This is a genomic window from Streptomyces sp. P9(2023) (assembly GCF_032436795.1).
Classification (GTDB): Bacteria; Actinomycetota; Actinomycetes; order Streptomycetales; family Streptomycetaceae; genus Streptomyces.
The window spans coordinates 458,803-513,694 of record NZ_JAUPWM010000002.1; the positions used below are offsets into that span (position 1 = coordinate 458,803).

Consider the following 54,892-nt stretch of genomic DNA (forward strand, 5'->3'; position numbering starts at 1 on the left):
GTGTAGATGTCATTGGTGACGACCGCGATCGACAGCTGATCGCGCAACACCCGACAGAGCGCGGCGACGGTAGCGGTCTTGCCCGAGCCGACGGGTCCACCGAGCCCGATCCGCAGGGCCCGCCGGGTCCCGTCGGGTCGACGGGCGTCGGCGGAGACGGCACCGAGGTGGTCGTGGGAGTGATCGAGATGCATGATGCGGCTCCTGGTCGTCTACCTGTTGTGGGCAATCGTTCCGCCTGGGGGAGGAACGGGTGGGCACAACCCACGGGGGCGGCGCCCTTACAAGGCCCCTGCGCACAGGGCCCCGTGGTTTCACGACGCGAACAGCCGCACCGGCCAGGCCGCGTGATGCTCGGCCGTGATGTCGAGCAACGGCGCCGACGCCGCCGGCAACGCGTCGACACCGAGTCGTGCCGCCGCCACCGCCCGCTCGGCGACCTCGTCCATCTCCGGGGCGAGCCGCGCAAGGACGGCCGTCGCCTGAAAGGGATCCAGGCTGAGGAGCCGTACCGCCGCCGTAGCCGGTCCACTGACCGTCTCGTACGCGACGCAGTGCGCCGCGTCCTCGGGCCCGAGCCCGGCCGCCCGGGCGGTCACCCCAAGGACAACCGGCTGGTGCGCCCCGCGCGGAAACGCGGCGGCGAGCGCGTCGAGTTCGGGGCACGGCCACGTCGCGCGCGCCGCCCGCATCATCTGCCGCCCCAGCTTGCGGGCCGCCGCGCGCAGGGCGGGCGACGGGGTGCGGGCGTCGGCGGCCGCGTCCAGCGCGTACGGGTCGTGGCCCTGCGCGGCCGCTGCCGCGAGGCCCGCCGAGGTGAGCCCGGCGGTATGGAGCCGCCCCCGGCAGAACGCGGCCAGGCTCGCCGCGTCCGTGATCCGGCCGGCCTTGACGGCGGCCTCCGCCCCACCGGAGTGGGCGTGCCCGCCGGCGGGGAACCGCCCGTCGGCGAGCACCAGCAGAGCAGCTGCGCGCGCGCCCATGTCAGAAGAGGAAGTAACGCTGGGCGAGGGGCAGTTCCTCGGCGGGGGACGGTTCGACGGGTTCGCCGTCGATCGTGACCGTGAACGTGTCGGCGTCGACCTCGACCCGGGGCATGGCGTCGTTCTCCCGCATGTCCGCCTTGGTGACCCGCCGGGTGTTCTTGATGGCGACGAACTTCCGGTCCAGGCCGAGCCGTTCGGGAAGGTCGTCCTCGATGGCCAACTGGGTCGTGAAGTTCAGGGAGTTGGCAGCCGGGGCCTTGCCGAGCGCCCCGAACATCGGGCGGGGCAGGACGGGCTGGGGTGTGGGGATGGAGGCGTTGGCGTCGCCCATCTGCGCGTACGCGATCTGCCCGCCCTTCAGCACGACCAGCGGCTTCACCCCGAAGAACGCGGGCTCCCACAGCACCAGGTCGGCGAGCTTGCCGGTCTCGACCGAGCCGATCTCGTGGTCGAGCCCCTGGGCCACCGCCGGGTTGATCGTGTACTTGGCGACATAGCGACGCGCGCGGTGGTTGTCGGCCCGGCCGTCGCCCGCGAGCGCGCCCCGGCGCTTCTTCATGACATGCGCGGTCTGCCAGGTCCGCATGATCACCTCGCCGATGCGGCCCATGGCCTGCGAGTCGGAGGAGATGATCGAGATGGCGCCGAGGTCGTGCAGCACGTCCTCGGCGGCGATCGTCGAGGGCCGGATGCGGGACTCGGCGAAGGCGAGGTCCTCCGGGACGGCGGGGTTCAGGTGGTGACAGACCATCAGCATGTCGAGGTGTTCCTCGATCGTGTTGACGGTGTGCGGCCGGGTCGGGTTGGTGGAGCTGGGCAGCACGTACGGCTCGGACACCACGGTGATGATGTCCGGCGCGTGCCCGCCGCCCGCGCCCTCGGTGTGGTACGCGTGGATGGTGCGCCCGGCGATGGCGGCCAGGGTGTCGCCGACGAAGCCCGCCTCGTTCAAGGTGTCGGTGTGGATGGCGAGTTGGGCGCCGGTCTCGTCGCAGACGGTCAGGCAGGCGTCGATGACGGCGGGGGTCGCCCCCCAGTCCTCGTGGATCTTGAACCCGAGCGCGCCACCCCGCAGTTGGGAGTACATGGCGTCGCGGGACATCGTGTTGCCCTTGCCGAGCAGGCCGATGTTGACCGGGGAGTTCTCAAGCGCCGCGAACATCCCGGCGAGGTGCCAGGGGCCCGGGGTGACGGTGGTCGCCTTGGTGCCCTCGGCGGGTCCTGTGCCGCCGCCGACGAGGGTGGTGATGCCGGAGGCGAGGGCCTCGTCGATGATCGTGGGCGCGATGAAGTGGATGTGGGTGTCGACGCCGCCCGCGGTGACGATCCGGCCGTTGCCCACGATCACCTCGGTCTCCGGCCCGATGACCAGGTCCGGGTGGACACCGTCCATGGTGTCGGGGTTGCCGGCCTTGCCGATCCCGGTGATCCGGCCGTCGCGGATGCCGATGTCGGCCTTGATCACACCCCAGTGGTCGAGGACGACGGCGCCGGTGATCACGGTGTCCGGCGCACCCTCGGCCCTGGTCGTACGGGCCTGGCCCATGGACTCGCGGATCACCTTGCCGCCGCCGAAGACGGCTTCGTCGCCCGCGCGGCCGGGACCGCCCGAGCGGTCCTCCTCGATCTCGACGACCAGGTCGGTGTCGGCGAGCCGGATGCGGTCGCCGGTGGTGGGGCCGAACAGGTCGGCGTAGACGGCGCGATGCAGCTCAGGCACGGTCGCCTCCGTTCGTGTCGGGGGCGTCGGTGCCGGCGGTCGAGTCGAGCGGGCCCGCGGGCGCGTCGAGCGGGCCCGCCGTCTCGCCGCGCAGGCCGGGGACGATCCGGCGGCCCGCCAGCGGGACGAGCTCGACCTCGACCGGGATGCCCGGCTCGAAGCGCACCGCCGTACCGGCGGCGATGTGCAGGCGTCGGCCTCGCCCCGCCGCGCGGTCGAAGGCGAGACCGGGGTTGGCCTCGGCGAAGTGATAGTGGGAGCCGACCTGGACGGGTCGGTCGGCGGCGTTGAGGACGGTGAGGCGGGTGACCGGTCGGCCCTCGTTGAGGACGACGGGACCTTCACCGAAAAGGATCTCTCCGGGAGTCATCGGCGGCGCTCCCCCGTCACACGATCGGGTCATGGACGGTGACGAGCTTGGTGCCGTCCGGGAAGGTGGCCTCGACCTGGACGTCGTGGATCATCTCCGGGATCCCGCCCATGACCTCGTCGCGGGTGAGGACCTTGCGGCCGGAGTTCATGAGCTCCGCGACGGTACGGCCGTCCCGGGCGCCCTCCAGGATGTGGGTGGTGATCAGGGCGACGGCCTCGGGGTGGTTGAGCTTCACTCCGCGCGCCCGGCGCTTCTCGGCCACGTCGGCGGCCACATGGATGAGCAGGCGTTCCTGCTCGTGCGGCGACAGATGCACGCTTCCACCTCACAGTCGTCCACCGGGCAAATTCCCCGGACAGCAGCGGACATTACCCAGCGTCAACACTCTGTTGAGCTGCGGTGATGGCCCACTCGGCCAGACATTGCACGTTAGAGCGAAAGTTTTTCCGGCGCGTTAACTCGCGCTTTGCGACCCCATGGACATCAGCCCGCGCAGCCCGTCCTGGAGCACCTCGACGTCCACGTCGCCGAAGAGCGCCTGCTGGGCGATGTACCCCTGAGCGGTGGCGATGAGGGTGCGGGCCACCCGGTCGGCGGGGACGTCCGCCGCCATCAGCCCGGTCTCGCGGTAGACCTCGACGAGTTCCGTCCAGATCCCGCGCATGCCGTTGAACCCTTCGACGAGGATCCGGAACAGCCGCTCGTCACGCAGGGTCTCGGACCACACCTGCAGGATGAGGCGCGCGAACACCTGGCGGTCCGCGCCGGGGATCCGCTCCTCCAGGACGAGCCGGAGGACCGCGCCGAGGAGTACGTCGGGCGTGGGCGGCGGCGTGGCCTTCGAGGCCTCCGCGAAAGCTCCGCGCATCGCGGCGAACGCCTCCGCCGCGATGGCCGCGATCAGCTCCTCCTTGCCGCTGAAGTAGCGGTACACGGCGCCGGCCGAGAGTCCCACCTCGGTCAGGACGTCCTGCATGGACGTGGCGTGGAAGCCGTTGCGGGCGAAGCAGCGCGCGGCGCCGTCCAGGATCTGACGGCGGCGGGCGTCGAGGTGTTCCTGCGAGACACGGGCCATACCCAGAACCTAAAACGAACATTCCTTCTTGACAAGCGACCACCCCGGCGAGACAGTGAGGCACACCGTAAAACGAACGATCCTTCTCTTTGAATCGAGAGCCTCATGCCCGCCTCAGCCACCCGCAAGACCCTCGCGGTGCTGGTACTGATCCCGGTCGTCGTGGCCCTGGCCCTCTGGGCCTTCGCCTGGCCCGCCGCCCGGATCGCGCCGCGCGACCTGCCGATCGGCGTCGCCGGTCCGGCCACCGCCACCGCCCCGCTGGAACAGCGCCTCACCGAGCGCGACGGCGCCTTCGAGGTCCACCGTTACGACTCCGAGGCCGCCGCCCGTACGGCCATCGAGGACCGGGTCGTATACGGCGCGGTGGTCGTCACACCGCAGGGCCCCGAACTGCTGACCGCGACCGCCGCGAGCCCCGTCGTCGCAGGGCTGCTGCGCGAGGCCGTCACCGCCCAGGTCCCGCCCGGCACCCAGGTCACGGTGACCGATGTCGTCCCGGCGCCCGCCGGGGACCCCCGGGGCAGCGCCTTCGGGGCGGGCCTCTTCCCCCTGATCCTGGCCGGCGCGGCCTCCGGCATCGTGGCGACCGTGCTCGGCCTGCGCGGCGCCCGGGCGGCCGTCACCCTGGTCGGGGCCGCCGCGCTCGCGGGGATCGTCGGTGTCTCGCTGACCCACAGCTGGCTCGGCGTGCTCGCCGGCGACTGGTGGACCGAGGTGGGCGTCCTCGGCCTGACCGTGCTCGCGATCGGCGCCGGTATCGCGGGGCTCGCCGCACTGATCGGCAAGCCGGGCATCGGCCTCGGGGCGCTCCTGATGATCCTGCTGGGCAACCCGTTCTCGGGCGTGGGGTCAGCGCCCGAGCTGCTGCCCGCGCCGGCGGGCGCGCTCGGTCAGTGGCTGCCCCCGGGCGCGGGCGGTTCCGCGCTGCGCTCGGTCGCCTTCTTCGACGGCGCGGGCGCGGGCCCGGCCCTGCTCGTGCTGGGCGTATGGGCGGCCGCGGGCCTCGCCGTGCTGCTGATCGGCGGACGGCGGGCCGGGGCGACGGCCACCCCGGCGGCCACCCCGGCACCCGTGGGCTGACGCCCTTCACGTACCGCCGCGCGCCCCCGCCCTGACGGACGGGGGCACGCGGCTCTGTCATGCGCCGGGAGTACCGGGGGCGCGATGCCGGGCCGCGATGCCGAAGCGCCCCTGTTCACCCGGAGCGGACGGGAGCGGGCGGACCTCGGAGACCGCGCTGCCCGCGAGATCCTCCGCGACCTCGTGCTCCGCTTCGAGTTTCGCCAGGTCAGCGGCCGACACCAGCGCCACGAGCGGCTTCCCGTGGCGGGTCACGACGACGCGTTCGTTGCCGTACACCACGCGGTTGATCAGGTCGGCGAGCTCTGCACGTGCTTGCGTCACCGGAATCTCGTAGGCCATGCTCCTCATCTTACGGGCTGTACGTCCTGTACATTTTTTACAAGGAGGCACCGCCATGCACGCTCGCTACGTCCTTCCCGAGTTCACCGAGCGCACGAGCTTCGGGAGCCGGACCCTCGACCCCTACTCCAAGCTGCTCGAGGAGCGCATCGTCTTCCTCGGCACACCCATCGACGAGACCTCGGCCAACGACGTCATCGCACAGCTCCTGCACCTGGAGTACGCCGACCCGGACCGGGACATCGCGCTCTACATCAACTCCCCCGGCGGCTCGATCAGCGCCATGTCCGCGATCTACGACACGATGCAGGTCGTCACCTGCGACGTGGAGACGACCTGCCTCGGGCAGGCGGTCTCGACCGCCGCCGTACTGCTCGCGGCCGGCGCGCCGGGCAAGCGGCTCGCGCTCCCCGGCGCCCGGGTCGTGCTCCAGCAGCCCGCGATGGACGAGCCGTTGCAGGGGCAGCCCAGCGATCTCGACATCCAGGCACGGGAATTGCTCCGGCAGCGCGCGATGCTGGCCGGGATGCTGGTCACCCACACCAGGCAGAGCCGCGAGCGGGTCGACGCGGACATCGACCGGATCACCGTCCTCGACGCGCCGGCAGCCACCGGCTACGGCCTCGTGGACCACGTGGTTCAGAACCGGGGGGCGTCGGGCGGCGCCGGGGCCAGGTGAGCGTGAGATGGTTCCCGAGCTGCCGCCGCTGCCCGCCCTGACGCGCGCCGAGGGCGAGTTCATCGACGCCTATCTCGAAGTCGTCGACCTGCTGGGCCGAATCAATCCATCCAGGGTTTCGCATACGTATGGAGCGCTCCGTGCGGCTCAGGCCCTGGTCGGGCGGGCGAACGCACTGCGCGACGCGCTGGCGGCGATGCATATCCGCGGCGAGAGCGAGGTGCACGCGGAGACATTGGCCCGCGCGCTGCGGGTGTTGGACGGTGAGCGTAGATCCGGCCGTGTCACCGTCCCGGAGACACCGGCGAGTTGACATTCCCCCGTGTCGTGTCGAGGTCCACTCGGAGCAGCGCGGCCGCATAATCGCTCCCCCGTTCGGCGTAGTCGACGAATCGACATATGTGCGGGGTGAGTTGCACAACAGGTGTACGCATCTGGCGGAATCGGGGTGTTCCACCCCTGGTCCGGGACTCGTCGGCCAAACCTGTGACGATCACGAAACACGCCTGTCCACCCGAATGGATCAGTCGTGAGGAGCCTCACATAACGTCGTTTCGGCTCGGATTTCGACCGTGATGTGGGTCAAGATCCCTCACGACGACAAGCCCCCGCCACCGCGGCGGGGCGGTCCGGGCGGACGCCGAGTCCTGCCGCTGTCCCGGATGTCTGGTCGACAGGAGTGGATCGGCAGGAGTGGAGGACCCGAGCAGTACGGGACGGCCGGCCTTCGGGGCCGTTCCTCGGGGTGAAGCCGCAGCCGCGGCCGGGCAACTTCGCCAGTCCGAACCCGACAGGTCATCCTTCACAGGCGGCTGACGAAGGGTTGCGCATGACTGCGCAGATTCATGTCCCGTCCGTGCTGTCCCGGGCCGGAGCCGTCTCGGCTCTCACCCTCGCCGCCCTCGGCGGCACGATGCTGGCACCTGGTGCCGCACCGGAGGCCCAGGCCGCGACGTCGTACGCCGGCAAGGCGCTGAACATCGCGGCTTCGAAGAAGGGATCGCCCTACAGGTACGGAGCGTCCGGACCCACCCGGTTCGACTGCTCGGGGCTCACGCTCTACTCGTACAAGAAGGCGGGCAAGTCGCTGCCCCGTACCGCGCAGCAGCAGTACAACAAGACCAGGCACATCTCCGCGTCCAGCCGGCAGAAGGGGGACCTTGTCTTCTTCCACTCGCGCGGGAAGATCTACCACGTGGGCATCTATGCGGGTAGCGGAAGGATCTGGCACTCCCCCAAGACGGGTTCCTGGGTGAAGCTCGACAAGATCTGGAGCTCCAAGGTCTATTACGGCCGGGTCCGCTGACGCCCGGTCCGTTGACGCCCGGTGCTTTGACGCCCGGTGCTTTGACGCCCGGTCCGTTCTGAGCGACGGGGGGGGTGCGGTGGCGCCGCCGCACCCGCTCGTTCGTCAGTGACCCGGGGAGATGAGCAGCGTCATCCCGAGGGCGGCGAGCATGCCGCCCGTCACCCCCTGCACGGTCCTGGCCGTCCGGGGCCTCCGCAGCCGGTGGCCGAGTCGGTCCACGCCGACCGCCACCAGCGGGAACCAGAGCAGGGCGAGCAGCACCACGATCGACGCGAGCAGCAGCGTGCGCGGCAGCACCGCCACGCCGTCCGGCACGAACTGCGGCAGCAGACTCAGGAAGAGCACGGGTGCCTTGGGGTTGAGGACGTTGGTCAGGAAGCCCTGCCGGAACGCCCGCCCGACCGCCCGCTCCCCCGCGGTGTCGGCCGACGCCTCGCCCACCGACGCCCGCAGCGCGCCGCGGAGCGCCTGCACGCCGAGGTAGAGGACGTACACGCCGCCGGCGATCTGCAGCGCACGGTAGAGCACCGGTACGGCGATCAGTACCGCCGCGAGACCGGCCACCGCGAGGACCGTGTGCACCAGGAGCCCGCCCGCCACGCCCACGGCACAGGCCACCCCGGCCCGCCGCGAGGCCAGCGCGCTGCGTACGACGACGGTGAAGTCCGCGCCCGGCATGGCCACCATGCCCGCCGCGACCCCGATGAAGGCGATCAGCTGTCCGTCCATGACCCCAGCGTGCCCGCCGCGAGCCTTTAGTGTGTAGACACGATCTTCTGGGTCTGGCCAAAGGAATGCTTTATGCAGGATCTGGTGCGGCTCGCGGCACTGGTCGCCGTCGCCGAGGACGGCTCGATCACCCGGGCCGCCGCCCGGCTGGGCTACACCCCGCCCGCCCTCTCCCAGCAGCTCGCCAAGCTGGAACGCGAGGCGGGTGCCGCGCTGCTCGTACGCCACCACCGGGGCGCCCGGCTGACCCCCGCGGGCGAACTGCTCGTCGCCCGGGCGCGCCGGGTCCTGGACGAGATGGACCGGGCCCGCCATGAGCTGGCACGGCTCAGCGGCCTCTCGGGCGGACGGCTCCGAGTCGGCACCTTCACCACCGTGGGCATCCATCTCCTGCCCCCGGTCCTCAGCGCCTTCCGCCGGGCCCACCCGGCCGTCGAGCTGACCGTCGCCGAGTACGAGCCGCCGGGCGGCGTCCGGGCCGTGGCGTCGGGCGAGGTGGATCTCGCGCTGACCCACACCTACGAGCCGGCCGAGCCGGCGCCGCCGCCGCCGGGGGTCGAGCTGGAGCCGCTGCTGGTCGAGGAGTTGGTCCTGGTCACGGCGCCGGGCCATGTCCTGGCGGAGGGGTCGGGCCGACTGCCGCTGGCCGAGCTCGCGGGTCAGCCGTTGATCAGCAGCGCGCCGGACCATCCGCCGCGGCGCGGCGTCGAGGGCGCGCTCGCCCGGGCCGGCGCGACGCCGTCGGTGGTGTGCCGTACGCCGGGCTACGCCCTGGTGTGCGCGCTGGTCAGCGCGGGGCTCGGGGTGGCGGTCGTACCGGAGATGGTCGCCTCGATGACGGCTTCGCCGCTGGGTGTACGGGCCTTGGAGCCGACCTCGTTCCGCCGGACGATCTCGGTCGCGCACCGGGGCGACGAGTCGGGCCCGGCGGCCGCCTCCCTGCGGGCGCTGCTGCGCGGCGGGTTCGCGCGGGCCCAGGCGGCCGGTGCCGGCGCTAGTTCGGGGAGGCCGTCCAGGGCAGGTTGATCCAGACCGTCTTGCCGCCCTCCTCGGTCGGGGTGACCGAGAGCCGGCCGCCGGCCTCGGCCGTCAGGATGCGGATGATGACCATGCCACGGCCGTTGTCCTGCTGCACGGCGGCCGGGAGCCGCTTCGGCCAGCGGGGATGACTGTCGGTCACCCCGATGCGCAGCTGCTCCTCGCGCTCCAGGCGGACGTCGACGGTGAAGGTGGGCGACTGCCCGAAGGTGTGCTGAACGGCGTTGGTGGCGAGCTCGGAGACGATCAGCCGGACGGTGTCGGCGGTGTCGCTGCCGCCGGCGAGCCCCCATCCGCTGAGGACGTCGGCGACATATCTGCGGGCGGCGGACACCGAGGCGGGATCGCTCGGCAGAGTGACGGTTGCTTCCTGGTGGTCTGCCATGGCGACGCTGTCCCTTTCCCACCGGGCCCGGCCCGGATTGCACTTCGCGTCAGAGTGCCACCGATCGTGCCGCCCTGTGGGGTGATCCACCAAGATATGGGCATATTTGTCGCCCGAAGCGGTGAACTCTGCCACGAGAGGCCGTATTTGGGAGCGTGCTCAGGGAGAGGGTGCTGTGCTCGGCGGCCGGGGTGGGGCGGTGCGCTCAGCCGGCCGTCGGTGCCGTCCGGACGATCGTGGCGACGGCCTGCTCGATCTGCGTGTCGGTGAGATCCGCGCGGGCCGTGAGCCGCAGCCGCGAGACGCCGTCCGGGACGGACGGCGGCCGGAAGCACCCGACGGCGATCCCCTGCTCGCGGCAGTCGGCGGCCCATCGCAGCGCCGCCTCGGGTGAGGGCGCGCGGACGGAGACGACGGCCGCGTCCGGGCGTACGGCGGCCAGGCCCGCCGCGGTCAGCATCCGGTGGAGCGTGCTGGCGACGGTCCTGACGCGCTCGGCGAGGCCGGGCTCGGCCTGGATCAGCCGCAGGCTCGCCAGGGCGGCCCCGGCCGCGGCCGGGGCGAGTCCGGTGTCGAAGATGAACGTCCGGGCCGCGTTGACCAGGTGCTCGATCACCCGGGCCGGGCCGAGGACGGCGCCGCCCTGGCTGCCCAGCGACTTGGAGAGGGTGAGGGTGGCGACCACGTCGGGGTCGCCCGCGAGACCCGCGGCGTGCGGGGCGCCGCGGCCGCCGTCGCCGAGCACGCCCAGACCGTGGGCGTCGTCCACGACGAGCCCGGCGCCGTGGGCGCGGCAGGCATCGGCCAGCTCGGCCAGCGGGGCCCGGTCGCCGTCCACGGAGAAGACGGAGTCGGAGACCACGAGCGCCCGGCGGTCCGGGTGGGCCTGGAGGGTCTTGCGTACGGCCTCGGGGTCGGCGTGCGGGACCACGGCCGTCTCGGCGCGCGACAGGCGGCAGCCGTCCACCAGGGAGGCGTGGTTGGCCGCGTCCGAGACGATCAGCGCGTCGCGGCCGCTCAGCGCGGTCAGGGCGGCCAGGTTGGCGGTGTAGCCGGAGGAGAAGACGAGGGCGGCCTCGAAGCCGCAGAACTCGGCGAGTTCGCGTTCGAGCCGTGCGTGCAGCCGGGTGGTGCCGGTGACCAGTCGCGAACCGGTGGAGCCCGCGCCCCAGCGGCGGGCCGCCTCGGCGGCGGCCTCCGTGACCTCCGTGCGGCGGGTCAGTCCGAGGTAGTCGTTGCTCGCCAGATCGAGCAGCTCCGATTCGGCGGCCCGGGGGCGGAGCGTCCGTACGAGCCCCGCCTCCGCGCGGCGGCGCGCCTCCGCGTCGGTCCAGTCGAACGGGGTCCGGCGGGTGTCCTCGTCCCGGTGCATGGGGCAGATCCTTTTGTAGGCAGCGCACAGACCCTAACCGTCCGCGGCCTGGGACGAGGTGTGGCCATGCACACACCTCAAACCGGCGCGTTTGTTCAGTTCCTCCTTGGCCACGAGGTGTGCCGTGAGCGAGGATCAGCCCTTATGGACCTGCTGAACACGCTGGTGGACAAGGGGCTGCGGCGCGAACTGCCGAGCCGTGAAGAAGCGCTCGCCGTGCTGGCGACCTCCGACGACGAACTGCTCGATGTGGTGGCCGCGGCGGGCAAGGTGCGCCGTCAGTGGTTCGGGCGGCGCGTGAAGCTGAACTACCTGGTCAATCTGAAGTCCGGGCTCTGCCCCGAGGACTGCTCGTACTGTTCGCAGCGGCTCGGGTCGACGGCCGGGATCCTCAAGTACACCTGGCTGAAGCCGGACGAGGCCTCGCAGGCCGCCGCCGCCGGGGTCGCGGGCGGCGCGAAGCGGGTCTGCCTGGTGGCGAGCGGGCGCGGCCCGACGGACCGGGACGTCGACCGGGTCGGGAAGACGATCGAGGCCATCAAGGAGCAGAACGAGGGCGTCGAGGTCTGTGCCTGCCTGGGGCTGCTCTCGGACGGTCAGGCGGAGAAGCTGCGCGAGGCGGGCGCCGACGCGTACAACCACAACCTGAACACGTCCGAGGGGACGTACGGGGAGATCACCACCACCCACACCTACGCGGACCGGGTGGACACCGTCCAGAAGGCGCACGCCGCCGGTCTGTCGGCGTGCTCGGGCCTGATCGCGGGCATGGGCGAGAGCGACGAGGACCTGGTCGACGTCGTCTACGCGCTGCGCGAGCTGGACTCGGACTCGGTGCCGGTCAACTTCCTGATCCCGTTCGAGGGCACTCCGCTGGCCAAGGAGTGGAACCTGACCCCGCAGCGCTGTCTGCGGATCCTGGCGATGGTCCGGTTCGTCTGCCCGGACGTCGAGGTACGGATCGCCGGCGGGCGCGAGGTGCACCTGCGCTCGATGCAGCCGCTCGCGCTGCACATCGCGAACTCGATCTTCCTGGGTGACTACCTGACCAGCGAGGGCCAGGCCGGCCAGACGGACCTGGACATGATCGCGGACGCGGGCTTCGAAGTGGAGAGCGCGGGGACGACCACGCTGCCCGCGCACCGCGCGGACGCGCTCGCGGCGGCGGGTGCGGGTACGGGTGCGGGTGCGGTCGCGGCCGGTGGGTGCGGCTCGGCGGCGTCGGCGGGCTGCGGTTCGCACGCCGAGGCGGGCGGCGGCTGCGGTCCGTGCGGCGGTCACGCGTCGGGGCCCGTCGGGGCGGAGCCCGTAGCGGCGGAGGCGGACGTGCCGGCGCAGGTGTCGGCCGACGCGTCGGGCGCCCGCACCGACCTGGTGGCCGTGCGCCGTCGTGGCACCGGAACGGACCTCGCGCCGAATGCGTAACGAGGAACTGCTGGCCCTGGACCGGGCGCACGTCTGGCATCCGTACGGCCCCATGCCGGGCCGTACGGATCCGCTGGTCGTCGCGTCCGCGTCCGGGGTACGGCTCCGGCTGGCCGAACCGGCCCACGGCCAGGCCGAGTTGATCGACGGCATGTCCTCGTGGTGGTCCGCGATCCACGGCTACAACCACCCGGTGCTCAACGAGGCGGCGCGCGGCCAGCTGGACCGGATGAGCCACGTCATGTTCGGCGGGCTGACCCACGAGCCCGCCGTCCGGCTCGCCACCCGGCTGGTGGAGATCACCCCCGAGCCGCTCCAGCACGTGTTCCTGAGCGACTCCGGTTCGGTGGCCGTCGAGGTCGCGATCAAGATGTGCCTGCAGCACTGGCGTTCGGTGGGCCGGCCGGCGAAGCGACGCCTGCTGACCTGGCGCGGCGGCTACCACGGGGACACCTGGCAGCCGATGGCGGTGTGCGACCCGGAGGGCGGGATGCACGAGCTGTGGTCGGGTGCGCTGCCGAAGCACTTCTTCGCCGACCCGCCGCCGGTCACGTACGAGGAGTCGTACGCGGAGCATCTGCGGGAGCTGATCGGTCGGCACGCGGACGAGCTGGCCGCGGTGATCGTGGAGCCGGTGGTGCAGGGCGCGGGCGGCATGCGGTTCCACTCGCCCGAGTACCTGCGGGTGCTGCGCGAGGCGTGCGACGCGCACGACGTGCTGCTCGTGTTCGACGAGATCGCGACGGGCTTCGGTCGTACGGGCACGCTGTTCGCGGCCGACCAGGCGGGCGTCTCGCCCGATGTGATGTGCGTGGGCAAGGCGCTGACCGGCGGCTATCTGTCGATGGCGGCGACGCTGTGCACCTCGCGGGTGGCGGAGGGGATCTCGCGGGGCGAGGTCCCGGTGCTCGCGCACGGCCCGACGTTCATGGGCAACCCGCTGGCCTCGGCCGTGGCCTGCGCCTCGATCGACCTGCTCCTGTCCCAGGACTGGGCGGTGGAGGTCAAGCGGATCGAGGCGGGCCTGCGCACGGGCCTCGCGGCGGCGACGGAGGTACCGGGGGTCCGTGACGTACGGGTCCTCGGCGCGATCGGCGTCGTCCAGCTCGACCACGAGATCGACATGGCCGCGGCCACGGAGGCGGCGGTCCGGGCGGGCGTCTGGCTTCGCCCGTTCCGCGACCTGATCTACACGATGCCGCCGTTCGTGACGGGCGACGAGGACGTGGCCCGGATCTGCGCGGCGGTCGTGGCGGCCGCGGCGGCGGCCTGACACCCTTGGCCGCCCGCCCTGCCGGAGGGGCACCCGCTCCCCCGGCGGGTACGGGCACGAGGCGTCGCGGCGCGAGCCCGGCGCCCTACGGCCCGGCACCAGCCGGCACGCCGGCGAGCGGCCGTTCGGGCCCGGCCGGCGGCGGGGCCCGACGGCCGGCCGCCTGCCGGAGAGGCACCCGCTCCCCCGGCGGGTACGGGCACGAGGCGGCGTCGCGGGGCGAGCGCGGCGCCCGACGGGCCGGCACCGGCGACACGCCGGCGAGCGGCAATCGGGCCCGGCCGTCGGCCGGGAAGCACGGCCACGATCCATGTCAGAGAGGACTGCACACCACATGAGCGTCATCGTCGTCAGCGGTACGGGGACGGAGATCGGGAAGACGATCGTCACCGCCGCGCTGGCCGCCGTGGCCACCGGGCAGGGGCGGTCCGTGGCCGTGCTCAAGCCCGCGCAGACCGGGCTCGCGCCGGGCGAGCGGGGCGACGCGGACGAGGTCGTACGGCTCTCCGGGGCCGCGACCTCGGCCGAACTGGGCCGGTTCCCCGAACCGTTGGCGCCCGCGACGGCGGCCCGGCGGGCCGGGATGGTGCCGGTAGGACCCCGCGAGGTCTCCGAGGCGGCCGAGAAGCTGGCCACCGAGCACGACCTGGTCCTCGTGGAGGGCGCGGGCGGGCTCCTGGTCCGCTTCGACCACGAGGGCGGCACGCTCGCCGACGCGGCCCGGCTCCTCGGCGCCCCGGTCCTGGTGGTGGCGCCCGCCGGGCTCGGCACGCTCAACGCGACGGCGCTCACCGCCGAGGCCCTGGCGGCGCGCTCCATCGAGCAGCTCGGCGTGGTCGTCGGCAGCTGGCCCGCGGAGCCGGACCTGGCCTCGCGCTGCAACCTGGACGAGCTGGCGGAGATGGCCGGGGCGCCGCTCCTCGGAGCCGTACCGGAAGGGGCCGGCGGGCTCGACCCGGCCGCCTTCCGGGAGCGCGCGCCCCGCTGGCTCGCGCCGGCGCTCGGCGGGGTCTGGCACGCCGGGTCGCTCTGACCTCCGTAGGCTGGTCCCATGCGCGCACAGGTTTCGGAGATCGTCTTCGATTGCGGTGATCCGGCCGGTCTGGTGCGGTTCTGGGCCGAGCTCCTCGGCGGCACCCCGGTCGACCGCGGCCCCGACTGGTCGTACCTCGAGCCGCCCGGATTCGCCCGGATCGCCTTCCAGCAGGTGCCCGAGGGCAAGGTCGTGAAGAACCGTCTCCATCTGGATCTGCACGTGGCCGACGTGAGCGGGGCGGCGGACGAGGCGATCCCGCTCGGGGCCACCCGGTCCGGTGGGCTGGTCACCGACGAGCAGGGGGACTTTCAGGTGATGCACGACCCCGAGGGCAACGAGTTCTGCTTCGTGGCGGGCTGAACGGGGCGGAACGGGGCAGAATCACCCCGTCCGCGCGTCGGAGGAGGTCCCGATGTCATCACGTACCGCCCGGGTCCCCCGGGACGCCGTCCACCATCCGCTGTTCGCCCGCTTCTACGCCCGGTTCAGCGTCTCCGCCGACACGAAGGGCGGCGTCGGCGCCCTGCGTGCGGAGCTGTTGTCCGGCGTGTCCGGCCGGGTCATCGAGATCGGCGCGGGGAACGGGCTGAACTTCGCGTACTACCCCGGGGCGGTGTCCGAGGTCGTGGCGATCGAACCGGAGCGCCATCTGCGCCAGTTGGCCGCCGACGCCGCCCTGCGCGCCGAGGTGCCGGTGGACGTCGTGCCGGGCGCGGCGGAGGCGCTGCCGGTGAAGAGCGAAGCCTTCGACGCGGCGGTCGCCTCGCTTGTGCTGTGCACGGTACGGGACCTTCCGCGGGCGCTTGCCGAGATGCACCGGGTGCTGCGGCCGGGCGCCGAACTCCGGTTCTTCGAACACGGGTTGGCCCCTTCGCCGGGGATGGCCCGGACGCAGCGGGCCCTGGACCGTACGGTATGGCCGCTGCTGTTCGGCGGCTGCCACACGGCCCGTGATCCGCTCGCGGCGATCGAGGCGGCGGGCTTTGAACCCGTCACGTTCCGCCGGCTCACGGTCCCGGAGAACGGTCCCCGACTCCCGTCGTCGTACTGCGTGCTGGGCACGGCGCGACGCCTCTGAACCTCGACGGGCGGACGGCTCAGTGGCTCCACTGGCGCAGTTCGTCGGCGATGATCCGGACGTCCGCCTCGCCCTTCTTCACCAGTCGGGCCAGATCCCTGACCTGTTCCGGCGAGGTGACGACCTTCAGGCCGCTCGCGACGAGATAGCCGTAGGCGACGGCCGTGGCGAACATGGCGTTGGAGTGCTCCAGGGCCGGTACGTGCAGCAGGAGTTGGAGCAGGGCGGCGGCGCGCGCGTGCGGGTCCCCGTACACCGGCACGCCGAAGATCTCGGCGTCGTGCCGGCCGACGGCGGCGACGAGCGCGCCCCAGTCGGTGACCTGGGGATCGCCGGGCGTCTGGTGTTCGGCCACCATGAGCAGCCAGGAGAGGTCGACCGTGACGCTCATGCGGTACGGCCACGCTCCGTGCCGGACTCCGTGCCGAACTCCTCGGCGAACACCGACTCGTACTGCTTCATGAAGTCGGCCGCCGCCTCGACGAAGGCGCGCCCCGACTCACCCGCGTCCTGCTGGACGAGTTCCTCGATGTACCGGTTGACGCTCACGCCGCGCTGCTGGGCCCGCCGGCGCGCGGTGTCGGCGGTCGTCTCGTCCACGCGGACGTTCAGCTGGGTCTTGGCCACACGACCACGCTAGCGCCGCCGCGCTAGCACCGGCAAGTGCTCCGTCACGCGCAGGACGGGCAGACCCCCCGGTACGTGACCTCGGCCGCCGACACCGTGAAGCCGAAGCGCTCCCCCGCCGGCAGGTCGGCGAGCGGGTCACCCGCCGGGTGGACGTCACGGATGGTGCCGCAGCCGGAGCACACCAGGTGCTGGTGCGGGTGGTGCGCGTTGGGGTCGTAGCGCTTGGCCCGGCCGTCGGTGGAGACCTCGATGACCTCACCGAGGGAGACCAGCTCGCCCAGGGTGTTGTAGACGGTCGCGCGCGAGATTTCCGGCAGCCGTTCGGCCGCGCGGACGTGCACCTCGTCGGCCGTGAGGTGGACATGGTCACCGTCGAGGACCTCGGCCACGACACGCCGCTGGGAGGTCATCCGCCAGCCACGCCCACGCAGTCGCTCCAGCAGGTCGCTCATATCGGTTCACCCATTCAGCTTGGACTTCGGCGGGACACACGGCGTCCGCCAAGGGACGCCAGGGATTCCGAACGGACAGCGGGTTGGCGCGCTTCTTGACTTGGACTCTGTCCATTGTAGGATCGCTTCCGGCAATAGCCAAGGGACAACATGGCTCCGATCGGGTGGCACCACCACCCTCCCGGGCCGCCGCCCAGGCTGAGCACCGCGATCCGCCCCGTCCGGAAGGATTCCCATGTCCGAGAACCACGACGCCATCGTCACCGACCCCGTACCGGAGGACTCGAGTGGCGGCTGCCCGGTCGCGCACGGCCGTGCCGCGCACCCGACCCAGGGCGGCGGCAACCGTCAGTGGTGGCCGGATCGGCTCAATCTGAAGATCCTCGCCAAGAATCCCGCCGTGGCGAACCCGCTGGGTGAGGAGTTCGACTACGCCGAGACGTTCAGCGCGCTCGACCTCCCGGCCGTGAAGCGGGACATCGCCGAGGTGCTCACCACCTCGCAGGACTGGTGGCCGGCCGACTTCGGCAACTACGGCCCGCTGATGATCCGGATGGCCTGGCACTCCGCCGGTACGTACCGCATCAGCGACGGCCGCGGTGGCGCCGGCGCCGGCCAGCAGCGCTTCGCGCCGCTGAACAGCTGGCCGGACAACGGCAACCTCGACAAGGCCCGCCGCCTGCTGTGGCCGGTCAAGCAGAAGTACGGCCAGTCCATCTCCTGGGCCGACCTCATGATCCTCACCGGCAACGTGGCCCTGGAGACGATGGGCTTCAAGACCTTCGGCTTCGCCGGCGGACGTGCCGACGTGTGGGAGGCGGACGAGGACGTCTACTGGGGCCCCGAGACCACCTGGCTCGGCGACGAGCGCTACACGGGTGACCGCGAGCTGGAGAACCCGCTCGGCGCGGTCCAGATGGGCCTCATCTACGTCAACCCGGAGGGCCCCAACGGCAACCCGGACCCGATCGCCGCGGCCCGCGACATCCGCGAGACCTTCCGCCGGATGGCGATGAACGACGAGGAGACCGTCGCCCTCATCGCCGGTGGCCACACCTTCGGCAAGGCCCACGGCGCGGGCCCGGCGGAGAGCGTCGGCGACGACCCCGAGGCCGCCCCGATGGAGGCGCAGGGCCTGGGCTGGGCGAGCACCTACAACACCGGCAAGGGCGCGGACGCGATCACCAGCGGCCTGGAGGTCACCTGGACCACCACGCCCGCGCAGTGGGGCCACGACTTCTTCAAGCACCTCTTCGAGTACGAGTACGAGCTCACGCAGAGCCCGGCCGGCGCGAACCAGTGGGTGGCGAAGAACGCCGAGGCGATCATCCCCGACGCGTACGACGCCTCGAAGAAGCACCTCCCGACGATGCTCACCACCGACCTGTCGCTCCGCTTCGACCCGGTCTACGAGCAGATTTCCCGGCGCTTCTACGAGAACCCGGAGGAGTTCGCGGACGCCTTCGCCCGCGCCTGGTACAAGCTCACGCACCGTGACCTGGGCCCTGTCGTCCGCTACCTCGGCCCGGAGGTCCCCGCGGAGGAGCTGCTCTGGCAGGACCCGCTGCCGGCGCGCGAGGGCGAGCTGATCGACGCCGCCGACATCGCCTCCCTCAAGGGGCAGATCCTCGGCTCGGACCTCACGGTCTCGCAGCTGGTCTCCGCCGCCTGGGCCGCCGCCTCCTCCTTCCGGGGCAGCGACAAGCGCGGTGGCGCCAACGGCGGCCGTATCCGCCTGGAGCCGCAGCGCAACTGGGAGGTCAACAACCCGGACGAGCTGGCCCAGGTCCTCCGTACGCTCGAATCCATCCAGGAGTCCTTCAACGCGGCGGGCGCCAGGAAGGTCTCGCTGGCCGACCTGATCGTCCTCGCGGGCTCCGCGGCCGTCGAGCAGGCTGCCAAGGACGGCGGCTTCGACGTCGAGGTGGCGTTCACGCCGGGCCGTGTCGACGCCGCGCAGGAGCAGACGGACGTCGAGTCCTTCGCCGCGCTCGAGCCGGCCTCCGACGGCTTCCGCAACTACGTCGGCAAGGGCAACCGCCTGCCGGCCGAGTACCTGCTGCTCGACAAGGCGAACCTGCTGACCCTCAGCGCGCCCGAGCTGACGGTCCTCGTCGGTGGTCTGCGCGTCCTGGGCGCCAACCACGGCAAGTCCAAGCACGGTGTCCTGACGAACAAGCCGGGCACGCTGTCCAACGACTTCTTCGTCAACCTGCTGGACTTCGGCACGACGTGGAAGTCGACGTCCTCGGCGCAGGACGAGTTCGAGGGCCGCGACGCGGCGACCGGCGCGGTCAAGTGGACCGGCACCCGCGCCGACCTCGTCTTCGGCTCGAACTCCGAGCTGCGCGCGCTCGCCGAGGTGTACGCGAGCGACGACGCGAAGGAGAAGTTCGTCAAGGACTTCGTCGCCGCGTGGACCAAGGTCATGGAGCTGGACCGCTTCGACCTCGTCTGAGTCGCCCGAAGCCTGTGACGTCCAGGCCTGCCCCGTACGGGCGGGCCTGGACGTCCGTCGCTCCGCGGCCGAAGCCGTTCCGCATACCGAAACGCGGTCGACGGACGGCCTGGCCGGTGGTGGGATTCCGGTCATGACCGAACCGCACATCCGGGCCGCCGTACCGGCCGACCTCGACGCCGTCCTCGCCTTCTGGAAGGTCGCCGCCGAGGGCACGAGCATCAGCGACGACCGCGACGGGATCGAGCGGCTCGTCGGCCGTGACCCCGAGGCCCTCATCCTGGCCGAGCGCGACGGCGAGCTCGTCGGCACGGTGATCGCCGGCTTCGACGGGTGGCGCTGCCACCTCTACCGGCTCGCCGTGCACCCCGGCCACCGCCGCCGGGGCGTCGGCGGAGCGCTGCTCACGGCGGCGGAGAAACGTTTCGTACGGCTCGGCGGGCGGCGCGCGGACGCGATGGTCCTCGACCGGAACGAACTCGGTCAGCGCGCCTGGCGGGCCGCCGCGTACGGACCCGAGGAGCAGTGGACCCGCTGGGTGAAGCCGCTGGACTCCCCGCGCGACTGAGCCGCTTTGCCCCTCCTTTACCATGGGTGGTTCCACCCCCGTACGACCGAAAGGTGTGAGCGTCCGCCCATGGGCGAGCCTCCTAGTACCGACCCTCGCGCAGACCGAGCGATCCCTCCCTCCGTGGCTGATCATGGAATGGAGGTGAACCGATGATCGAAGTGCTTCTGCTCGCGGTGGCGCTGTTGCTCGCGCTCACGTGCGGTGCCTTCGTCGCGGCCGAGTTCTCGCTGACCACTGTCGAGCGATCCGAGCTGGAGCGGGCGGTGGAGCGGGGCGAGCGGGGCGCGGCGAGCGCCCTCAAGGCCGTGAAGTCGCTCACCTTCCAGCTCTCCGGTGCCCAACTGGGCATCACGGTCACCAACCTGATCGTCGGCATGCTCGCCGAGCCCTCCATCGCCGCGCTGATCCGCGGCCCGGTCGAGGACCTCGGCCTGTCGCCGTCGGTCGCGTCCTCGGTGGCCCTCGTCCTCGGCACCGCCCTGTCGACCGTCGTCCTGATGGTCGTCGGCGAGCTGGTCCCCAAGAACTGGGCCATCTCCACGCCGCTGGCCATCGCCAAGCGGGTGGCGACCCCCATGCGGATCTTCACCGCCGCGTTCAAACCGCTGATCAGCCATCTCAACAGCACCGCGAACCGGAGCGTGCGCCGGCTCGGCATGGAGCCGACGGAGGAGCTGGCCTCGGCCCGCTCCCCGAAGGAGCTGGTGGCGCTGGCCCGCCACTCCGCCAAGGAGGGCGCCCTGGAGGCGGACACCGCCGAGCTGTTCGTCCGGACCCTCAACCTGGCCGAACTGACCGCGGAGAACGTGATGACCCCGCGGGTCCAGGTCACCGCCCTGGAGGTGCAGGCCACCGCGGAGGACGTCGCCAACGCGACCCGCGCGACCGGCCTGTCCCGCTTCCCGGTCTACCGCGGCAGCCTCGACTCGGTGGTGGGGATCGCCCACATCAAGGACGTCCTGGCCATACCGGCCGACGAGCGGCGCCTGCGGCGCATCGGGGACATGCTGCGCGAGCCCCTGCTCGTCCCGGAGACGCTGACCGTGGACCGGCTCCTGGACCGACTGTCCGGCAAGCAGACCATGGCCGTCGTCATCGACGAGTACGGCGGCACGGCCGGCGTCGCGACGCTGGAGGACATCGTCGAGGAGGTCGTCGGCGAGGTGCGCGACGAGCACGACCCGCACGAGACCCCCGACCTGGCACGGGCCGGCCTGGACGCGGACGGGCGCGAGCTCTGGTCCGCCGACGGCGCCGCCCGCACCGACCAGCTGGAGGCGATCGGCCTGCGCGTCCCGGACGGACCGTACGAGACGCTGGCCGGTGTCATCGCCCACGGACTGGGGCGGATCCCCTCGGTCGGCGACCGCGTGGAGCTCGCCGACTGGCAGCTCGACGTCGTGGACGCCTCCGGGCGCCGGGCCGCGCGGGTGCTGATGCACGTGCCACCGGTCCAGGAGTCCGGTACCAGCGGGGAGGCCGGCCGATGACCGCGATCCAGTTGCTGATCGGCCTGCTGACGCTGGTCGTGAACGCCTTCTTCGTCGGCGCGGAGTTCGCCATGATCTCCGTACGCCGCAGTCAGATCGAGCCCGCGGCCGAGTCCGGGGACCGGCGGGCGCGCAGCGTCATCTGGGGCCTCGAACACGTCTCGGCGCTGCTCGCCGCCGCCCAGCTCGGCATCACGCTGTCCACCCTGGTGCTCGGCATCGTCGCCGAGCCCGCCATCGCGCATCTGCTCGAACCGGTCTTCGACGCGGTGGGCGTGCCGCACGGCCTGGTGTACCCGTTCTCGTTCGTGATCGCACTGGCCCTGGCGACCTATCTGCACATGCTGCTCGGCGAGATGGTCCCGAAGAACATCGCCCTGGCGGAGCCGACGCGTACCGCGCTGGCCCTCGGCCCGCCGCTGGTGGCGATCACCCGGGCGCTGCGCCCGGTGATCTTCACCATCAACGCCTTCGCCAACGCGCTGCTGAAGCTGTTGCGGGTGGAGGTGAAGGACGAGGTCTCGGCGACGTTCTCGGACGACGAGCTGGCCCGGATGGTGACCGACGCGGGCGTCGCGGGTCTCTTGGACGACCGTGCGACGGAGCGCCTGCACGACGCCCTTGAGCTGGGGCGGCGACCGGTCCGGGACGTCGTCATGCCGGTCGAGAAGGTCGTGTACGCGGCGGTCGGGACGACGCCGGAGGAGCTGGAGGCGCTCTCCGCCGAGTCGGGCTTCTCGCGCTTCCCGGTGGTCGACGCGGGCCAAGGGATCCTGGGCTACCTCCATGTGAAGGACGCCCTGGACGTGACGCGCAGGGACCTGCCCTTCCCGGTCTCCGCGATGCGGCCGATCGCCCGCGTCCGGGCGGCCACGCCGATGGACGACGTCCTGACGGCGATGCGCCGCAGCCGTACGCACCTGGCGGCGGTCCTGGACGAGGACGGCAAGCTGACCGGCCTGGTCACGATGGAGGACGTGCTGCGGGAGCTGGTCGGACGGCCGGCGATGTAGCACGCGGGATGACCGGGGCCCCGGGGCGCACTTCGCGCCCCGGGGCCCCGTCCTTGCCTCGCCTTCGGAGAGGATCCGCGCCCGCAGAGAGGGATCCGCGCCCTCAGAAAGCCGTGGCGGCGCACCAGTCGTCCAGGAGCGCGAGGTCTCCGGTGAGCGTGTAGCGGGGGTCGTCCGCCGGGACGCGTCCGTACAGCAGCAGGAGCAGGTCGCCGGTGGACGCCTCGACGGTCGTGCTGGCGGGGCCCTCGGCCCGGCGCTGCCAGGTGAAGCCGCCGCCGCCGAAGGCCAGCGTCCAGGTCACGCCGGTGTCGAGGGCGCTCAGCCGGAGCCTGGCGCCGTCGAGGTCGAGCTGGGCGACCGGTTCGGCGACCCAGGCGACATACGGCAGGTTCTCCAGGAACTCGTCGATGCCGTCGGCCGCTGTGGCGGGCTCCACCCGGGGCGTCAGCCCGAGGGCGAGTTCGGCGTCGGCGAGGTGGACGACGGCCTCGTGGAGCAGGCGGCGCGGGAAGAAGCGGACGTGCGGGTCGGGGCCCAGGGACCACATCGGGGCGTCCGGGTCGGCGGCGCGCAGGGTCTCCAGGGCGGCCGCGGCGGAGCGTTCCAGCCAGGCGGGGTACGCCTCGGGGGCGTCCGGCAGGTCCAGCTCGACGTCGCCGGACCGGACGCGGGCGGTGGCCTTCGTCCGTACCAGGTGGTCCATCCAGCGGTGGCTGGTCCCGTGGTGCCGGACCAGGTCGGCGAGGGTCCAGCCGGGGCAGGTGGGGACGAGGGTGGCGGGGTCGGCGTCCCGGACGGTCGCCACGAAGCGCCGGACATGGTCCTCGACCTCGTCGCAGTACCGCTCGTGCGCGCCCCGGGTGAGGCCGAGCCCCTCGGAGACCCGGCCCAACTCCTCGCGCCAGGGGCCGGGCGGCTGCCGGAGGGCGGCATCCCGGAACAGCCCGTCGAGGGTGCGGCGGTCGGCGGCGGGGAGTCTGCCGAGCAGGTGCGCCGTGCTCTCCAGCCACTTCACGGCCGTGTCGGGGTCGAGGGTGTCCTCGTCGCTGGTCTCGACGACCGTCACCAGCTCGGCCAGCGCCTCGGCCAGCGTGTTCAGGAGCGCGTCGCTCACAGTCTCCCCTCCCGGGCTCCGGCGGAGGGCCCGCATACCGCACGGTATGATCGCTCCCGCCATGGAGATGAATGCCACCTACACCAGTCTGGTCGCCCTCGGCGACAGCTTCACCGAGGGTATGTCCGACCGACTGCCCGATGGTACGTACCGGGGATGGGCCGACCTCCTCGCGGCCCGCCTCGCCGCCCGCGCCCCCGACTTCCGGTACGCGAACCTCGCGGTACGGGGCAAGCTCATCGGCCAGATCGTCGAGGAGCAGGTGGACGTGGCGGCCGCGATGAAGGCGGACGTGGTCACCCTGGTCGGCGGCCTGAACGACACCCTGCGGCCGAAGGTCGACATGGGGCGGGTACGCGGCCTGCTCACCGAGGCCGTCGAGAAGCTGGCGCCCTCCTGCGGGCAGCTGGTCCTGATGCGCAGTCCGGGCCGCAACGGCCCCGTCATGAAGCGCTTCCGGCCGCGCATGGAGGAGCTCTTCGAGTACGTCGACGAGCTCGCCGCCCGCCACGGCGCCCTGGTGGTCGACCTGTACGGGGCGCCCGCGCTCGGCGACCCTCGCATGTGGGACGTCGACCGGCTCCATCTGACCGACGAGGGGCACCGGCGGGTCGCCGAGGCCGTCTGGCAGGCCCTGGGCCTGGAGACGGAGTACGACTGGCGGACGCCGCTGCCGCCGACGCTCCCGCCGAGCTGGCTGAACCGCCGCCTCGGGGACGCCCGCTTCGCCAAGGAGCACCTCGGCCCGTGGATCGGCCGCCGCCTGACCGGCCGCTCCTCGGGCGACGGCCGCCCGGCGAAGCGCCCGGAGCTGCTGGCGTACGAGCCGTACGAGCCGCCGACGGTGTAGTCGGCGTCACGCGCGCGTGACGGGCGTCTCGTAGCAAGAGACGAACCGGGCCGTGGCGCTGGCCTGCAGAAACCGCCAGTAGAATCTGTCCACGTGACTGCTGTGACTGCGAAGCCCCGTATCCCCAACGTCCTGGCCGGCCGCTACGCCTCCGCGGAGCTCGCCGTCCTCTGGTCCCCCGAGCAGAAGGTGAAGCTGGAGCGCCGGCTGTGGCTCGCCGTCCTGCGTGCCCAGAAGGACCTCGGGATCGAGGTTCCGGACGCCGCCCTCGCCGACTACGAGCGCGTGCTCGACCAGGTCGACCTCGGCTCGATCGCCGAGCGCGAGAAGGTCACCCGGCACGATGTGAAGGCCCGGATCGAGGAGTTCAACGCCCTCGCCGGTCACGAGCACGTCCACAAGGGCATGACCTCGCGCGACCTCACCGAGAACGTCGAGCAGCTGCAGATCCGGCTCTCCCTGGAGCTGATGCGCGACCGTACGGTCGCCGTCCTCGCCCGCCTCGGCAAGCTGTCCGGCGAGTACGCCGAGCTGGTCATGGCCGGCCGCTCGCACAACGTCGCCGCCCAGGCCACCACCCTCGGCAAGCGCTTCGCCACGGCCGCCGACGAACTGCTCGTCGCGTACGGCCGTCTTGAGGAGCTGCTCGCCCGCTACCCGCTGCGCGGCATCAAGGGCCCGGTCGGTACGGCCCAGGACATGCTCGACCTGCTCGGCGGCGACGCCGAGAAGCTGGCCGACCTCGAGAACCGGATCGCCGGTCACCTCGGCTTCGCCCACGCCTTCACCTCGGTCGGCCAGGTCTACCCGCGCTCGCTCGACTACGACGTGGTCACCGCGCTGGTGCAGCTGGCCGCAGCGCCGTCCTCGGTCGCCAAGACGATCCGGCTGATGGCCGGCCACGAGCTGGTCACCGAGGGCTTCAAGCCCGGTCAGGTCGGCTCGTCCGCGATGCCGCACAAGATGAACACCCGTTCCTGCGAGCGCGTCAACGGCCTCATGGTCATCCTGCGCGGCTACGCGTCGATGACCGGCGAGCTGGCGGGCGACCAGTGGAACGAGGGCGACGTGTCGTGCTCGGTGGTCCGCCGGGTCGCGCTGCCGGACGCGTTCTTCGCGCTCGACGGCCTGCTCGAGACCTTCCTGACCGTGCTGGACGAGTTCGGCGCGTTCCCGGCGGTCGTCGCCCGCGAGCTGGACCGGTACCTGCCGTTCCTGGCCACCACGAAGGTGCTCATGGGCGCGGTCCGCGCCGGTGTCGGCCGGGAGATCGCCCACGAGGCCATCAAGGAGAACGCCGTCGCCTCCGCCCTCGCGATGCGCGAGCAGGGCGCCGAGCGCAACGAGCTGCTCGACAAGCTGGCCGCCGACGAGCGGATCCCGCTGGACCGCGAGCAGCTCGACGCGCTGATGGCGGACAAGCTGTCGTTCACCGGTGCCGCCGCCGACCAGGTCGCCGCCGTGGTCTCCCGTATCGAGGAGATCGCCAAGCAGCACCCGGAGGCCGCCGGGTACACCCCCGGGTCGATCCTCTGACCCGGTTCACCCCGCAGGAGCTCCGGGCCGCCCGCGACCGCGTCATCCCCGACGTGGTCGCGGGCGGCCTTTCGGTCCTCTTCTGCGGGATCAACCCCGGTCTGATGTCGGCCGCGACGGGCCACCACTTCGCGCGCCCCGGCAACCGCTTCTGGCCGGTGCTCGAACGTTCCGGTTTCACCCCTCGGCTGCTGAAGCCCTCGGAGCAGCAGGAGTTGCTCGCGTACGGTCTCGGCATCACGAACGTGGTCGCGCGGGCGACGGCGCGGGCCGACGAGCTGAGCGACGAGGAGTTCCGGGAGGGCGGCCGGCTGCTCACCGCGCGCGTGGAGCGGCTGCGGCCCAGGTGGCTGGCGGTGGTCGGCATCACGGCGTACCGGACGGCGTTCGGGGAGCGGCGGGCGGTGATCGGGCCGCAGGAGCGCACGATCGGCGGGACGCGGATCTGGGCGCTGCCCAACCCGAGTGGCCTGAACGCGCATTGGACGGTGGAGTCGATGGCCGAGGAGTTCGGGCGGCTGCGCGAGGCGGCGGGGGTGCCGGACCGGCGGCCGGACGCGTCGGCGGCCCCGCCGCGATGACGTGATCGTCCCGGTACCTGGCGGCCCTCGCCGCGCCCCTGTCCATTGAGTAACATCCGGCAGACATGCGCACGAGCTGGAAGGACACACGGTGGGGCGGCTGACCGGCGGGGATCCGTCGCTGCTGCGGCGGATCAATTCCGCGGTGGTACTCCATGCTCTGCGGGGCGCCGACGCGCTCACGCTCACGGACCTGACGCGGATCACCGGGCTGTCCCGGCCGACCGTCGAGGGTGTCGTCGAAGGGCTCATCGTCGGAGGTCTGGTCGTCGAGGTGGCGCCCGAGGAGGGTGAGGCGAGGCGACAGGGCCGGCCGGCCCGGAGGTTCCGCTTCCGCGCGGAGGCCGGGCATCTGCTTGGCATCGAGATCGGCCCGCACCGGGTCGCCGCGCTGCTCTCGGGCCTGGACGGCCGGATCATCGGCGCGGGTTCCCGTGAGGTCTCCGAGACGGCGCCCGAGGACGAGCGCCTCGAACGGGTCCGGACGGTCGTCGCGGACGTGCTGCGCAGGGCCGGGGTGCCCCGGTCGAACCTGCGGGCGGTCGGCGTCGGCACGCCCGGGATCGTCGAGGCGGACGGCCGGGTGCGGCTCGGCACGGCGCTGCCCGGCTGGACGGGTCTGGCGCTCGGGGAGCGACTGCGGCGCTCGTTCAAGTGCCCGGTGCTCGTGGAGAACGACGCGAACGCGGCGGCGGTCGCGGAGCACTGGAAGGGTGCGGCGACCGACTCCGACGACATCGTCTTCGTGCTGGCAGGGCTGAGCCCGGGCGCGGGGTCCCTGATCGGGGGGCGTCTGCACCGCGGGTACGGCGGTGCGGCGGGCGAGATCGGCGCGCTGCATCTCCTGGGCCGCGGGGTCACCCCGGAACACCTGCTGTCGACCACGGACGAGCCGCTCCATCCGCTGGACGAGCAGGCGGTGGCCGAGGTCTTCGCGCTGGCGCGCGGGGGTGACGCGCGCGCGGAGGCGGCGGTGGAACGCTTCACCCAGCGCCTGGTCCACGACGTGGCGGCGCTGGTCCTCGCGCTGGACCCGGAACTGGTCGTGATCGGCGGCTGGGCGGCGGGCCTGGACGGCGTCCTCCAACCCCTCCGTGACGAACTGGCCCGCTTCTGCCTCCGCCCACCGCGCGTGGTCCTGTCACTCCTGGGCGAGGCGGCGGTGGGCACGGGCGCGCTGCGCCTGGCGCTGGACCACGTGGAGGAACAGCTCTTCGCGGTGGAGGGCACGGCGACGGCCCGCCGCTGAGGGCGAGGGCGTGCGCGGCGGGACGGCCGGGTGACCGTGACCGCGCGCGACGCGGCGAGCGCGTGCTCGTGTCGCCGCTTCGCGAGGCGGCACGAAACGGCCCGTCGCCGGAACGGCCACCGCGCGGCGCGTAGGCAGCCCGCGCGGCCGTAGTCCGAACGGCTACTGGGGGTGGCGCGGCGCCCGGGCAAGCCGCGCGGCACGAACTCGCCCGCCGGCTGCGGCACCGTACGCGGCGCCCGGGAGCCCGTCGGCAGGGGGCGGCGGCGCCCTCGCGGTGTGCCCGGTCGCTGGGCGGGCCTTGGGCGCCGGCCGGCGTGCGGCGCGCCCGGGGCCACCGGATGGGCCCGCGTCGGCGCTGAACGCGACGAGCCCCGCTGCCGCCGCCCCGGTCTCCGCTGCGCGCGGCGACGCCGACTCGCGAAGCCGCACGAACCTGACCGGCGGCCGCCTGACGGAACTGGGCAGCCCGCCGGCAGTGGGGGCGGCGGCGTGCGGCCGCCCTCGCGGTGTGCCCGCGGCTGCTACGTGGGTCTGGTCACCGATCCCGCGCCGAAACGCGACGAGCCCGGCCGGGCTGCCGTGGCAGGCCCGTCGGGCTCGGTCGGGTTACGTGGGGGCCGGTGGGGGGCCGTCAGGAGGCCATCACCAGGTCGCCCGAGTCGCCGAACGTCAGCCGGCACGTGTCGGCGCGGTACGTGGCGACGGAGACCGCGGCCGTGCGGCCCTCGGAGAGGTAGCGGGTCGTGACGACGAGAACCGGGGCGCCCGGGAGGCGGTCCAGTTCCTTGGCGTCGTCCACGCGGGCCGAGCCGAGTTCGACGGCGCGGTCCTGGCCGTCGAGGGCGAGGCGCTGGAGCTCGCGCAGGACGCTGCGGGCGCGGGCCGGGCCGGACGGGGTGTCGATCGCGGTCAGTTCGGGGACCGAGCCGGCCGGCACGTACAGCAGCTCGGCGGCGACCGGCTGGCCCTGCGTGACGCGCAGGCGGCGCACGATGTGCACCTCCTCGTCGGGGGCGAGCTCCAGGAGCCGGGCTACGGACGCGGGGACGGTGGCGAGGGCGGAGTCCATGGACTGCCAGGTCTCCTCGCCGACGCCCGGCCAGACCTGCTGCGTCGTGGAGACGTCCACGCCGACGCGCGGCGGGGCGACAGTCGTACCGACACCGCGGCGCCGCTGCAGGCGGCCTTCCAGCTCCAGCTGTTCAAGGGCCTGGCGGAGCGTCGCCCGGGCGACGCCGAAGCGCGCGGCCAGTTCGCGCTCGTTGGGCAGGATCTCGCCGACCGCGAAGTCGGAGTCGAGCGCCTCGCCGATCACGGTCTTGAGATGCCAGTACTTCGGCTCCGGCACCGATTCCAGCTGCGTGGTCCCCACCCTGATCCTCCGCAATCGCCGTGTCCCGCGGCGGTTTTCCGCGCCCTTGTTTATTAAAGGTTCCTGCACTATCTCTGCGACCATAAGGCGGCACACCCCCTTGGTCAAGACCAATCCTGACCCGGATGCCCCCGAATGCGGGCCTCTGGCGTAGATCGTTCACAGGACGTTCGCACCGATGTGTGCCCTGCGCAGCAAAGTGCCCCGCCTCCGGCCGGAGGCGGGGCACAGGTGCCGCGGAGCCGAGTACGAGCAAAGGCGCTGCGCTCAGCCCCAGGTCTGGACCCGTCCTACAGCCGGGTGGTGACCTCGGCCGGCGCGGCTGCCCGACTTCACCGCGACACTCGACGACGCTCCCGCTCACGGGCCGCCCGGCAGCCGGAAGGCGCCGCATGGCCTGGCAGCGCGGCGCGAGGACGTCTGGCGACCCTCAACGGCCGCCCCGGCGTCAGCTCCTGGGCCAGAAGTTCCGTCCGGGCTCTTGAACTCGTATCTACTGAGCGGTAATTCTTGCTGACAGGGTGTCTAAGTCAAGGAGCGCGCGTATGTCCGCACAGACGATCTCGTTCACGTTCGAGACCGCCGGAGGTCCGCGCACGGCCTCCGTGACGTACGAGCGCCGGGGCGCGGGCGAACCGCTCCTGTTGCTGCACGGCATCGGACACCACTGGCAGGCCTGGGAGCCGGTGCTCGACATCCTCGCCGCCGAACGCGACGTCGTCGCCGTCGACCTGCCGGGCTTCGGGTCCTCCCCCGCGCTGCCGGACGGCTGCACGTACGACCTGTCGACGGTCGTCCCGGTCCTCGGTGCCTTCTGCGCGGCCCTCGGCATCGAGCGGCCGCACGTGGCCGGCAACTCGCTGGGCGGACTGCTCGCCCTTGAGCTCGGCCGGGAGAAGCTGGTGCGCTCGGTCACCGCGCTCTCCCCGGCCGGTTTCTGGTCGGAGGGCGAACGGCGGTACGCCTTCGGCACCTTGCGCGCGATGCGGGCGGCCGCGCTGTCGATGCCGGTGCCGCTGATCGAGCGGCTGTCCCGGAGCGCCGCCGGGCGGACCGCGCTGACGAGCACGATCTACGCCCGCCCCGGGCGCCGCTCACCCGAGGCGGTGGTCGCCGAGACCCTCGCGCTGCGGGCGGCCACCGGCTTCCGCGAGACCCTGGAGGCCGGCCGGACCGTCGTGTTCGGCGACGACATCACCGCGGTGCCCGTGACCGTCGCCTGGGGCACCCAGGACCGGCTGCTGCTGCGCCGCCAGGGCGTCCGGGCCAAGCGCACCGTCCCCGGCGCCCGGCTGGTACGGCTGCCCGGCTGCGGGCACGTCCCCATGAGCGACGACCCGGCTCTCGTCGCGCGGGTGATCCTCGACGGCAGCAGTCGGCAACCCGCTCCGTGCTGACGGCTTCCGCCGGCTGAACAGGCCCGTCCCGAGGGCCGCTCCCGCGCCGACGAGCAGGCTGCCCGCGGCCTGCGGGAGTCCGAAGCCACCGGCGCCGACGAGCGCCGCGGTCAGCGCGGCCGCGACCGGGATCGCGCCGGTGAACAGGGTGGCGCGCTCCATGCCGATCCGCTGGACGCCCATGTAGAAGAGCACGAACCCGACGACCGTGGCGAGGACTGCCTGCCAGACCAAGGCGCCCGTCTCCACGGCCGTCGGTGTCCGCAGGAACGCGCCGCCGTCCACGACCAGGCCGATCAGCGCCGACTCGACGGCCGCGATCCCGCAGACCGCCGCCGTCAGGAGCTTCGGCCCGAGCGGGCGCAGCACCGGGACGGCGAGGACAGTGAACCCGACTTCGCCCGCCAGTGCTCCTACGGAGTAGGAGAGGCCCGCGAGGTCGGTACGGCCCCACCCCTGGACGGTGAACGCCCCGGCGGCGACGAGCAGCGCGCCGTAGAGCACCGGCCGGGAGGGCTTGCGCCCGTCCAGGAGCGGAACGAGCACGGCCACGACCACCGGGGCGCAGCCGACCAGGACACCCGGAACGGCCGGTTCGGCGGTCCGTTCGGCGGCGAGCACGGCGAGGTTGAAGCCGACCATGCCGACGGCGGCGAGCACGGTCAGCCGCGCCCAGCCCCGCGCGCCGAGCGCGCGCAGCGGCGCGAGCCCGCCGGCACCGAGCAGGGGCAGCAGGAGCAGACAGGCGGCGCCGTAGCGCAGGGCCTGGCCACCCGCGTACGGATAGTCGCCGAGGAGGCTGTTGGCGGTGAAGGAGGCGCCCACGAGCGCGTAGGCGACGGTCACGAGGAGCGTTCCTCGCAGGGAGTTCGCGTTCATGGTCCCGACGCTAGGAAGCGAACCGGTCCGGTTTAAGGTCCACTTCCATGACGTCTTCGGGGACCACTTCGCGCGCGGCGTCCGCATCGCCGCCCGGGGGCGGCCGGCCCGCCTGGGAGTTGCTGCTCCCGGCGGCCGCCGCACCGGCCCGGCGGCGCGGCCGGGCGCTTCAGGAGGCGCTGCGGGAGGCGGTCCGTACCGGGCGGCTGACGGCCGGAACCCGGCTGCCCTCGAGCCGTGAGCTGGCGGCCGATCTGGGGGTCTCGCGCGGGCTCGTGACGGAGGCGTACGAGCAGCTGACCGCCGAGGGGTATCTGCGCAGCGACCGCGGCTCGGGCACCTGGGTCGGGGAGGCGGCGCGGGCGGCCACGGACCGAGCGGTACGGGACGCGGCGCCGCGCCCGCCGGACGTACAGGTCGACTTCCGGCCCGGGACGCCCGATCTCGCGCTCTTCCCGCGCGCGGCCTGGGCCGCGGCGCAGCGGTCGGTGCTCTCCGCGCTGCCCCACCGGGCGCTCGGCTACCCCGACCCGCGCGGGCTGCCCGAGCTGCGGACCGCGCTCGCCGGGATGCTCGCGCGGCGGCGCGGGGTGGTGGCCGATCCGGAGCGCCTGGTGGTCTGTTCGGGGGTCGCGCAGGCGTCGACGCTGCTCGGCTTCGTGCTGCGGGCCCGGGGGTTGCGCACGGTCGGGATCGAGGACCCCGGCAGCCCGGAGCACGGCCGGCTGTTCGCCTCCACCGGCATGGACACGCTGTGGCTGCCGGTGGACGAGGAGGGGCTGCTGCCCGGTCCGCTCGGCGCCTCGGGGGTGCGGGCGGTGGTCACGACGCCCTCGCACCAGTTCCCGACCGGCATCGCGTACTCGGCGGGGCGCCGGGCCGCGCTCCTGGACTGGGCGCGGGCGGTGGACGGATACGTCCTGGAGGACGACTACGACGGCGACTTCCGCTACGACCGCGCCCCGGTGGGCGCGCTCCAGGGCCTCGATCCGGAGCGGGTCGTCTACACGGGCTCGGTCAGCAAGTCCCTCGCCCCGGGGCTGCGGCTCGGCTGGATGCTCGTACCGCGCGAGCTGCTCGCGGAGGTCGTGGAGCGCAAACGGACGATGGACCTCGGGAACCCGGTCCTGGACCAGGCACTGCTGGCCGAGTTCGTGACGCGGGGCGCGTACGACCGGCAGTTGCGCCGCTGCCAGCGCGCGTACCGGGAGCGGCGGGACGCCCTGGTGACGGCGCTCGAAGAGGCGTTCCCGGGCACCTCGGTGAGCGGGATCGCGGCCGGACTGCACATCATCGCGCGCGTGGAACCGCGGTACGGCCCCACCGCGCGCTTCGTGGCACGGGCGGCGGCCGCCGGGGTGGCCCTGCGCCCGCTGGAGGAGTTCGGCACCGCGCGCCCGACGGACGGCGCCGTACGCCTGGTCCTCGGCTACGCCCATCTGACCCCGTCCGAGATCACGCGCGGCGTTCGCCTGGTGGCGGCCGCGGGCGGGGGCGGAGGCGCGGCGGCGGGACAGCGGCCGAACGGGGGGTGACTCCGGGGTGTTCACCCCGGGTTCGTGTCCCCGCCGCCCCCGGCCGTTAGGCATGGGACGGCACAACGCACCCATTCCGTACCGCACTTGGAGGCGCTTCGATGTCCCACTCCGTCCCCGGCCCGACCCCCGCCCGCCGCAGCGTCCTGCGCGGCTCCCTGGCCGCCTCGGCCGCGCTCGCCCTCGGCGGCGCCGGGGCCGCCGCCCCCGCGCTCGCGCTGTCGGGCCGGCCCCGGGCCGCCTGGGGCGTGCAGACGGGCGACGTCACGGCCTCCTCGGGGCTGGTGTGGGTCCGTTCGGACCGGCCGGCCCGGATGGTCGTGGAGACCTCGGCCAGCGAATCGTTCCGCCGTACGCACCGCCACCACGGACCCCTGCTGGGCGCGGGCAGCGACTTCACCGGGACGACGGCGCTGCGCGGCCTGCCGGCGGGCGAGCAGATCCACTACCGGGTCACGCTCGCGGACCCGGACGACCCGCGCCGTACGGGCGAACCGGTCGTCGGCACCTTCCGTACCGCGCCGGCGCGGCGACGGGACGGCGTGCGGTTCCTCTGGTCCGGCGACATCGCCGGGCAGGGCTGGGGCATCAACCCCGACATCGGCGGCTTCCGCGCGTTCGAGGAGATGCGCCGGCTGGACCCGGACTTCTTCCTGTGCAGCGGTGACACGATCTACGCGGACGGTCCGCTCCAGCCGAGCGTGACGCTGCCCGACGGCCGCGTCTGGCGGAACGTCATGACTCCGGAGAAGGCGAAGGTCGCCGAGACCCTGGACGAGTACCGCGGCCAGTTCCGCTACAACCTGCTCGACGACAACGTGCGGGCGTTCAACGCGCAGGTCCCCTCGATCGTGCAGTGGGACGACCACGAGGTCCGCAACAACTGGTACCCGGGCCAGATCCTGGAGGACGCCCGCTACGCCGAGAAGGACGTGGACGTCCTCGCGGCCCGCGCCTCGCGCGCCTTCGCCGAGTACTTCCCCGTCTCCACCCTCCACGCGCGCGGTGACGGGCCTTCGACCGGGGGCCGGATGCACCGGGTGGTGCGGTACGGCCCGCTGCTCGACGTCTTCGTCCTGGACATGCGCTCGTACCGCAACGCCAACTCCCCCGGCCGGCAGGCCGACGACACGAGCGGCATCCTCGGCGCCGAGCAGCTGGCCTGGCTCAAGCGGGAGCTGAGCCGCTCGCGCGCGGTGTGGAAGGTGCTCGCGGCGGACATGCCGCTGGGTCTGGTGGTCCCCGACGGCACGAACATCGAGGCGATCGCCCAGGGCGATCCGGGCGCGCCGCTCGGCCGGGAGCTCCAGATCGCGGAGCTGCTGCGGTTCATCAAGCACCGCCGGATCACCGGCACGCTGTGGCTGACGGCGGACGTGCACTACACCTCGGCGCAGCACTACGCCCCGGAGCGGGCCGCGTTCCAGGACTTCGCGCCGTTCTGGGAGTTCGTCTCGGGGCCGCTGGCCGCCGGCGGTTTCCCCGCGAACGCGCTGGACGCGACGTTCGGTCCCGAGCGGGTCTTCGTCCGGGCTCCGGAACGGGCGAACCTGTCGCCGATGGAGTCGCCGCAGTACTTCGGCGAGGTCGACATCGACGGCGGGAGCGGTGAGCTGACGGTCCGTCTCCGCGCCGAGGGCGGGACGGTGCTGTTCAGCAAGGTGCTCCGGCCGGGGCGCGTCGGCCAGTAACAAGGGCCTGGTGGGAGGCCTTTCGGTCGCCCTCGTGGGGGCCTCCCTGAGGGCGGTCGGGGCCGATTGTCAGTGGTGGGTCCTAGCGTCTTGTCCATGACGCGATCCGTACAGGCGCTCGCCTACTCACGCCCGTCCGCCCTGAGCTCCTCGGGGGACGGGCGGCTCCTCGGCCTGGAGACCTCCGGGGGCCTGACGCCCACCGGCGCCGAGGCCCATCCCCGGTTCTTCAGCGGGTTCCTGACGTCTCCGCAGATCGCCGCGCGCGGCCTGCTCGCGGTGGCGGACGTGGCGGCGGCCCGCTACTACCAGCGGATACGGCCGGGTTCCCTGGACCCGGTCGTGACGGGGAACGGCGACCGGCTCCGGTTCGAGTCGTTCTCTGGCTGCGGCGGGGTGTACGCGCGGCTCGACGTGCTCAGCGAGGGCCTCGACGGCGCCGGGACCGGGCACGGCACGACCAACGTGGACGTCAACAATCCGCTGCGCGAGGCCCTGTCCCGGATGACCGGGAGCGATCCGCTGCACCTGCGGGTGGGGCCGGAGGAGCTCGCGGTGACGACCCTCGACGGGGCGGTGGTGGAGAAGAAGGTGCCGCTGCCGGACCGCTGGCTGCGCGGTTTCGCGGAAGCCCAGGTGGCCTCGGCGGGCTTCGATCTGCGCGCGGAACTGACGGGTCCGGAGGCCGTGCGGTTCTTGCGCTCGCTGCCGCGCTCGCCGGGTGCGGGGCGGCGCGGGCCGCTCTGGGTGGTCCAGGCGGGCCGGACGCTGCGGCCGACGACCCGGCCGGTGGCGGGGGCGGTCTGTCTTCCCGGGCCCGACCGGCTGGTGGCCCTGGAGCGGGTGCTGCGCCACGCGACGGCGCTGCGGGTGTACGGGCCGGTGCCGGACGGCGCCGCGACGGCGAGCGCCTGGGAGGTGACGCTGCCCGGAATGCGGCTGACGCTCACGCTCTCGCCCGACGCCGCTCGGGGGTTCTCCGGGGAGGGCGGGGTCCTGGAGGCGCTGGCGACGGAGGAGGCCGCACAGGACGCCGAGCTGATCTCGGTGCTGCTTGCCTGGGAGCCGAAGATCGACCTGGCAGTACTGGGTGAGCGGTCCGGCCTTCCGGTGGACCGGGTGCGGGCGGCGCTGACCCGGCTCGGCACCGCCGGCCGGGTGGGATACGACGTGGCGGACGCGGCCTACTTCCACCGGGAGCTGCCGTACGACGCGGACCGCGCGGAGCGGCACAATCCGCGGCTTGTGGCGGCCCGCGCCCTGGTCACGGACGGGGCGGTGGCTCTCGACGGGGAACTGGCGACGGTCGCCTCGGGCGAACGCCGCTACCAGGTACGGGAGTCGGGCGGAGCGTTGAGCTGCACCTGCCAGTGGTGGGCGGACTACCGGGGCCGTCGGGGCCCGTGCAAGCACGCCCTCGCGGTGCGGATGACGCGGCGCGGTGCCGTCGCCGGGGTTGTCGACGGCGTCCTGGCCGCCGGGAGTGTCCGATGAACGACGTGATCGAGGAGACCGCGGTGAAGAACCTGGTGACCGCTGTCCGGGAGGGCCGGTTCGAGGAGGTCCCCGGGCTGCTGAAGGAGCTGACGCCCGAGGAGCGGAAGTCGGCCCTCGCGGAGCTCAAGTCGCTGCGGACCGAGGTCCGCGGCTGGGGCTGGGAGCGCTGGAACGAACAGGTACCGATCCAGAAGGCGCTGCGGGTCGCCGGGGCGGGGTGCCACACGGGCGCGGCGGGCGCCGCCGCCTGGATCGGTGGCCGTGACCTCGCCGACTGGGGCCGGACGACGACCTCGCAGGTCCTGGAGGTGCTGGTCGACCGGGACCCGGCCTGGCTGGGGGACGTGGCGCAGCGGCTCGCCGAGCGGCCGGCGGTCGCGGAGAACGAGTACGGGCTCGTGCGCGAGCTGGTCGTGCGCTCGGGCTGCGCCGTGCCGACGACGGACGCCTACGTCCTCGGCTGGACGGCCGCGATGACCGGGCCCCGGCTCCGGGACGACCTGCGCGCCGACCCGCAGACGCCGACCCTGGCACCCCGGATCCTGGACATGATCGAGACCCCGAACCGGCTGACCTGGTCCGTCGGTCCCGAGGCACCCACCCATTGGCCGACGGCGCTCGTGACGCTCGCCGCGGAGGGCGTGCTCGACCGGGCGTCCCTGGTGGACGGCTGCGTGGCGCGGCTGCTGCGCGGGGGCCGGCCCCGGGACCTGCGGTTTCCGCTGGCGCTGCTCCAGCTCCTCGATCCGACGCCCGAGGAGCGGCGCGGCCGGACGGCGGACTGGATCGGGATGGCCGCGGACGCGCCGTCGCCGGTCGCGGCGTACGCGCAGGAGATCCTGACGGGACTCGCCGACGGGGGCGAGCTGTCGACTCCGGAACTGGTGGAGATGTCCGCCCAGGTCCTGTTCCGTACGGAGAAGAAGCTCGTCCGGGCGCAACTGACGCTCCTGACGAAGGAGTTGCGGAAGGGTTCGGGTGCGGCGGCCGAGCTGCTGCCGGTGGTCGCGGAGGCGTTCGGACACGAGGACACCGGGATCCAGGAGCGGGCCCTGAAGCTCGTCGGACGGTACGTGTCCGGGGTCGACGAGCAGGTGCGGGAGGAACTGGCGGGTGCCGCGGCCCTGTTGAGCCCGGCGCACCGACAGGCGGCCGGGGAGCTGTTCGGAGTCTCGGAGGACGCGGAGGACCTTCCGTACGAGGAGACGCTGCCGCCCGTGCCCGAGGCGAGACGGGTGGCGGGACCGGCGGCCACGGTCGCGGAGCTGGTCGCGGATCTGGTGACGGTCTCCAAGGGCCGTCCCTCGGCCGCGCCGGAGGAGTTCGAGCGCGTCCTGGACGGACTCGTCCGCCATGCGCACCTGCACGGCGAGGAGTTGACGGCGGCCCTGGCCGAGGCGTTCGCGGACGCGTGGTGGGCGGGTGACGACAGACACCGGCACGACCCCTTCGCCCACTCGACGCACGGCGTGGACCTGGTCGTCGCCGCGGCCATGGGCCGGGTGCGGCCGTCCCGCCTCCACGACGCCCGGGTGCGCGGCCACGCTCCCGCCGCCTGTGTGCACGACGCCCTGGACACGGCGGTGGACGCCCGCCTGTGGGAGACGGCTGCCCTCATCGGCACCGACCGGCTGCCGTTCCTGCTCGCCGCCCCCACCTGGCACACCGGCGCGATCGAGCCGTCCGTGCTGGTGGAGCGGTTGCGCGCCTATCGGGACGCGGGGATCGACCCGGCGCCCACCGACTTCGCGCAGGCCCTGCTGCGGCTCCGTAAGGGCGACCCGTCGGCCGCCGGGGCGGCCACCGACGCCGCCGCGCTGGGCACCCGGGCCGGCGAGCGGCTCGCGGACTGGCTCACGGCGGACGCCTCGCTCGCGCCCGGTCTGCGCTTCCTGGACCGGGGACGGGAGCACAAGGAAGGGTCGTGGTGGCTCGCCGACCGGATCGTCTTCAAGATCCGTGAGCGCCGCGCCGTACGGGAGGAGTTCCCGCACGCCTTCCGCTGGCTGGGAGGGACGGAGACCCAGGCGGAGCACCGGTGCCATCGCTGGTTCGCGGAACGGCGGCACTGGCCGGGCGTCGTGCCGGACGACCGGGAGGCCCTGGCGAGCTGGCTGCTGCCCGTCCTGGCCGGCGGGGTGGAGTGGGAGGAGCGCGGGGTCACCTGGGGGCTGACGGCCCTGGCCGAGGGGGACGGGCCGGTGGGCGCGGCGACCCACCTGGCGCTTGCGCTCGCGCTCGGCTGCCGGCACGCGGAGGACCGGCTGACGGCCGTGGACACGCTGCTCGTGCTGGCCGCGCGGGGCGATCTGGACGCACGCCGGCTGGGTGAGACGCTCGGCGGTCTGCTCGGGGAGGGCACGGTCAAGCCCAACCGGATCGCGGACGCGGCCCGGACGGCGGCGGCCACCGGCGCGTACGGCACGACCTGGACCGTACTGGCCCCGCTGCTGCCCGCGTTGCTCGGGGCCGAGAAGCCGGTGCGGGGGCTCGGTGAGCTGCTGGCCGTCGCGGCGGACTGCGTGGAGCGGTGCGGGGCGGGCGGGGAGATACCGGGACTGGACGCGGTGGCCGACCGGTGCGGTTCCTCGCAGCTCGTCGTCCAGGCGGGGCGGCTGCGGAAGGCGCTCCGGGCGGGCTCGGAAGAGCCCACCACCTAGACCAGTCAGGACATGACACAAGCGGTCGAAAACCCGCAGTAAACCCCCAGATCGGCGCTTAACCCGTCAGTCACAGAGCGTTCGTGATCACGCAACACCACTGGGCCACAGTGAGGTCATGACCGATGTGACATCCGCGAAGACCGCCCGCCGCCCCCACCACTGGCGGCGGGACCTCATCGAGCTCGCCGCCCTCTTCACCGCCGTGGTGGTGGCCGACACGATCGCCAAGACCGTCGTCCGCGGCGCCGAGGGCCCGTACATGCTCGTGTTCTCCGCGATCGCGCTGATCGCGACCGCCACCTTCCACACCTGGTGGGCACGGCGCCACAGCCATGCGCCGCCCGCCGGTGATCCCGGCGGCAGCGGGACCACCCCGCTGCCGCCGGCCACCGACGACCGATCCGGCGCCCCCGAGAACGGCACCGCGTCCGACGACCCCGCCGAGACGGCCCTCTGGCGGATGCGGACCACGGTCCGCGACACCCCGGGCAGCCTCGCCGCGCTGTGCACGGCACTGGCCCACCACCGGGTCGACATCCTGACCCTGCAGACCCACCCGCTCGCCGAGGGCACCGTCGACGAGTTCCTGCTGCGCGCGCCCGCCGGTCTCCAGGCGGCCGACCTCAGCCGGGAGATCGCCGGGGCCGGCGGCCGGAACACCTGGATCGAGCGCGCCGACGCCCACGACCTGGTGGACACCCCCACCCGGCTGCTCGGCCTGGCCACCCGCACCGCGCTCGACGCGGCCGAACTCCCGCTCGCCCTGCGCCAGCTGCTCGGCCGCTGCCGCATCCACTCCCTGCCGGCCGTCTCCCTCACCGGCCGGCCGACCGGCGAGACCGCCCCCGTCGAGGGCGTCCTGGAGGAGACGGTGATCCGCCTGCGCGACCCGAACGGCGGCGTGCTCACCATCGAGCGGCCCCATCTGCCGTTCACCCCGACCGAGTTCGCCCGCGCGCGGGCGCTCGTCGAGCTCGACGCCCGCCTCGGCCCGCGCATCCCGCGCAGCCAGGACGTCCTCACCCTGCCCGAGGGCAACGAGATCACCGTCCGCCGCGCCGACCAGCGCGACCTCGTCGCCGCCCGCGCCATGCACGACCGGTGCTCGGCCCGGACGCTCGCCCTGCGGTACCACGGCCCGATCGGGGACGCCGACCGCTACCTCGACCACCTCCTCAGCCCCCGCTTCGGCCGCACCCTCGCCGTGCAGACCGCCTCCGGCCGACTGGTCGCCCTCGGCCATCTGCTCTGGGACGGCGACGAGACCGAGGTCGCCCTGATGGTCGAGGACGACTGGCAGCGCCGGGGCATCGGCGCCGAACTCCTCGGCCGGCTGGTCGCGATGGCCGTCGAGGCCCGCTGCGAGAGCGTCTACGCCGTGACACAGTCGTCCAACACCGGCATGGTGGCGGCGATGCGGTCCCTGAACCTCCCCCTCGACTACCAGATCGAGGAAGGCACCCTCGTCATCACCGCCCGTCTCGCCACGGCCCCGGCCCCGGCGCGCAGCCGCCTCCCGCTGGGCGAACGCTGACGACGGAGGCCGACGTCGAACGTCGACGACGGACGTCGACTAGAGACGTTGACGAAGGACGTTGACCACGAACGGTAGTTGGCCGAATCCTTCGTACCCGGCCCAGGGCGCCGAATCGGCCCTCCTCTGCCCACCCGGGAAGCGGAACGGCGCGCCCACCTCCGCGAGCTCAGCGCCGAGGTGGGCGTACGGGCCGCAACCCGCCGGGAGACCGCCGCCGACGGGATCCGGCCAAACTCGGCCGAGGGCTCGACACGAGGCGGCCCGTCCGGTGGGGACCGTACCGGCGCGAACTGTTCGGCCCGTCCGCCGAGCGCATCCGCTCGGTGACCCGTGTGAAGGCCCGCCGGAACCCCGCCCCGGAGCCCGCGGACCGCGCGTTCCGGGCGCTCATTTGTCAGCCTCATGAGATCGATTGAGGATGACGCGACGACCGTGGAGGGACGAGGATGACCCCCATGCCAGAGACTGCCAGCAGCCCGCTGCCCCGCCAGGTCGCCGACAGCTACGTCGACGCACTCATCGAACTCGACCCGATCACCGGTACCTACCTGGGAGTCGAAGCCAGCGCCGGCCTCCTTCCGGACTTCTCGCCGGCCGGTCAGGAGGCGGTGGCCGAACTCGCCCGCCGCACCCTCGCGCGACTCGACGAGGCCGAGCGGCTGCCGGGCGCGGACACCGACGCCGAACGGCGCTGTGCCCGGCTGCTGCGCGAGCGTCTGACGGCCGAGCTCGCCGTCCACGAGGCCGACGAGGGCCTCTGCGCGGTCAGCAACATGCGCTCCCCCGCGCACAGCGTGCGGATGGTGTTCACCGTGGCGCAGACGGAGACCGAGGCGGACTGGCAGGCCGTGGCCCAGCGGCTGCGCGGCGTGCCCGCGGCGCTCGACGGCTACCGCGACGCCCTCGCGCTCGGCCTGGAGCGCAAGCTCCTCGGCGGGCCCCGGGCGACCACCACCTTCGTCGGGCAGCTGACCGAGTGGGCGGGCGGCGACGAGGCCGGGGGCCGCGGCTGGTTCGAGGAGTTCGCGGCGACGGCCCCGGAGTCCCTCCGTCCCGAGCTGCGTACGGAACTGGCGTCGGCCGCCCGGGGCGCCACCGAGGCGGTCGCCGCGCTGCGCGACTGGATGCGCGACGTCTACGCCCCCGCCGTGGCGGGCGCGCCCGACACCGTGGGCCGCGACCGGTACCGGCGCTGGTCGCGGTACTTCAACGGCACCGACCTGGACCTCGACCAGGCCTACGCGTACGGCTGGTCCGAGTACCACCGGCTGCTCGCCGAGATGCGCACCGAGGCGGACCGCATCCTGCCCGGCTCCGGCCCCTGGGAGGCGCTCGCCCATCTCGATGTGCACGGCACCCACATCGAGGGCGTCGAGGAGGTCCGGGTCTGGCTGCAGGGGCTGATGGACGAGGCGATCGAGGCGCTGGACGGCACCCACTTCGAACTCGCCGAGCGGGTAAGGAAGGTGGAGTCGCACATCGCCCCGCCGGGCGGCGCCGCCGCGCCGTACTACACCGGCCCGTCGGAGGACTTCTCCCGGCCCGGCCGCACCTGGCTGCCGGTCGACGGCCAGACCCGCTTCCCGGTGTACGACCTGGTGTCGACCTGGTACCACGAGGGTGTCCCGGGCCACCATCTGCAGATCGCGCAGTGGGTGCACGTCGCCGACCAGCTCTCCCGCTACCAGGCGACGATCGGCGGGGTCAGCGCCAACGCGGAGGGCTGGGCGCTCTACGCCGAGCGGCTGATGGACGAGCTGGGCTTCCTGCCGGACGCCGAACGGCGCCTCGGCTACCTGGACGCGCAGATGATGCGGGCCTGCCGAGTGATCGTCGACATCGGCATGCACCTGCGGCTGGAGATCCCGGCGGACTCGCCGTTCCACCCGGGCGAGGAGTGGACCCCGGAGCTGGCGCAGGAGTTCTTCCAGCAGCACAGCAGCCGGCCGCCGGCCTTCATCGAGAGCGAGATGACCCGCTATCTCTCGATGCCGGGGCAGGCCATCGGCTACAAGCTGGGCGAGCGGGCCTGGCTGCTCGGCCGCGCCAACGCGCGGGCGGCGCACGGCGACGCGTTCGACGCGAAGGCGTGGCACATGGCGGCGCTTTCGCAGGGCCCGCTGGGCCTGGACGACCTCGTGGAGGAGATCTCGCGCCTCTGAGGCGGGGCGGCTGCCCCGCCGTATCGGCCCCGGTCCTACGGCTGGTCTCCCGGCGGCACTGACCCGGTGGGATTCCGGTCCGTTCCGCGGTCCGGACGGTGAGAACTCCCCGGGGATCACTTGATCACCCGGGGATTCCCCTGCACCATCTCCGCATGACCGTCATGACCGACTACACCCCGGACGCCACCGACTGGCGCATCCTCGACGCCCTGCAGAGCCAGGGCCGGGCCAGCTTCACCGAGCTGGCCCGCACCGTTTCCATGTCGGCCTCCGCGGTGACGGAGCGGGTCCGGAGGCTGGAGGAGGCCGGGGTGATCACGGGCTACGCGGCGGTGATCGACCCGGATCGGCTCGGGCTGCCGATCCTTGCCTTCGTCCGGCTGCGCTACCCGAACGGCAACTACAAGCCGTTCCACGATCTGATCGCGTCCACCCCGGAGGTCCTGGAGGCGCACCACGTGACCGGGGACGACTGCTTCGTGCTCAAGGTCGCCACGCGCTCCATGAAGCATCTGGAGGAGGTGTCCGGCAAGGTGGGCACGCTGGGGGCGGTGACGACGAGTGTCGTGTACTCCTCGCCCCTCCCCCGGCGCGCGATCAGCCGCTGACGCCCCGCTGCCGCACGACCCGTCAGAAGCGGTCCGTGCCGAAAACGTTCCGCGCGTCCGACACCAGCATCCGGCGGGCCCGATGGTGGTCCTCCTTCCGCGCCTCCCTGTCGCGGCCGGTGGCCTCCGACTGTTGTCGGGTCCCGCTCAGCAGGAGAGCGGCCCGCTCGCCGCCGAGTCCTGGAAGGCCGTCGAGAGCCTGCTCCGCGTCCACGTACTCCGGAGACGATTCGCGCTGCGCGCGGGGTACGCGATCACCCGCGTCCCAGAGCCTTTCGAGAGCCTCCCGCGCCCGGACCGCTGCCGCGTCCCCCAGCTTCGCCCGCCTTCGCAGCTCCCTGAGGGCCCGATGGGCCGGGGCGGATGTCTGAGCCGTCCAGTACGTGCGCCCCACGGCCTTGCGGAGATCGTCGATGGGAGCGAGAAGCGCCGCCGGCGCCGCAAGTTCGGCCTCGGCATGGGCGAGCGTGAACGGGTGCCGGCGCCGCCGGACCTCCGGCAGGGAGTCCGTGGTGTAGAGCTCGTCCGCGCCCTCCATGCATGCGCCGGCGGCTCGCAGGTAGGCCGCAAGGAGCGACCAGCGGCGGTCGTACAGAGCTTGCTGGTGCGCGGCCTGCCGCTATCTGAGCGGCTTGCTGTGCGGCCGTGGCCTGAGCCTGGCCGCCACGCGCCTGGACCCAGCCGCCGAGCACGGTGCCCAGGGCCGTGCCGCGCACGGCGACGGCCCCGATCACGGCCGAAGTGATACTCGCGTCCATGTGACGCCCCCCTGATCCGAGTTGTCGAGGAGAACCCGGCGAGTCAGGCGCCGGCCCCCTTCTGCCGCACGGCCGATCCGCTCCGCTCCTTCACGACCTCCAGCTGGGCCGGGATACGGCGGCGGAGGTCGGCGACGTGGCTGACGATGCCGACGCTGCGGTCCCGTTCGCGCAGTGAGTCGAGGACGTCGAGGACCTCGTCCAGGGTCTGCTCGTCCAGGCTGCCGAAGCCCTCGTCGATGAAGAGGGTGTCGAGCCGGACGCCGCCTGCCTCGTCGGTGACGACGTCGGCGAGGCCGAGCGCGAGGGCCAGCGAGGCGAAGAAGGTCTCGCCGCCGGACAGGGTGGAGGTGTCCCGCTCGTTGCCCGTCCAGGCGTCGACGACGTGCAGGCCGAGCCCGGCCCGCTTGCCTCCGGAGCGGGCGTCGGAGTGGACCAGGGTGTAGCGGCCGGACGACATGCGCTGGAGGCGGGCCGTGGCGGCGGCCGCGACCTGTTCGAGCCGGGCGGCCAGGACGTACGACTCCAGGCGCATCTTCCGTTCGTTCTCCGCCGAGGTGCCCGCGGTCAGTCCGGCGAGCCGGGCGACGCGGTCGTACTCCTCGCGCAGCGGTCCGAGGCGGTGGACCTCCGTGTCGGCCTGGCGCGAGAGCCGGGCCAGTTCGGCGCCGCGCTCGCGGACGGCGGCCAGGGCCGACGTGGCGTCCCGCAGGGCGCGTTCGGCGGCGGTGTGTGCGGCCTCGGCGGCCTCCGGGTCGGCGGGCGGCCGGTCGGCGGCGGCCCGGGTCTCGGGCTCGGCGAGCCGGTCGGCGACGGCGGCGGCCTCCGCCTGCCAGGCGTCGAGGCGGTGCTGGAGCGTGCGGTGCTCGCCGTCGTCCAGGAGCGCGGCGGCGGCCTCGGCGGGGGTGTCGAACCCGGCGCGGAAGGCGGCGTCGGCGAGCCGGTCGTCGGCCTCCTTCAGCCGCTGGGCGGTGAGCTCCACAGCGCGTACGGTCTCGGCGGCGTCGACCAGGATGGCGATCTGCCGCTCCAGCCGCGAGGCCTGCTCGGCGACGCTCGCGGACTCGCCACGCCCTCGGGCCACCTCGGCGTCCAGCGCGGTCTGCTCCCGGTCGAGCGCCTCCCGCTGGGAGGTCCGGGCGGCGACCCGCCGCTCGGCGTCCCGCTGGGCCGCGACCCGGGTCTCGTACTCCCGCTCGGCCCGCGCGAGCGCCTCGCGCGCACCGTGCGTCTGCCCGGCGAGCGCATGCGCGTCCGCGTGCAGCCGCGTCAGCTCCTCGACGTCTGCGGCGAGTTCGCCGACCGTGGGTTCGGCGTCGGGAGCGGCCCCCGTCGTGACCTCCGCGCGGGCCGCCGCCCATGCCTCGGCGGTGGCGGCTGTTTCGCGTTCCGCCGCCGTACGGGCCTCCTCCGCGCGGGTGAACGCGGCGTATGCGGCGTCCTCCGTGGCGAGGTCGACGTGGTCCGCGCCCGTGCGGGCGGGGGCCGGATGGTCGGCGGAGCCACAGACCTGGCAGGGGTCGCCGGGGGTGAGGGCGGCCGCCAGCTCGGCGGCGATGCCCTGGAGGCGGCGGGACTTGACGTCGAGCCAGGTCTCGTGGGCCTCGTTCCGGCGCTCGCGGGCGGCCGTCAGCAGGGACTCGGCGGTGGCCGTCCGCGCGGCCAGGTCGTCCCGGCGGCGGGCGGCGGCGAGGCGGCGCCGGGCCGGTTCGAGGCGGCCCGCCAGGTGCTCGGCGCGGGCGGCGGCCTCCTGGGAGGCCTCGATCCGGGCCGACAGCTCCGCCCGACGCGGCTCCCAGCCGCTGAGCCAGCCGCCCGCGTCCTGGAGCACCTCCTCGTCGGCGCGGGCCTGTCGCACCAGCTCGGCGCGCTCGCGCGCGAGTTCGGCGCCGCGCCGCTCCGCCCGCCGCGCGGACTCGAGCCCGCCCAGTTCCTCACGCAGCCGCCGCTCCAGGGTGGACAGCTCGTCCGCGCCCGCCTCCGTCAGCCGGGCGGGGAGGCGGCCGCGGCTCTGCTCGCGGGCCACGCGCGCGTCCGCGTGCTCACGCTCCGCGTCGGTCCGCAGCGAGAGCGCCGGGGCCACCAGGTCGGCCTTGCGCGAGCGGTCGAGCACCGCCTGCGCCCGGTCCCGCTCCGGCCTGCCCGCCTCCAGGTCCTCCTGCCGTCGCCGGGTCTCCGCGTGCCGCGCCTGACGGGCCGCCAGGTCCCGTTCCGCGTCGAGGGTCCGGCGGGCGGCGGCCTGCCGCGACTCGGCCGCCGAGACGGCCGCGTCGGCGATGTCGAGGGCCTCGCGCGCCTCGGAGCGGGCGACGGCGGCCAGCGTCAGGACGGCCTGGGCGAGTCCGGGCTCGCCCGGCCGCTCGTCGACGACGGCGCCGCCGGTGACCTGCGCCGTCCGGTGGGCGAGCGCGAGCAGCCGCTCGTCGCCCTCCCGTACCTGACGCTCGGCGGCGCGCCGCAGATCGGCGAGGCGCTCCTCGACGGCGGCGAACCGCCGGGTGTCGAAGAGCCGCCCGAGCAGCTTGCCGCGGGCCTCCGCGTCGGCCCGCAGGAAGCGCGCGAAGTCGCCCTGCGGCAGGAGCACGACCTGGCAGAACTGCTCCCGGCTCATGCCGACGAGCTGGGTGATCTCCTCGCCGATCTCCTGGTGGGAGCGGCTCAGCGCGGCCCACTCGCCGGAGTCGTACTCGCGGAGCCAGCTCTGGGCCTTCTCCGTGGTGAAGCCGCCGCCGCGCTTCTTGGGGCGCGGCTGGGCGGGCCGCCGGGTGATCTCCAACCGCCGCTCCGCCACGGTCAGTTCGAGCGTGACCTCGGTGTACGTGCCGGCCGGCGCGTGGTCGCTGCGGAGCGAGCTCCCGGGCGACTGCCGGGCGCCGGGCACGGCTCCGTACAGGGCGTAGCAGACGGCGTCGAGGACGGAGGTCTTGCCCGCGCCGGTCGGGCCGTGGAGCAGGAACACGCCCGCGGCGGAGAGCGCGTCGAAGTCGACCTCCTGGGTGGCGCCGAAGGGGCCGAAGGCGGTGACGGAGAGGCGGTGGAGTCTCACCGGGCGCCCACCTCGCGCTCGGCCGCCGCCGCGTCGACCCGTACGTCGTCGAAGGCGCCGTACAGCACGGTCCTTTCGGTCGTGTCGGGTCCTGCGCCGCCGCGCACATGGGCCACGAAGTCCTCCGCGATCTGCTGGTCGCTGCGGTCGCGGAGCCGCTGGGCGTACGAGGCGGACGGGTCGCTCTCGGCGCGCTCGGGCTCGAAGACCAGGTTCAGGGTGTGGGGGAAGCGCCCCGCGAGCCGGGCCATGGGCTCGGCGGGCCGCACCGGGTCGGTGAGGGTCGCCTCGACCCACGACTCCTCGTGCCGTACGAGGGCGGGGTCGGCCAGCAGGTCGTCGAGCCGGCCGCGGATCCGGGCGAGGGACCGGGGCACGGGGCAGTCGAGGCGCTCGGCCGCCGCTATCCCGCCGTCAGAGCCGAGGTCGATGAGCCACATGGTCTTGCGGTGGTGGACCTCGGAGAAGGAGTACGCGAGGGGCGAACCGGAGTAGCGGACGCGCGGGGTGACGGTCTGGCTGCCGTGCAGGTGGCCGAGGGCCACGTAGTCGACGCCGTCGAAGACCCCCGCGGGGACGGCGGCGACGCCGCCGACGGTGATGTCCCGTTCGCTGTCGCTCGGTTCGCCGCCCGCGACGAAGGCGTGCGCGAGCACGACGGACCGGGTGCCGGCGGGCCGGCCGGCGAGGTCGGCGCGGACCCGGTCCATGGCGGCGGAGAGCACCGCCTGGTGCCCGGCCTTCACGGCGCCCAACCGCTCGCGCACGAGGGCCGGTTCGAGGTACGGCAGGCCGTACAGCGCCACGTCTCCATGGGCGTCGGCGAGCACGACGGGCGTGCCGATTCCCGCCGGGTCCGTACGGAGGTGGATGCCGGCCCGCTCGATGAGTCCGGCGCCGACGCCGAGGCGGCGGGCCGAGTCGTGGTTCCCGGAGATCATGACGGTCGGCACCCCGGCCTCGGCGAGCCGGTGCAGGGCGGTGTCGAAGAGCTCGACGGCGGTGAGCGGCGGCACGGCCCGGTCGTAGACATCCCCGGCGACCAGGACCGCGTCCACGGCGCGCTCGCGCACCGTCGCCACCAGGTGGTCCAGGAACGCGGACTGGGCGTCGAGCAGGCTCACCCGGTGGAACGACCGTCCCAGGTGCCAGTCCGACGTGTGCAGGAATCTCATGATCCAGGAGCGTATCGGTGGGGTCGGACAACGACCGGGGGAACGGGAAATCCGGTCCTTCCCGGCTGCACGGCCCCGGGAGTTCCCGGGGCTGCCGGGTCCACGGTCACCGAGGCTGTGGACCCGCTGCTCCCCCGGGCCGTCCGCTCACGCATCGCCGTACGCCTCGCCGCCCAGCTCCAGGGTCGCGGTGCCGGCGGTCGCGTCCGCGAGCCAGCCGCGGAAGGTGTCCACGTCGGCGTCGGGGAGGCCGATCTCGATGGCGACCGTCTCGCCGTACCGCACCTCGCGCACGCTGCGTCCCGTCGCCCGCAGATCGTTCTCCAGCTTGCCCGCGCGCTGGTGGTCGACGGTGACCGTGGCGAGGCGGAAGCGCTGCCGGGTGAGGGTGCCGAGCGCGTCCAGGGCCTCGCCGACGACACCGCCGTACGCCCGGATCAGTCCGCCCGCGCCGAGCTTCACGCCGCCGTAGTAGCGGGTGACGACGGCGGCGACGTACCGCACCTCGCGCCGCATGAGCATCTGGAGCATCGGCACGCCGGCCGTGCCGCCGGGCTCGCCGTCGTCGCTGGCCTTCTGTACGGAGGCGTCGGCGCCGATGACGTACGCGAAGCAGTTGTGCGTGGCCGTCGGGTGCTCCTTGCGGACGCGCGCGACGAACTCCTGCGCCTCCTGTTCGGTGGCCACCGGCGCCAGTGCGCAGATGAAGCGCGAGCGGTTGATCTCGGTCTCGTGCACACCCTCGCGGGCGATGGTGCGGTACTGCTCCTGCATCCCGCCACCCTATGCGCCCGGGAACGCGCCCCTGTCCCCCACCGTCCGCTCCTGCTCTTCGCCGAGGTCCGCGAGCGGCAGGGCCCGCAGGGCGAGGGCCCAGCCGAGGCGGGTGTCGCCGGATTCGCTGGAGGGGCCTGTGAGCTCCGCGATACGGCTGACGCGGTTGAGGACCGTGTTGCGGTGGCAGTAGAGCCGCTCGGCGGCCCGGGCCGCGGAGCATCCGCAGTCCAGCCAGACCCGGAGGGTCTCCAGGAGAGCGGCGCTGCTCGCCTCGCCGCTCGCCAAGGGCCTGTTCGACGCTGCGCGCCGCGCCGTGGAGGACCGGGGCGCCGGCGCGGACCCTCCGGGTGTACCGGACGGGCCGCCCCGGGGAGATACCCGGCGAGCTGTGGCACGAGGCGCTGCGCTGCGCCGCCGGGCTGACGGCCGGCGGGCCGGGGCCGGCGGCCTGGGTCGCGTCCCGGCCGGTGATGACCTTCGGCCGCCCGGGCGACGACGGGCCGACGCTGGTGGAGTCCCCGCGGGAGGGTGAGCGGAGGTCCTGGGACGGCGTCCGAGGGGTACGCGTACCCGCGGCCCCGCGCGGTCAGGACGGAACGGGGGCCCCGATGGACGGCGGCGCGTCGTCCTGCTCCGGCTCCTGCTCTGGCTCCGGGTCGCTGAGCTGTTCGCGCAGGTAGTTCCAGACGACCGCGATCAGCGCGGCGATCGGTACGGCGAGCAGGCTGCCCACGATGCCTGCGAGGCTGCCGCCCAGCGTCACCGCCAGCAGGATCACGGCCGCGTGGAGGCCGAGCCCGCGGCTCTGGATCATGGGCTGGAAGACGTTCCCCTCCAGCTGCTGCACCGCGACGATGATGGCCAGCACGATCAGCGCGTCCCTCGGACCGTTGGACACCAGCGCGATCAGGACCGCGACCAGGCCGGCGAAGAGGGCTCCGACGATGGGCACGAAGGCGGAGACGAAGGTCAGCACCGCCAGCGGGAGCACCAGCGGCACGCCGAGGATCCACAGCCCGATGCCGATGAAGACGGCGTCGAGCAGGCCGACGAACGCCTGCGACCGCACGAACGCGCCCAGGGTCTCCCAGCCGCGCGTGGCCACGACGGGGATGTCGGTGGCCAGCCGGCCGGGGAGCTGACGGGTGAGCCACGGCAGGAACCGCGGACCGTCCTTGAGGAAGAAGAACATGAGGAAGACCGCGAGGACGGCGGTGACCACACCGTTGAAGACGGTGCTCACCCCCGTGCCGACCGCGGAGACCACATTGCCGACGCTGTTCTGTACGCGGTCGATCGCGGTGTCGAAGGCGCCGGCGATCTGTTCGTCGCCGATGTTCAGCGGCGGACCGGCCGCCCACTCGCGCAGCTTCTGGATACCGTCCACGACGCCGTCGGCGAGCTCCCCCGACTGTGACGACACGGGCACCGCGATCAGCGCCACGGTGCCCGCGGCGGCCAGCAGGAAGAGCACGGTGACCGTCGACGCCGCCAGTGCGGGGTGCCAGCCGTGCCGGCGCAGGAAGCGGGTGAACGGCCAGGTCAGCGTGGTGAGGAGCAGGGCCACTATGAGGGGCCACACGACCGACCACATCCGGCCGAGCAGCCACAGGGCCACGGCGGCCATGACGAGGACGACGAGCAACTCGGCGGAGACGCGGGCCGATCGCCGGAGTGCGGCGGCGGATTTCGTGGAACTGAGCGTGGCAGGCATGGGGTTCACCCTATGGCTGACCGGCCGCGCCTCGGATCCCGGTCCGACGACCGGGGACCGACCGGCCGTGGCTCCGCCGGGAATGCGGCGCGGTCGGCGCTCGTTCCCTCTGCAGGGGTGTCCGACCCCACCGACCGGAGGTAGAGAGCGTGCAGAGCGAGAGTGACGTCGTCCGGAACATCCTCACGGAGCGGGGCGACACCTGGGCGGTCGTCGGGCTGTCGTCGAACCGGTCGCGCGCGGCCTACGGCGTAGCGGCGGTCCTCCAGCGTTACGGCAAGCGGATCGTGCCCGTGCACCCGAAGGCGGAGACGGTCCACGGCGAGCAGGGGTACGCCTCGCTCGCCGACATCCCGTTCCCGGTCGACGTGGTCGACGTCTTCGTCAACAGCGAGCACGCGGGCCAGATCGCCGACGAGGCGGTCGCCATCGGGGCCAAGGCGGTGTGGTTCCAGCTCGACGTGATCGACGAGGCGGCGTACGCGAGGACGCGCGAGGCGGGCCTCGACATGGTCATGAACCGCTGCCCCGCCATCGAGATCCCGCAGCTCGACCGGCGACCGGACCTCGTCTGACGCGCGGCGCCCAGGCGGGCGGCCGCGATGAGCCAGTACTTCGACATGGGTGACGAGACGCTGTGGAACCCGTCCAACGGCGCCTCCCGCATGTTCCTGCGCCAGGTAGCCGTCTTCGAGGCCGAGCTGGAGCTCCCGTCCGGCCTCGGTCCGATGGAGAACGACGAGTGCCAGATCGACCGGGCCGTGTTCGAGACGTTCGTCGACGCCCTGCTTGCGCGGCACCGGAGAACGAGCCACGGCATCCTGCTCGCGCTGTCCGAAGGCTTCACGGCCACCGTGCTGGCTCTGGCCGAGCGGGCCGGAATCAGGGTGGACTGGGAACAGCTCGGATCCGGTCTGCCGGGCGGACTCGAAGACGTTCAGGTCTCCGCCGCCACCGGGATGTCCGCGCCGCCGGAAGCCGGACCCTGGGGTGCGGGACTGCGCGAAAGGGCACGGGAGCTGGGGCGCCACATGGCCCGCTGACCGGAGCACGGGCTGACCGGGGCACGGGAGGACCGGAGGACCGGAGGACCGGAGGACCGGAGCGGAAACGCAGCTCACTCCTCGCCCAGGGCCTCCAGGACGACCCCGCCGGGGAGTTGGGCGAGGGCCTTGCCCGGGACGATCAGCTTGCCGCGGCGGCGGCCGCTGCCGATGAGGACCCAGGGGAGGTCGACCACGGTGGCGTCCACGAGGACGGGCCAGTCGGCCGGGAGTCCGATCGGTGTGATGCCGCCGTACTCCATGCCGCTCTCGCCGGTCGCGGTCTCCATGTCCGCGAACCGCGCCTTGCGGGAGCCCAGGTGACGGCGGACGACTCCGTTGACGTCGACCCGGGTGGCCGAGCGCACCACACACGCGGCGAGGGTCGTCTCCTCGCCCCGCTTCCCGGCGACGATCACGCAGTTCGCGGACTCGTCCAGCAGCCCGGCGCCGTAGTGCTCGACGAAGAGGGCCGTGTCGGCGATCTCCGGATCGGTGTCGACGTACAGCAGCTGCTCCGCCGGGACGGTGCCCTGCCACGCGCGCACGGCCGCGGCGACCGGCTCGGTGAGCTGGTCGAGGCAGTCGGGGGCGGGTACGGCGTTGTCGAAGTCTCCGATGGGTGCGCGCATACGGCCCACGCTAACAGCGGCCGTCCGGGACGGCGTTGGGCGTCTCAGCGTGCGGGCGGGATGGAGACGGCCATGGTCATCTCGACCCGCTCCGCGCCGTCGTTGCGGTAGGCATGCGGCACGTTGGCCTCGAAGACGGCGGAGGTGCCGGCCGGGATGTGGTGCTCCTCGCCCTCCACGACGAGGGTGAGCTCGCCCGCCGTGACGTGCAGCAGCTCGGTCGTGCCGTCGGGGTGCGGGTCGGACGCGCTGCCGTCGCCGGGCATCAGCGTCCAGGCCCAGAGCTCCAGCGGGCCGCGGGCCTCGGTGCCGGCGAGGAGTGTGGTGTGGCTGCCGGTGGAGGTGGACCACATGCGGACGGCCTGGTCGGGCGGGACGAGCCGGACGTGCGGGCCCTGCTCGTAGTCGAGGAGGGTGGTGATCGAGACGCCGAGCGCGTCGGCGAGCTTCACGGTGGTGCCGACGCTGGGGTTCGTGCGGGCCTGCTCGATCTGGATGATCATGCCGCGGCTGACGCCCGCCCGGGCGGCGAGCGCGTCCAGCGTGAAACCGCGCTCATTGCGCCACCGCTTCAGATTCCGCGCGAGGGACTGCGTGAGCTGATCCAGGTCCGACACATTCCGTCCAATATTTTGAATGACAGAGTTCAACAGACTGAACTACGGTGAGGTCTACCGCGGTGTACTCAGCTGTCCACCGCACTGTACTGCGAGACCGCCACCCTGCGAGGATCCATGACTGCGCTGTTCGCTCTGGCCACCGCCCTGCTCTGGGGCCTGGCCGACTTCGGCGGCGGGCTGCTCACCCGGCGCATGCCCGCCCTCACGGTGGTCGTGGCCTCGCAGGCCGTCGCGGTCGTCGTCCTCGGCGCCATCGTGATCGCCACCGGCGCCTGGTCGGAGGCCGGACCCCAGCTCTGGTACGCCGTCGCGGCGGGCGTGGTCGGTCCGGTCGCGATGCTCTCCTTCTACAAGGCCCTCGCGCTCGGCCCGATGGGCGTGGTCTCCCCGCTCGGTTCGCTCGGCGTCGTCGTGCCCGTCTCGGTGGGCCTGCTCATCGGCGACCGGCCGGGGCTGCTCCAGTTCGCCGGGATCGGCGTGGCGATCGTCGGCATCGTCCTCGCCGGCGGGCCCGAGCTGCGCGGCGCGCCCGTACAGCGCCAGGCCGTGCTGCTCACCCTGGTCGCGGCCTTCGGCTTCGGCTCGGTCATGGCGCTGATCGCCGAGGCGTCCACGACGCTGACCGGCCTGTTCCTCGCCCTGTTCGTGCAGCGGGTGACCAACGTGGCGGTGGGCGGCGGCGCGCTGTACATCTCGGTGAAGCGCGGCGGCCGCGCGCTGCCCGAGGACGGCGGCGGGATGAAGGTCGTGTGGGCGGCCCTCCCGGCGCTCGCCTTCGTGGGCCTCGCGGACGTCGCCGCCAACGGTACGTACTCGATCGCGGCGCAGAACGGCCCGGTGACCGTCGCCGCGGTCCTGGCCAACCTCTACCCGGTGATCACCGCGATCGCCGCGCGCGGGGTGCTGAAGGAGCGGCTGCGCGCGGTCCAGGCGGCGGGAGCCGGCCTGGCCCTGGTCGGCACGGTGCTCCTCGCGACGGGCTGACGGGCGGACATGCAGGGCAGGCGCTAGGAGCGGGGGCAGCGGGGTCAGCCCTCCGCGAGGTCCCAGGCAGCGAGCGCGGCGAGCTGCTCGTGCGTCACGCCGTCCGGCACCGGTACCGGCGCCGGGGTCCGCAGCGGCGGCTGCCAGCCCTTCTCCGGGTCCCAGCTGCGCACGACCTTGGCCGGGGCGCCGGCCACCACCGAGTGGTCCGGCACCTCGCCCCGTACGACCGCTCCCGCCGCGACCACCACGTTCCGGCCGAGCCGCGCGCCCGGCAGGATCACGGCGCCCGTGCCCAGCCAGCAGCCCGGCCCGATCTCGACCGGCTCGGAGCGCGGCCACTGCCTGCCGACCGGCTCGTCGGGATCGTCGTAACTGTGGTTGGTCGAGGTGATGTAGACGTACGGACCGCAGTACGTGTCCGAGCCGATCGTCACGTGCGTGTCGGCGATGACGTGGCTGCCGCGGCCCAGGACGACGCCGTTGCCCAGCGTCAGGACGGTCTCCGGGCCGAGGTCGAGTCCCGGCAGCATGCCCGCGGTGAGCGTCACCTGTTCGGCGATGATGCAGCACTCGCCGATCTCGATCCACTGCTCACCGAAGACGGTGCCCTGCGGGAAGGCGAGCCGGGTGCCCGCGCCGAGGCGCCGGAAGCGCAGCCGCCCGGGGCGCTCGGCGGTCACGGCCCCGGTCTCCTGCACCCAGCGCCACCCGCCCTGCACGGCCCGGGCGAGAACGCGCCGCCGCCAGGCGGTCAGGGATGAGAACGTGTTTCTGTTCCTGGGCACCCGGACACGGTAGTCGCCGCCGTCGTACCTGATCAGGGGGGTGCCCTGTGATGTCCGTCATGGGACGGGGCTAGATTGCCCAGCAGGGCGTGACGCGCGCAGACGAAGGATCACGAGTGATCAGGAGCGAACGATGACCGAGGCGTTGATCAAGGGCG

At 73.3% G+C, this 54,892-nt stretch carries 54 protein-coding genes, 1 pseudogene and 1 riboswitch (2 of these 56 running past the window's edge); of the genes and pseudogenes, 30 read left to right on the forward strand and 25 right to left on the reverse strand.

The features are described from left to right. The 6 genes from ureG to Q5762_RS04580 form a co-directional block, all read right to left on the reverse strand. Positions 1-194, reverse strand: the 5' end (the start) of a protein-coding gene (gene ureG / locus Q5762_RS04555; RefSeq protein ID WP_315890613.1) for an urease accessory protein UreG. 484 nt of this gene lie to the left of the window's left edge; 194 of the gene's 678 nt are visible here — the first part of the coding sequence; its start codon is at positions 192-194; the stop codon falls past the left edge of the window. A gap of 120 nt (positions 195-314) precedes the next feature. Further along, positions 315-983, reverse strand: coding sequence for an urease accessory UreF family protein (locus tag Q5762_RS04560; RefSeq protein ID WP_315890614.1), 669 nt, complete (start codon positions 981-983; stop codon positions 315-317). Between the two features lies 1 nt (position 984). Beyond that, complete coding sequence (locus tag Q5762_RS04565; RefSeq protein ID WP_315890615.1) at positions 985-2,706, reverse strand: urease subunit alpha; 1,722 nt, start codon at positions 2,704-2,706, stop codon at positions 985-987. Then, complete coding sequence (locus tag Q5762_RS04570; protein WP_315890616.1) at positions 2,699-3,076, reverse strand: urease subunit beta; 378 nt, start codon at positions 3,074-3,076, stop codon at positions 2,699-2,701. Before Q5762_RS04570 ends, Q5762_RS04565 begins: the two co-directional genes overlap by 8 nt. A 16-nt stretch (positions 3,077-3,092) precedes the next feature. After that, positions 3,093-3,395 carry an urease subunit gamma gene (locus Q5762_RS04575; protein ID WP_315890617.1) on the reverse strand — a complete coding sequence of 101 codons (303 nt, stop codon included), beginning with the start codon at positions 3,393-3,395 and terminating at the stop codon, positions 3,093-3,095. A 138-nt stretch (positions 3,396-3,533) separates the two neighbouring features. Continuing rightward, the gene (locus Q5762_RS04580; RefSeq protein WP_315890618.1) at positions 3,534-4,154 is read right to left on the reverse strand and encodes a TetR/AcrR family transcriptional regulator; all 621 of its coding nucleotides are present in this window, start codon (positions 4,152-4,154) and stop codon (positions 3,534-3,536) included. Positions 4,155-4,259: 105 nt separating this feature from the next. Between Q5762_RS04580 and Q5762_RS04585 the strand changes: the two genes are divergently transcribed. Then, positions 4,260-5,237, forward strand: coding sequence for an ABC transporter permease (locus Q5762_RS04585; protein WP_315890619.1), 978 nt, complete (start codon positions 4,260-4,262; stop codon positions 5,235-5,237). A gap of 57 nt (positions 5,238-5,294) precedes the next feature. On the opposite strand, the gene Q5762_RS04590 is transcribed toward Q5762_RS04585, so the two are convergent. After that, the gene (locus tag Q5762_RS04590; RefSeq protein WP_315890620.1) at positions 5,295-5,579 is read right to left on the reverse strand and encodes a type II toxin-antitoxin system Phd/YefM family antitoxin; all 285 of its coding nucleotides are present in this window, start codon (positions 5,577-5,579) and stop codon (positions 5,295-5,297) included. Between the two features lie 55 nt (positions 5,580-5,634). Here Q5762_RS04590 and Q5762_RS04595 point away from each other — a divergent pair, with 55 nt between their 5' ends. The 3 genes from Q5762_RS04595 (at position 5,635) to Q5762_RS04605 (ending at position 7,564) form a co-directional block, all read left to right on the forward strand. Continuing rightward, a complete protein-coding gene (locus Q5762_RS04595; RefSeq protein WP_315890621.1) occupies positions 5,635-6,258 on the forward strand; it encodes an ATP-dependent Clp protease proteolytic subunit in 624 nt (207 codons plus the stop codon). Between the two features lie 7 nt (positions 6,259-6,265). Then, on the forward strand, positions 6,266-6,571 hold the full coding sequence (locus tag Q5762_RS04600) for a hypothetical protein (protein WP_315890622.1): 306 nt from the start codon (positions 6,266-6,268) through the stop codon (positions 6,569-6,571). 315 nt (positions 6,572-6,886) lie between these two features. Further along, positions 6,887-7,084: riboswitch (cyclic di-AMP (ydaO/yuaA leader) on the forward strand. Positions 7,085-7,087: 3 nt separating this feature from the next. Further along, the gene (locus Q5762_RS04605) at positions 7,088-7,564 is read left to right on the forward strand and encodes a C40 family peptidase (RefSeq protein WP_315890623.1); all 477 of its coding nucleotides are present in this window, start codon (positions 7,088-7,090) and stop codon (positions 7,562-7,564) included. A 105-nt stretch (positions 7,565-7,669) separates the two neighbouring features. Here Q5762_RS04605 and Q5762_RS04610 read toward each other — a convergent pair whose 3' ends face one another. Beyond that, positions 7,670-8,296, reverse strand: a complete 627-nt coding sequence (locus Q5762_RS04610) for a LysE family transporter (RefSeq protein WP_315890624.1) — start codon at positions 8,294-8,296, stop codon at positions 7,670-7,672. Between the two features lie 72 nt (positions 8,297-8,368). On the opposite strand from Q5762_RS04610, the gene Q5762_RS04615 reads away from it, so the two are divergent. Further along, entirely contained in the window at positions 8,369-9,322 is a 954-nt protein-coding gene (locus Q5762_RS04615) for a LysR family transcriptional regulator (RefSeq protein ID WP_315890625.1), read from the forward strand. Here Q5762_RS04615 and Q5762_RS04620 read toward each other — a convergent pair. Together Q5762_RS04620 and Q5762_RS04625 are read right to left on the reverse strand one after the other, a co-directional pair. Continuing rightward, complete coding sequence (locus Q5762_RS04620) at positions 9,291-9,719, reverse strand: ATP-binding protein (protein WP_315890626.1); 429 nt, start codon at positions 9,717-9,719, stop codon at positions 9,291-9,293. The genes Q5762_RS04615 and Q5762_RS04620 overlap by 32 nt on opposite strands. 205 nt (positions 9,720-9,924) lie before the next feature. Beyond that, the gene (locus Q5762_RS04625; protein WP_315890627.1) at positions 9,925-11,091 is read right to left on the reverse strand and encodes an 8-amino-7-oxononanoate synthase; all 1,167 of its coding nucleotides are present in this window, start codon (positions 11,089-11,091) and stop codon (positions 9,925-9,927) included. Between the two features lie 144 nt (positions 11,092-11,235). Here Q5762_RS04625 and bioB point away from each other — a divergent pair, with 144 nt between their 5' ends. The 5 genes from bioB to Q5762_RS04650 all read left to right on the forward strand — a co-directional run bounded on the left by bioB (position 11,236) and on the right by Q5762_RS04650 (position 15,903). Next, positions 11,236-12,516, forward strand: a complete 1,281-nt coding sequence (gene bioB / locus Q5762_RS04630) for a biotin synthase BioB (RefSeq protein WP_315890628.1) — start codon at positions 11,236-11,238, stop codon at positions 12,514-12,516. Beyond that, on the forward strand, positions 12,509-13,789 hold the full coding sequence (locus tag Q5762_RS04635) for an adenosylmethionine--8-amino-7-oxononanoate transaminase (protein ID WP_315890629.1): 1,281 nt from the start codon (positions 12,509-12,511) through the stop codon (positions 13,787-13,789). The genes bioB and Q5762_RS04635 overlap by 8 nt, the downstream gene beginning before the upstream one ends. A gap of 334 nt (positions 13,790-14,123) precedes the next feature. Beyond that, on the forward strand, positions 14,124-14,822 hold the full coding sequence (bioD, locus tag Q5762_RS04640) for a dethiobiotin synthase (protein WP_315890630.1): 699 nt from the start codon (positions 14,124-14,126) through the stop codon (positions 14,820-14,822). 18 nt (positions 14,823-14,840) lie between these two features. Beyond that, positions 14,841-15,185, forward strand: a complete 345-nt coding sequence (locus Q5762_RS04645; protein ID WP_315890631.1) for a VOC family protein — start codon at positions 14,841-14,843, stop codon at positions 15,183-15,185. Between the two features lie 52 nt (positions 15,186-15,237). Then, positions 15,238-15,903 (forward strand): class I SAM-dependent methyltransferase, encoded by a 666-nt coding sequence (locus Q5762_RS04650; protein WP_315890632.1) that lies wholly within the window; start codon positions 15,238-15,240, stop codon positions 15,901-15,903. A 19-nt stretch (positions 15,904-15,922) separates the two neighbouring features. Here Q5762_RS04650 and Q5762_RS04655 read toward each other — a convergent pair whose 3' ends face one another. From Q5762_RS04655 to Q5762_RS04665, 3 genes are read right to left on the reverse strand one after another with little or no spacing between them, the layout of a single operon-like run. Beyond that, complete coding sequence (locus Q5762_RS04655; RefSeq protein WP_315890633.1) at positions 15,923-16,294, reverse strand: fic family toxin-antitoxin system, toxin component; 372 nt, start codon at positions 16,292-16,294, stop codon at positions 15,923-15,925. Next, positions 16,291-16,530 (reverse strand): antitoxin, encoded by a 240-nt coding sequence (locus Q5762_RS04660; RefSeq protein ID WP_315890634.1) that lies wholly within the window; start codon positions 16,528-16,530, stop codon positions 16,291-16,293. Before Q5762_RS04660 ends, Q5762_RS04655 begins: the two co-directional genes overlap by 4 nt. Positions 16,531-16,574: 44 nt before the next feature. Next, positions 16,575-16,985, reverse strand: a complete 411-nt coding sequence (locus tag Q5762_RS04665; protein WP_315890635.1) for a Fur family transcriptional regulator — start codon at positions 16,983-16,985, stop codon at positions 16,575-16,577. Between the two features lie 235 nt (positions 16,986-17,220). On the opposite strand from Q5762_RS04665, the gene katG reads away from it, so the two are divergent. The 4 genes from katG to Q5762_RS04685 all read left to right on the forward strand — a co-directional run bounded on the left by katG (position 17,221) and on the right by Q5762_RS04685 (position 22,517). Continuing rightward, positions 17,221-19,443, forward strand: coding sequence for a catalase/peroxidase HPI (gene katG / locus Q5762_RS04670; RefSeq protein ID WP_315890636.1), 2,223 nt, complete (start codon positions 17,221-17,223; stop codon positions 19,441-19,443). 133 nt (positions 19,444-19,576) lie between these two features. Next, positions 19,577-20,011 (forward strand): GNAT family N-acetyltransferase, encoded by a 435-nt coding sequence (locus Q5762_RS04675; protein ID WP_315890637.1) that lies wholly within the window; start codon positions 19,577-19,579, stop codon positions 20,009-20,011. 152 nt (positions 20,012-20,163) lie between these two features. After that, positions 20,164-21,504 (forward strand): hemolysin family protein, encoded by a 1,341-nt coding sequence (locus Q5762_RS04680; RefSeq protein WP_315890638.1) that lies wholly within the window; start codon positions 20,164-20,166, stop codon positions 21,502-21,504. Continuing rightward, positions 21,501-22,517: a hemolysin family protein gene (locus Q5762_RS04685; RefSeq protein WP_315890639.1), complete on the forward strand. Its 1,017-nt coding sequence runs from the start codon at positions 21,501-21,503 to the stop codon at positions 22,515-22,517. The genes Q5762_RS04680 and Q5762_RS04685 overlap by 4 nt, the downstream gene beginning before the upstream one ends. Positions 22,518-22,620: 103 nt before the next feature. Here Q5762_RS04685 and Q5762_RS04690 read toward each other — a convergent pair whose 3' ends face one another. Further along, positions 22,621-23,634, reverse strand: a complete 1,014-nt coding sequence (locus Q5762_RS04690) for a maleylpyruvate isomerase family mycothiol-dependent enzyme (protein ID WP_315890640.1) — start codon at positions 23,632-23,634, stop codon at positions 22,621-22,623. A gap of 61 nt (positions 23,635-23,695) precedes the next feature. Here Q5762_RS04690 and Q5762_RS04695 point away from each other — a divergent pair, with 61 nt between their 5' ends. The 4 genes from Q5762_RS04695 to Q5762_RS04710 all read left to right on the forward strand — a co-directional run bounded on the left by Q5762_RS04695 (position 23,696) and on the right by Q5762_RS04710 (position 27,850). Beyond that, complete coding sequence (locus Q5762_RS04695; RefSeq protein ID WP_315890641.1) at positions 23,696-24,484, forward strand: SGNH/GDSL hydrolase family protein; 789 nt, start codon at positions 23,696-23,698, stop codon at positions 24,482-24,484. 93 nt (positions 24,485-24,577) lie between these two features. Beyond that, positions 24,578-26,020, forward strand: a complete 1,443-nt coding sequence (gene purB, locus Q5762_RS04700; RefSeq protein ID WP_315890642.1) for an adenylosuccinate lyase — start codon at positions 24,578-24,580, stop codon at positions 26,018-26,020. Next, complete coding sequence (gene mug, locus Q5762_RS04705) at positions 26,017-26,601, forward strand: G/U mismatch-specific DNA glycosylase (RefSeq protein WP_315890693.1); 585 nt, start codon at positions 26,017-26,019, stop codon at positions 26,599-26,601. The genes purB and mug overlap by 4 nt, the downstream gene beginning before the upstream one ends. Positions 26,602-26,692: 91 nt before the next feature. Continuing rightward, positions 26,693-27,850, forward strand: a complete 1,158-nt coding sequence (locus Q5762_RS04710) for an ROK family transcriptional regulator (protein WP_315890643.1) — start codon at positions 26,693-26,695, stop codon at positions 27,848-27,850. Positions 27,851-28,484: 634 nt separating this feature from the next. On the opposite strand, the gene Q5762_RS04715 is transcribed toward Q5762_RS04710, so the two are convergent. Continuing rightward, on the reverse strand, positions 28,485-29,225 hold the full coding sequence (locus Q5762_RS04715; protein WP_315890644.1) for a GntR family transcriptional regulator: 741 nt from the start codon (positions 29,223-29,225) through the stop codon (positions 28,485-28,487). A 545-nt stretch (positions 29,226-29,770) separates the two neighbouring features. Between Q5762_RS04715 and Q5762_RS04720 the strand changes: the two genes are divergently transcribed. Beyond that, complete coding sequence (locus Q5762_RS04720; protein ID WP_315890645.1) at positions 29,771-30,622, forward strand: alpha/beta fold hydrolase; 852 nt, start codon at positions 29,771-29,773, stop codon at positions 30,620-30,622. Between the two features lie 90 nt (positions 30,623-30,712). On the opposite strand, the pseudogene Q5762_RS04725 reads toward Q5762_RS04720, so the two are convergent. Beyond that, positions 30,713-31,588 (reverse strand): annotated as a pseudogene (locus Q5762_RS04725) (EamA family transporter); the annotation flags it as partial. Here Q5762_RS04725 and Q5762_RS04730 point away from each other — a divergent pair. The 7 genes from Q5762_RS04730 to Q5762_RS04760 all read left to right on the forward strand — a co-directional run bounded on the left by Q5762_RS04730 (position 31,549) and on the right by Q5762_RS04760 (position 43,197). Then, complete coding sequence (locus Q5762_RS04730; RefSeq protein ID WP_315890646.1) at positions 31,549-33,036, forward strand: PLP-dependent aminotransferase family protein; 1,488 nt, start codon at positions 31,549-31,551, stop codon at positions 33,034-33,036. The pseudogene Q5762_RS04725 and the gene Q5762_RS04730 overlap by 40 nt on opposite strands. 101 nt (positions 33,037-33,137) lie before the next feature. Beyond that, positions 33,138-34,727 (forward strand): alkaline phosphatase D family protein, encoded by a 1,590-nt coding sequence (locus Q5762_RS04735; RefSeq protein WP_315890647.1) that lies wholly within the window; start codon positions 33,138-33,140, stop codon positions 34,725-34,727. 96 nt (positions 34,728-34,823) lie between these two features. Beyond that, complete coding sequence (locus tag Q5762_RS04740; RefSeq protein ID WP_315890648.1) at positions 34,824-36,221, forward strand: SWIM zinc finger family protein; 1,398 nt, start codon at positions 34,824-34,826, stop codon at positions 36,219-36,221. Then, positions 36,218-38,884 (forward strand): DUF6493 family protein, encoded by a 2,667-nt coding sequence (locus Q5762_RS04745; protein WP_315890649.1) that lies wholly within the window; start codon positions 36,218-36,220, stop codon positions 38,882-38,884. The genes Q5762_RS04740 and Q5762_RS04745 overlap by 4 nt, the downstream gene beginning before the upstream one ends. Before the next feature lie 118 nt (positions 38,885-39,002). Continuing rightward, entirely contained in the window at positions 39,003-40,421 is a 1,419-nt protein-coding gene (locus Q5762_RS04750; RefSeq protein WP_315890650.1) for a GNAT family N-acetyltransferase, read from the forward strand. Positions 40,422-40,879: 458 nt separating this feature from the next. Then, complete coding sequence (locus Q5762_RS04755; protein ID WP_315890651.1) at positions 40,880-42,586, forward strand: DUF885 domain-containing protein; 1,707 nt, start codon at positions 40,880-40,882, stop codon at positions 42,584-42,586. A gap of 164 nt (positions 42,587-42,750) precedes the next feature. After that, positions 42,751-43,197, forward strand: a complete 447-nt coding sequence (locus Q5762_RS04760; protein WP_315890694.1) for an Lrp/AsnC family transcriptional regulator — start codon at positions 42,751-42,753, stop codon at positions 43,195-43,197. Between the two features lie 22 nt (positions 43,198-43,219). Here the strand turns inward: Q5762_RS04760 and Q5762_RS04765 are convergent, their stop codons facing one another. The 6 genes from Q5762_RS04765 to Q5762_RS04790 form a co-directional block, all read right to left on the reverse strand. Next, entirely contained in the window at positions 43,220-43,735 is a 516-nt protein-coding gene (locus Q5762_RS04765; RefSeq protein ID WP_315890652.1) for a hypothetical protein, read from the reverse strand. Positions 43,736-43,998: 263 nt separating this feature from the next. After that, complete coding sequence (locus Q5762_RS04770; protein ID WP_315890653.1) at positions 43,999-47,001, reverse strand: SMC family ATPase; 3,003 nt, start codon at positions 46,999-47,001, stop codon at positions 43,999-44,001. After that, positions 46,998-48,176, reverse strand: coding sequence for an exonuclease SbcCD subunit D (locus tag Q5762_RS04775; RefSeq protein ID WP_315890654.1), 1,179 nt, complete (start codon positions 48,174-48,176; stop codon positions 46,998-47,000). The genes Q5762_RS04770 and Q5762_RS04775 overlap by 4 nt, the downstream gene beginning before the upstream one ends. Before the next feature lie 147 nt (positions 48,177-48,323). Beyond that, positions 48,324-48,950, reverse strand: coding sequence for a YigZ family protein (locus Q5762_RS04780; RefSeq protein ID WP_315890655.1), 627 nt, complete (start codon positions 48,948-48,950; stop codon positions 48,324-48,326). A gap of 9 nt (positions 48,951-48,959) precedes the next feature. After that, positions 48,960-49,238 (reverse strand): helix-turn-helix domain-containing protein, encoded by a 279-nt coding sequence (locus Q5762_RS04785; RefSeq protein ID WP_399494439.1) that lies wholly within the window; start codon positions 49,236-49,238, stop codon positions 48,960-48,962. A 301-nt stretch (positions 49,239-49,539) separates the two neighbouring features. Next, positions 49,540-50,667, reverse strand: coding sequence for an AI-2E family transporter (locus Q5762_RS04790; RefSeq protein WP_315890656.1), 1,128 nt, complete (start codon positions 50,665-50,667; stop codon positions 49,540-49,542). Positions 50,668-50,816: 149 nt separating this feature from the next. On the opposite strand from Q5762_RS04790, the gene Q5762_RS04795 reads away from it, so the two are divergent. Together Q5762_RS04795 and Q5762_RS04800 are read left to right on the forward strand one after the other, a co-directional pair. After that, a complete protein-coding gene (locus tag Q5762_RS04795; protein ID WP_315890657.1) occupies positions 50,817-51,242 on the forward strand; it encodes a CoA-binding protein in 426 nt (141 codons plus the stop codon). Between the two features lie 27 nt (positions 51,243-51,269). Further along, positions 51,270-51,710 (forward strand): DUF6086 family protein, encoded by a 441-nt coding sequence (locus Q5762_RS04800; protein WP_315890658.1) that lies wholly within the window; start codon positions 51,270-51,272, stop codon positions 51,708-51,710. Between the two features lie 74 nt (positions 51,711-51,784). Here Q5762_RS04800 and Q5762_RS04805 read toward each other — a convergent pair whose 3' ends face one another. Then, on the reverse strand, positions 51,785-52,342 hold the full coding sequence (locus Q5762_RS04805; RefSeq protein WP_315890659.1) for a YbaK/EbsC family protein: 558 nt from the start codon (positions 52,340-52,342) through the stop codon (positions 51,785-51,787). A 44-nt stretch (positions 52,343-52,386) separates the two neighbouring features. Then, positions 52,387-52,959, reverse strand: a complete 573-nt coding sequence (locus tag Q5762_RS04810; protein ID WP_315890660.1) for an XRE family transcriptional regulator — start codon at positions 52,957-52,959, stop codon at positions 52,387-52,389. 117 nt (positions 52,960-53,076) lie between these two features. Between Q5762_RS04810 and Q5762_RS04815 the strand changes: the two genes are divergently transcribed. After that, positions 53,077-53,946: a DMT family transporter gene (locus tag Q5762_RS04815; protein ID WP_315890661.1), complete on the forward strand. Its 870-nt coding sequence runs from the start codon at positions 53,077-53,079 to the stop codon at positions 53,944-53,946. A gap of 44 nt (positions 53,947-53,990) precedes the next feature. On the opposite strand, the gene Q5762_RS04820 is transcribed toward Q5762_RS04815, so the two are convergent. Then, positions 53,991-54,734 carry an acyltransferase gene (locus tag Q5762_RS04820; RefSeq protein WP_315890662.1) on the reverse strand — a complete coding sequence of 248 codons (744 nt, stop codon included), beginning with the start codon at positions 54,732-54,734 and terminating at the stop codon, positions 53,991-53,993. Between the two features lie 133 nt (positions 54,735-54,867). On the opposite strand from Q5762_RS04820, the gene Q5762_RS04825 reads away from it, so the two are divergent. After that, on the forward strand, positions 54,868-54,892 hold the beginning of the coding sequence (locus Q5762_RS04825) for a gamma carbonic anhydrase family protein (protein ID WP_315890663.1). Its footprint extends 503 nt past the window's final position; the window shows 25 of its 528 coding nt (coding positions 1-25); it begins with the start codon at positions 54,868-54,870; its stop codon lies beyond the right edge, outside the window.

What these genes read in the sequence shown, in the direction of transcription:
- Q5762_RS04560 (WP_315890614.1), bottom strand. Translation starts at nt 983, where the DNA reads ATGGGCGCGCGCGCAGCTGCTCTGCTGGTGCTCGCCGACGGGCGGTTC.
- Q5762_RS04570 (WP_315890616.1), bottom strand. Translation starts at nt 3,076, where the DNA reads ATGACTCCCGGAGAGATCCTTTTCGGTGAAGGTCCCGTCGTCCTCAAC.
- Q5762_RS04580 (WP_315890618.1), bottom strand. Translation starts at nt 4,154, where the DNA reads ATGGCCCGTGTCTCGCAGGAACACCTCGACGCCCGCCGCCGTCAGATC.
- Q5762_RS04585 (WP_315890619.1), top strand. Translation starts at nt 4,260, where the DNA reads ATGCCCGCCTCAGCCACCCGCAAGACCCTCGCGGTGCTGGTACTGATC.
- Q5762_RS04590 (WP_315890620.1), bottom strand. Translation starts at nt 5,579, where the DNA reads ATGGCCTACGAGATTCCGGTGACGCAAGCACGTGCAGAGCTCGCCGAC.
- Q5762_RS04595 (WP_315890621.1), top strand. Translation starts at nt 5,635, where the DNA reads ATGCACGCTCGCTACGTCCTTCCCGAGTTCACCGAGCGCACGAGCTTC.
- Q5762_RS04600 (WP_315890622.1), top strand. Translation starts at nt 6,266, where the DNA reads ATGGTTCCCGAGCTGCCGCCGCTGCCCGCCCTGACGCGCGCCGAGGGC.
- Q5762_RS04605 (WP_315890623.1), top strand. Translation starts at nt 7,088, where the DNA reads ATGACTGCGCAGATTCATGTCCCGTCCGTGCTGTCCCGGGCCGGAGCC.
- Q5762_RS04610 (WP_315890624.1), bottom strand. Translation starts at nt 8,296, where the DNA reads ATGGACGGACAGCTGATCGCCTTCATCGGGGTCGCGGCGGGCATGGTG.
- Q5762_RS04615 (WP_315890625.1), top strand. Translation starts at nt 8,369, where the DNA reads ATGCAGGATCTGGTGCGGCTCGCGGCACTGGTCGCCGTCGCCGAGGAC.
- Q5762_RS04620 (WP_315890626.1), bottom strand. Translation starts at nt 9,719, where the DNA reads ATGGCAGACCACCAGGAAGCAACCGTCACTCTGCCGAGCGATCCCGCC.
- Q5762_RS04625 (WP_315890627.1), bottom strand. Translation starts at nt 11,091, where the DNA reads ATGCACCGGGACGAGGACACCCGCCGGACCCCGTTCGACTGGACCGAC.
- bioB (WP_315890628.1), top strand. Translation starts at nt 11,236, where the DNA reads ATGGACCTGCTGAACACGCTGGTGGACAAGGGGCTGCGGCGCGAACTG.
- Q5762_RS04635 (WP_315890629.1), top strand. Translation starts at nt 12,509, where the DNA reads ATGCGTAACGAGGAACTGCTGGCCCTGGACCGGGCGCACGTCTGGCAT.
- bioD (WP_315890630.1), top strand. Translation starts at nt 14,124, where the DNA reads ATGAGCGTCATCGTCGTCAGCGGTACGGGGACGGAGATCGGGAAGACG.
- Q5762_RS04645 (WP_315890631.1), top strand. Translation starts at nt 14,841, where the DNA reads ATGCGCGCACAGGTTTCGGAGATCGTCTTCGATTGCGGTGATCCGGCC.
- Q5762_RS04650 (WP_315890632.1), top strand. Translation starts at nt 15,238, where the DNA reads ATGTCATCACGTACCGCCCGGGTCCCCCGGGACGCCGTCCACCATCCG.
- Q5762_RS04655 (WP_315890633.1), bottom strand. Translation starts at nt 16,294, where the DNA reads ATGAGCGTCACGGTCGACCTCTCCTGGCTGCTCATGGTGGCCGAACAC.
- Q5762_RS04665 (WP_315890635.1), bottom strand. Translation starts at nt 16,985, where the DNA reads ATGAGCGACCTGCTGGAGCGACTGCGTGGGCGTGGCTGGCGGATGACC.
- katG (WP_315890636.1), top strand. Translation starts at nt 17,221, where the DNA reads ATGTCCGAGAACCACGACGCCATCGTCACCGACCCCGTACCGGAGGAC.
- Q5762_RS04675 (WP_315890637.1), top strand. Translation starts at nt 19,577, where the DNA reads ATGACCGAACCGCACATCCGGGCCGCCGTACCGGCCGACCTCGACGCC.
- Q5762_RS04680 (WP_315890638.1), top strand. Translation starts at nt 20,164, where the DNA reads ATGATCGAAGTGCTTCTGCTCGCGGTGGCGCTGTTGCTCGCGCTCACG.
- Q5762_RS04685 (WP_315890639.1), top strand. Translation starts at nt 21,501, where the DNA reads ATGACCGCGATCCAGTTGCTGATCGGCCTGCTGACGCTGGTCGTGAAC.
- Q5762_RS04695 (WP_315890641.1), top strand. Translation starts at nt 23,696, where the DNA reads ATGGAGATGAATGCCACCTACACCAGTCTGGTCGCCCTCGGCGACAGC.
- Q5762_RS04720 (WP_315890645.1), top strand. Translation starts at nt 29,771, where the DNA reads ATGTCCGCACAGACGATCTCGTTCACGTTCGAGACCGCCGGAGGTCCG.
- Q5762_RS04730 (WP_315890646.1), top strand. Translation starts at nt 31,549, where the DNA reads ATGACGTCTTCGGGGACCACTTCGCGCGCGGCGTCCGCATCGCCGCCC.
- Q5762_RS04735 (WP_315890647.1), top strand. Translation starts at nt 33,138, where the DNA reads ATGTCCCACTCCGTCCCCGGCCCGACCCCCGCCCGCCGCAGCGTCCTG.
- Q5762_RS04740 (WP_315890648.1), top strand. Translation starts at nt 34,824, where the DNA reads ATGACGCGATCCGTACAGGCGCTCGCCTACTCACGCCCGTCCGCCCTG.
- Q5762_RS04745 (WP_315890649.1), top strand. Translation starts at nt 36,218, where the DNA reads ATGAACGACGTGATCGAGGAGACCGCGGTGAAGAACCTGGTGACCGCT.
- Q5762_RS04750 (WP_315890650.1), top strand. Translation starts at nt 39,003, where the DNA reads ATGACCGATGTGACATCCGCGAAGACCGCCCGCCGCCCCCACCACTGG.
- Q5762_RS04755 (WP_315890651.1), top strand. Translation starts at nt 40,880, where the DNA reads ATGCCAGAGACTGCCAGCAGCCCGCTGCCCCGCCAGGTCGCCGACAGC.
- Q5762_RS04760 (WP_315890694.1), top strand. Translation starts at nt 42,751, where the DNA reads ATGACCGACTACACCCCGGACGCCACCGACTGGCGCATCCTCGACGCC.
- Q5762_RS04765 (WP_315890652.1), bottom strand. Translation starts at nt 43,735, where the DNA reads ATGGAGGGCGCGGACGAGCTCTACACCACGGACTCCCTGCCGGAGGTC.
- Q5762_RS04775 (WP_315890654.1), bottom strand. Translation starts at nt 48,176, where the DNA reads ATGAGATTCCTGCACACGTCGGACTGGCACCTGGGACGGTCGTTCCAC.
- Q5762_RS04780 (WP_315890655.1), bottom strand. Translation starts at nt 48,950, where the DNA reads ATGCAGGAGCAGTACCGCACCATCGCCCGCGAGGGTGTGCACGAGACC.
- Q5762_RS04790 (WP_315890656.1), bottom strand. Translation starts at nt 50,667, where the DNA reads ATGCCTGCCACGCTCAGTTCCACGAAATCCGCCGCCGCACTCCGGCGA.
- Q5762_RS04800 (WP_315890658.1), top strand. Translation starts at nt 51,270, where the DNA reads ATGAGCCAGTACTTCGACATGGGTGACGAGACGCTGTGGAACCCGTCC.
- Q5762_RS04805 (WP_315890659.1), bottom strand. Translation starts at nt 52,342, where the DNA reads ATGCGCGCACCCATCGGAGACTTCGACAACGCCGTACCCGCCCCCGAC.
- Q5762_RS04815 (WP_315890661.1), top strand. Translation starts at nt 53,077, where the DNA reads ATGACTGCGCTGTTCGCTCTGGCCACCGCCCTGCTCTGGGGCCTGGCC.